This is a genomic window from Leptolyngbya sp. FACHB-8 (assembly GCF_014695575.1).
Lineage (GTDB): Bacteria > Cyanobacteriota > Cyanobacteriia > Elainellales > Elainellaceae > Vacuolonema.
In genome coordinates this window covers 1-57671 of record NZ_JACJOO010000056.1, presented here as the reverse complement: position 1 = coordinate 57671, position 57671 = coordinate 1, and the positions used below count along the sequence as shown (strand labels likewise).

Genomic DNA, 57671 nt, shown 5'->3' with positions numbered 1-57671 from the left:
ATTCATACCAATTTGAAAACCAAACATCTGCACTGGGTTCTGTTCTAATTGGTATCACGCAGGATGGCTAGGAGTATAGAAACAGATGGAGGTGACCAAAAGCCACCTCCATCTCCATCAACTCCGTTAGCCCGTTTCTCGACAGGGTTTATTCAAGCTGTTATGGCTATGGAATACCGGCAGAATAGCTGCATTCCATCCCATAACAACCTGCGCCATAACCATCACTCTAACCGCGCTTTGCTTGGATTTTTTTGCGCTTAATCCCATAGCCCATACCAGCAGCCATGACTGTGCCCAAAACCGTCAAAGGTTCGGGAACAGGCTGACCACCGCCACCGCCACTGGTTTGGCTAGGCTTGAAGACAAACAGCGACGCATGAGACAATCCTCGACCCGCACGGCCCGAACCATCTAATGCTACGCCGATGGTGTTGAACGAACCGGTGGTGAAGTTGCTCACATTGTTAAACAGGTAGAGGCTGTAGGAAGTCCCTGCTTTCAGGCTGAGGGCGAAACTGCCACTGAAAGGAGAGCTGAATCCCCAGGAACCCTGAGAGTTGTTGTTGTTCGCAAAGAAGCCATAAGTATTGGAGCCACCATCGGACTTGCCACCCAGGCTCCAATCCCCACTACCAACAAGGGATTGGAACAGGCCGGCATCCAACGACCCTTCAGCCGTACCTTGGGCTCCAGTATCATTGCCGCTGATAGGCCCCTGGCAAGCACTGGCAAAAACAGTACCGGCTGCGGTGCTTCCCGAGACGTTGGTTACACTGCAAGCAGTTTGAGTTAATGACGTAGATGTTTGAGTTTGGCTCTGTTGCTTCTGAGCAGCAAATGCTTCGCTAGGAGCCAACATTAATCCCGCCAGGACGATGGCGGAGCCAGAGAGTGCGGAGACAAGGGATTTGAAGTGGGCCATCGTGACGGTTCTCCTTGAGTGGGAAGAATTCAGGGCGGTGAATTCCGGTTGGTATCTGCATCTTAGGCGGGCCACCCATGGAATGTAATCCTGGAACACACAGATTTCGCGATCGCTTTGTATAGGAGAACACTATTTAAAGGCACTATAAATCTCCTCAATGAAAATCATCAGATTTTTTAATAGAAAATCCAAAACCATTGCCCGGAGCCAGTTCGAGCGTTTAGGAATAAACGAGGTTTGCTCCGAAAGGGCTTTGCGTAATGGTACAGAGATGCCAAAACAGTTTTTTCCTCAAATTTAAAGCGATTGCCGGTGGTTAAGTGCCGTGTGTGAAATACACAACACTCAACCACCGGCAACAGTCCTGTTGTTAGATGCCAGCAACCTGGCCATAAACCAGAGCCCTAGGCTCTTTCGTTGGCTATGATGTCACGCTATTTCGCTGGAACAGCCCACCAGGCGATCGCGTAGTTCTGTACTGGATCGTTAGCCTGATCCCGGTACACCACGCGAATCTTATAGCGGCCCGTCTGCGGAATCTGGTGGAAGATGTGCTCAACGCTATCTTCTGGACTGTTAGACGCCCAGAGCCGGCTTTCAATGCCATCATCTTCAGCCCGCAGCAGATAAATGTCGAGATTGTTCAGCCCCTGGTTGTCGAAGGTTTCACCAGGGTCATAAAGGCCATTATTATTGGCATCTTGCAGGTTGACTTGGCGATCCCAAGCGAGGGTAGCCGAGATAAAACTGCCCGCCTGCAAAGGCTCGTCAATGACGTAATCCCGATAGGCAGGAGCACTGTCATCCAGCCCCACAGTGCGATAGTCCCAACCAATAGCCGACACGGGTGCATCGGCGCTCTGTTGACCTGCCGAGAATTGCTGGTAGGCCCGGTAAGCATTTAAGTGCCCAGTTCCCATGTTGGCATCCAGAGGAACGTCTTCCCGTTGGTAGGCATCAGACTCGAGCCAGTTGGCATTGCGCTGGTTAGCTGCGGTTCGAGTCATACCCAGTAACAAGCCATCTCCGGCATCTTGCAGTTTGTCAGCCGAGTTCATCATGACTGCCCGCATGACCTCATGACGACGAGCATCCAGACTCCAACCATCGGCTTGCTCCCGGAGTTGGCGATCGCCATACTCCTGCAACAGGGCCACCGTCGCCGTTACATGGGGAGCTGCAAAGCTAGTGCCGCTGATGGGAGGGGATGGATTGCCATCCGGTTGAATGGTTTGGACAGCACTGCCAGGAGCCACAATGGAAATCGAACGGCGGGAACCCTCGTTACTTTCGGGAGGACGGCCCTGGAAGGAGGGGGGTTCACTTCCCAAATCAGAAAAGCTGACCTTGCGGTAAACCCCGTCTATGGCAATGGAATTAGCCACGGTCATGCCGTTATAGAGGTCAGTGGGGATGGGAATGCCGCCAAAGCCCTGATTCCCCGCAATCACATAGAGGACGTTGTGGGTCTGGGCTGACCAATCCACGCAAAGGGTTAACAAGGCGTTGCCGTCGAGGGTTGCGTCAGGCCGCGAATCTTGAGATAGCGGTTCGCCAAAGCTGAAATTGATGGCCCGCACATCATCATTGTTTTGAAGAGCTACGGTTTGGGAGGCAAGGCATTCTTGCTGCTGCCCGCCCCCCCGATCGAACCCGGCTGCGGCAGAATACAACCGAGCATTAGGTGCCACCCCAGGTAGCCGCTTATCCTGGCTGATCATGACGCTGGCTACACTGGCCGCATGGTCATCTACAAACTGATTGGCTATAGCGCTCCGATTTTGAATGAAGAGTTGAGTGGGACGTACTGTAAAGTTTTCAGCAGCGGGCTTATCCAAACCAAAACGGGCCGGACGCCCGACTTCAACTTGACCGATGCTGATTTTACGTCCTGTCAGGTTGTAGGGCTCGTCATGAAGTCGTAGAGCCTCAATACCGCCCTCTCCCGTAGAGCTTTGTAGAGCGATCGCCGGCACCCCAATCAGTGCTAGAGCTACGCCCCAGGCTGATCTCCTTAGAAAAATCAGCTTTTTCCGCTGAACCATACATGACATCCCTTAATCTCTGCTTAAAGTTTGAGTAAATACTGACAATTTCCTTAAGATCAATGAGCCGAGAAGACTTCACATTTTGTTAAACTGAATACCAAGATATAGAGCCAGGAGAACCCACCCGCCATGGTCCACACCCCATCGAGTAAGTCAACAGTAATTTCACCCTCCATCCTATCAGCTGACTTTAGTCGTCTGGGGGAAGAGATTCAGGCGGTGGATCAGGCTGGTGCTGATTGGATTCACGTTGATGTGATGGACGGTCGCTTCGTCCCTAACATTACCATCGGTCCCCTGATTGTAAGCGCGATTCGCCCTTACACTCAGAAGCCTCTTGACGTGCATCTGATGATTGTCGAGCCCGAAAAATATGTTGAAGATTTCGCTAAAGCGGGTGCCGATATTATTTCGGTTCACGCTGAGCACAACGCATCCCCTCACTTGCACCGGACTCTGGGCCAAATTAGAGAGCTTGGTAAGCAGGCTGGGGTTGTACTCAATCCGTCCACTCCGCTGGAACTGATTGAGTATGTGCTGGAACTCTGTGATCTCGTGCTGATCATGAGTGTGAACCCCGGCTTTGGTGGTCAGAGCTTTATTCCTGAGGTTGTGCCCAAGATCCGGAAGCTGCGCCAAATGTGCGATGAGCGTGGATTGGACCCCTGGATCGAGGTGGATGGAGGCCTTAAGGCCAACAATACCTGGCAAGTGCTGGAAGCTGGTGCGAATGCGATCGTGGCAGGTTCTGCCGTGTTCGGTGCGAAAGACTATGCTGAAGCGATCTCAGGCATCCGCAATAGCAAGCGGCCTGAGCTTGTGACCGCTTAATTCAATTCATTGATTAGCTGATTGACGTGGGGGCGAATGGTTATTCGTCCCCACGTCTTTTAGATAGGCGAGCGCCCACCCATTGCTCAATTTCCCCCAGCTGGCCGTACACGCAATCAAACAAACACGTAGAAACAGGCCCAATCGGGTCAATGCCTAAAGAAGTGCCGTAGCGCCAAGATTTCACCGGACCATACACGGTTTGAAAGAGTGTATCCGGTGTTTCAGGAGCGGCGGCAGAATTTACCATAGCCCATTTACAAGCTCTCTTGGCACTGTAGCGTTCTGTCCATACTTTTTACCCGCGCCTTTACTTAACGCACGCGGTAACAGGTTGCACAGAAGGGAAGTGGCGATCGATGTAATGCTGCGATCGCACGCAAGTGTACTTAATCGCTGGGTTCGCTCAAGGTTCTGTTGCCTGGGCCAATGCTGCTAGAAAAATTGATTGCCCGCCCCCAGAGACCCAGCGAGTGATTTACCACACGCTGCCGCCAAGGAGTTTGTCATGCTGATTACCCAACAACCTGTATTTCGCCGCTTCTGGTACCCCGTTATACCCATAAACCAGTTAGCGGAGGGCCCCAAATCCTTTACCCTGTTACAGCAAAAGATTGTAGTTTGGCTAGATGCTGAGGGCAAACCTGCTGCTGCGGAGGATCGGTGTTGCCATCGCACGGCTCAGTTGTCTTTAGGAAAAGTAGTGGATGGCTATATTGCCTGCCCATACCACGGTTGGCAGTTTGACGGTTGCGGCACCTGCGTTCACGTCCCCCAGTTAACTGAAAACGAGCCAATTCCTCAAACCTATCAAGTCAAAGCCTTCCACTGTGCTGAGCGGTATGGGTATGCCTGGGTATGCCTGGACGAGCCACTGATTCCGATTCCCGAAATCCCCGAAGCGAGCGAAGCAGACTTCCGGCAGGTGCATGAGTTTTACGAACCCTGGAAAGTTGCGGGCTTACGGGTTATGGAAAACGAACTGGATTTAGCCCATCCCACCTTTGTCCATACCACGACCTTTGGTAGCGCCGATCATCCCATACCCGATGACCTGAAATTAACCGAAACAGAATGGGGATTGCACGTCTTTGGCGTGCTAGGGGTGGTTAACCCAGAACTCCAACAGCAAAACCTCAAAATGGAAAATCGTGATACCGTCCGGACCCTGGACATGGACTGGTATATGCCTTTCACCATTCGCTTGCGAATCAATTATCCCAATGGCCTTTCTCACATCGTTGTCAACACCATGACCCCCATCGACGATGGCACCTCACAAATGGTGCAGTTCGCTTTGCGCAACGACACGGAGGCTGACACCCCAGCAGCCGATGTGATCGCCTTCGATCGCGCCGTTACCTTGGAAGACAAGACTATTCTCGAATCTACTGATCCCGATGTGCCCCTGCGAGCAGCCCTTGAGCAGCATATGATGACGGACAAACCTGGTTTGGTGATGCGCAAGAAAATTGCTGCGCTGCTCAAAGCCCATGGCGAAGTTGAGCAAACACGTCATATCCATCGTATGGGTGATTTAGAGGCCGAAAGGCTATCGCTAGAAGCAACGGTTTCTGCAGGAAGAGGATAGAAGGCTATGAGAAGGTGTTAAAGGCTCTTATGGCAACAGGAAAGGGCAAGGACAGGATGTAAGTCCGCAACCGGTAAGACCCAACAAGACCCTTCTCTGGATACTGCCCCTCAGCTTTCAGGTCTTCACTTCCCTGCTTCTCTACTGCCTTACCTGCCCTACGACTCTTTATCTCCTGCCTTCTGGCTTCTTTTCAAAACCCGTTATATGCGGTATCTGTGAAGCGGTAATGGTATTAACCATCCACATATTTATCCTTATCACGGGTAAGGAGCATGAAACTCGAAGATGATGTTATTCAGCCCGGGCCAGGTGCACCGCAGACTGGCTTTTGGGGGGCGATCGCTCGTTATTTCAACTTTAACCAGTATCAAACCAACTTTCGCACCGAAACGTTGGCAGGTCTGACAACGTTCATGACCATGGCTTATATCCTGGTGGTGAACCCGCTGATTCTGTCGGATGCCATTTTTCTCAATCAACCGGGCGATTTATTTGCCCAAATAGTCTTTGCCACAGCGGTTGCTACGGCTATCGGGACAGCGTTAATGGGGCTGATTGCTAAGTATCCCTTTGCCATGGCCCCTGGGATGGGCATGAACGCCTACTTTGCCTACTCGGTTGTTTTGGGTCTGGGTATTGACTGGCGCATGGCCCTGGCAGCAGTGCTTGTGGAAGGGCTGATCTTTATCGTGTTGAGCGTAACCGGGGTGCGTCGGCAGATCATCACGGCCGTGCCTGATGCGATCAAGATGGCAACCACCGTGGGCATTGGCTTATTTCTGGCCTACATTGGCCTGGGCAGTCTTCCCGATGTCGGGGGGGCTGGAATTATTGTCGCAAATGAGGCTACGAAGACCGCCTTTGGCAGCCTGCGTCAACCTCAAACCTTGCTAGCCGTATTGGGAATTTTATTTACCGTGTTCCTGATGGTACGCCGGGTACGAGGAGCATTGCTGTGGGGCATTTTAGGAATTGCGATTTTAGGTTGGGTATTGGGAGTGGCAGCCCCTCCTACGGCGATCGCGGCTCTTCCAGTATTTCCAACGGACCTCTTTGGGCAAGCCTTTGTGGGGCTGGGGGGAATCAACGCTGGCAACTTCTGGGATTTTGTGGTGGTAACCCTGGTGTTTCTATTTGTGGATATTTTTGACACGGTGGGCACCTTGACAGGAGTTGGCACCCAGGCCGGATATATTACACCTTCTGGAGAATTACCCCGCGCAAATCAAGCCCTGTTATCAGATGCGATCGGTACGGTTGCTGGATCAGTGCTCGGTACCTCTACCGTGACCACCTATATTGAGTCGGGTGCAGGGGTTGCCGAAGGTGGACGCACAGGCTTTACGTCTATCGTGGTGTCACTCCTATTTCTGGCCGCTCTCCTGTTTTCTCCGATCTTTCAGGCAATCCCGGCGTTTGCTACAGCACCTGCACTCCTTTTAGTAGGTGTTCTGATGATGAGTTGTGTCACTCGCATTCGTTGGGACGACTTGGGGGAAGCCGTTCCATCGTTCCTGACGATCTTCTTGATCCCGTTCAGTTTTTCTATTGCTGAAGGGCTATCCGCTGGGTTCATTACCTATCCGCTGATTAAAGTTTTTCAGGGCAGAGGGAGAGAGGTTCCAGTTGCGACATGGGTACTGGCGGTCATCTTTTTCATTCGGTTCGTCTTCAAGACTTTTGAGCTTGGGTAGGAAGTGATGCTGCATTTTCACAGCTCAAAAGAGAGCCCGATTGAAGTAGCCTGATCTATGCTTCAGAAGCCGGAGTTCTTTGAGGACGTCGGCTTCTAGCCTCCTAAAAACCGGGGATCTGAGGTACTCAAATTTCGCTGATGTCAGTGCTAACGTTTTCAATATTTCTATTCAGGCCAGCGTACCCGATAGCAATTCACTTGGATGTATTTTCCCAGCAATTCTCATTTTGAAATCAGGCCCGAAAACCGCGCGCCTTTGGCGCGCGGTTTTCGGGCATCAAAGCCAAGAGTTCACACCCTACGGGCGTGAACTCTTGGCTTTGATGCCCATACTGAGAATTGCTGGTATTTTCCTGACAGAATGGACAATTCTTGTTTGATACTGTAGACCCATGGCATGACCCGGATGCATCATCCATTCATCCGGGTCATGCCAACATTGGGTATTAAGCTTTAGAAATTTGGATTCACGTTTCAGGTTTTCAAAAAGTATTTCTTATCCTTCCTCATATTTTTACTAATACTTCAAGGTTAATTTTCATCAGTTACTTCAGCTTCTTCCACACCTTCAGCTTGATCACTCATTAGTTGTTTCATCCTATGACTTCCTCCAGTTCTCCTTCACCTTTCGCCATTCGTGGTGCATTTCTAGATCTGATCCAAGATCCTTTCCTGGTGGATGAAACTGAGTGTATTCGTTATATCCCGGATGGTTTATTGGTTCTAGAGAATGGCCGTATTCAAGCACTGGGAGCCTATGAAAGTTTGTGCCAGGACTACAGGCGTTTGCCTGTCGTGGATTATGGAGATCGCCTCATCATTCCTGGCTTGATCGATAGCCACGTCCACTACTCCCAAACAGAAATCATTGCTTCCTACGGTGCCCAACTGTTGGATTGGCTGAATACCTACACGTTTCCCGCTGAGAGAAAATTTCAGGAAGCCGCCTATGCCGAAAAGATTGCCAACTTTTTCCTCGATGAATTGCTACGTTATGGCACCACCTCTGCACTGGTATTGACGACAATTTTTCCGAAATCAGTCACCGCCTTTTTTGAAGCGGCCCACCAGCGTAATATGCGCATGATTACCGGGCAAGTGCTGATGAGCCGAAACGCCCCTCAGTACCTGCTAAACGATGCAAAAGTTGCTCAGGCCCAAACACGGGAACAGATTCAAACCTGGCATGGGAAAGGGCGGCAGCTCTATGCCATTACCCCCCGCTTTGCCATTACCTCTACTCCAGAAGAGTTGGAATTAGCTGGGGAACTGAAAGCCGAATTTTCAGATGTGTACGTTCACACTCACCTGTCGGAAAATCACGCCGAGATCGCCTTTACGGCTGAGCTATTTCCCGAAACGAAGGATTATCTAGAGGTGTACGAAAAATTTGGGTTGGTCAGCGATCGCTCCATTTTTGCCCACTGTCTGCACCTGAGCGAGTCAGAATTTGAGCGTATGGCAGAGGCAGGAGGGGCGATCGCCTTCTGCCCCACCTCTAATCTCTTCTTGGGCAGTGGTCTGTTCAAGCTGGATCATGCTCGCGCGAGTGGCATCCGGGTTGGTTTAGCAACGGATGTGGGGGGCGGGAGCAGTTTCTCCATGTTTGCCACCATGGCAGAAGCTTATAAAGTGATGCAGCTTCAAGGCTACAGCCTATCGCCCTTCAAGTCCCTCTACCTGGCAACTTTAGGAGCCGCCCACAGCCTTTCTCTAGAGGACAAAATCGGCAACTTTGAGGTGGGCAAAGAAGCAGATTTTGTCGTGCTTGATCGGCAGGCAACGCCGCTGCTGGCGCTTCGCAATGCAGGCCCCCTCCCGCAAACCGTGGAGGCTCTGGCCAAGCAACTCTTTGCCTTAATCGTGTTAGGAGACGATCGACTGGTTGAGGCGACCTATGTAGCCGGTGAAAAAGCATGGGCGAGGGCAGAAGCCTAGAGCCGGCAGTCATTTCCTTTAACGCGGCTAAACCTGCTCACGACACTGTTCATACTCAACCCTTCCATTTTGGAGCCATGTTTTAAGGGTGTTCTGGGGGTTGTGGTGTAAGGGGCACTTCGTGCCCCTTACACCACAACCCCCAGAACACTAACCATTTGGAGTGCCGCGCGTTACATAGCACTCCAAAACGTTTTGGATGAAGTGCCTGGGAATAAGCTCTAGGCTCTTCATTCAAAGCAGCCAAACCGAACAGAGCTATCGCTATATTGATGGATATGAATTTGAATTACGTCGTACCTAACCCTCTTTCAGATTGGCTTCCTGCGGCGATCGCCGTCCTTCCGGTTGCAGAATCGGGGAGCAAAGAATCTCTGGCACAAGTTGCCACAACCCTGACCATTCTGCTGCTTGTAGCGACCGGAGTAGCTCTGCTATCACGCCGGTTTCGAGTCCCTTATGTAACGGGGCTTGTGCTGGCGGGATTAGGGGTAACCCAACTGCTCCCTAACCCTTTACATCTAGATTCCGCGCTGATTCTAAACTTGCTGCTTCCCATTCTGCTATTCCAGGCCGCGATCAATACCGACGTCAGCCGATTGCGGAGCACCATTAAGCCTATTAGCCTGCTGGCTGGCCCCGGCGTAGCACTCGCGGCAGGCATTACCGCAACGGTGCTCAAATTTGCTCTCAATCTGGAGTGGATTCCAGCATTGCTGCTGGGAACGATCTTGGCCATCACAGACACGGTTTCTGTCATTGCCGTGTTTAAGGAAGTATCCGTTCCCAGCCGCCTGACGACCATTGTGGAAGGGGAAAGCCTCTTTAATGACGGAGTCGCCCTCGTTCTCTTTAGTTTGATTCTGGAGGTTTATACCCGAGGCTCGGTTACGGTGCTCGCCGGGCTTCAGCAGCTTGTGGTCGTGATTGTGGGGGGAGCACTCGTAGGACTGGCGATCGGCTCTTTATGTGCTGTCCTATTTGTGTCCCTCTCTGACGACCCTCTAAGTGGAATTTTATTGACAGTAGCGGTGGCGTTTGGGACGTTTCAGGCAGGCCATGGGCTTCAGGTATCAGGGGTGGTCGCGGTAGTTGTAGCGGGGCTGACGGTAGGCAATCGAGGCTTAAACCAATCGGTATCGGCTTCCAGCAAAATTACCCTGCTAAATTTCTGGGAATATGCCGACTTCTGCGTTAACACCTTCATTTTTTTGCTGATTGGCCTGGAGGTCGAGCCCCGTCTATTGTGGAATATTATTCCGTCCATTCTGCTGACAATTCTGGCCTATCAGGTCGGGCGGGTTCTCTCGGTATACCCACTCCTTGCAATTTCAAACCGCTTTGATTTGCCTATTCCCCTGCGATGGCAGCATGTGTTGTTTTTGGGGAACATCAAGGGGTCACTCTCAATGGTTCTCGCCCTGAGCCTACCGGCCTCGCTGCCCGGACGCAGTGATCTGATTGCTCTGGTATATGGGGCTGTTTTTGTCTCCCTGATTGGTCAGGCACTCAGCCTTCCCTGGTTGGTCAAACGGCTAAATATCGCAGCTGTGTCAGAATTCCGTCAACAAATTGAGGCCTTGCAATCGCAGTTGATTGCAGCTAAAGCAGCGCAGAACGAGTTGGCCGTGCTCCACGACACAGGGGTACTTCCGAAGTCTGTCTATGAGGAAATGCGTTCTAGCTACCAGGTTCAGGTGGCAGAAGCTGAGAAACAGCTGCGAGACCTTCATAACCGTCGAACCGATCCCCTCATTAGTAGCCAGGGTGGTGCCTCCAAGCTTAATGCGGTGCGACGGCGACTTTTGATGGTTGAGCGCGGCGCACTCAACGACGCTATACGGAAACGAATTATTTCTGAAGAAGTGGTTACACAGCGCTTGCGGTCGATTGATGATCAGTTGTTTAGACTGGAGGACGAATAAAATCTAGGCGCTGTTCTAGACGTGTGGTTAGTTGTTGTGAGAGAGGGTTTCTAGCAATTCAATCAAAAGATGCGACTCATGTTCCACGTACTGGGTAAGCGGGACGTAGAACATGAGTCGCATCTTTTTTGAGTGCGTTGTGGTGTGCTTTGCACACCACAAGAACGCGCAAGTCCTAAAGATATCGAATCCGGTTAAATAATCACCAAGGTGGTTATCCAACCGAAGGTTCTATAGCTATCTGGCGATCGCCTCAATTCAAAATGCGGGTTGCCGGAAGACATTCTTGCAGAAAATCAATCACGGGGTGCAAAGATTCAGGTTTAGTAGCCACCAGAACAGTAGACTCGGGCTCTAGAATGGTTGCGCCGTTAGGCACCATCAAGTTTAGGTGGGGATGGGGTTGATAGCCAATAATCAGTGAGTTGGAAGGGAAGCGGCTGTCCTGGGCAATTTCAGCAATGCTGCGCCCGATGACATGACACGCTGAGGGGATAGCCAGTTTCAGCACTTCGATTTGCCCCTGTTCAAAATGCATCATAGATTCTACCTGGGGGTATTCCACCGCATTCACCATAGTGGATACAGCCAGATCTACCGTGCTGATAATGCGGTGAGCTCCCGCATGGCGTAAGGGTTGTTCAAAATCCCGGTGGCGCATCCGAGAAATGATGTGGGGTACATCGTAATGCCGCGCCAGGGACACGATCGCCAAATTCAACGCATCATGGCGCAGCGCGGCACAGACCACATCCGCTTTTTGAATGCCTGCTTCATTCAGAGCTTCAGTGCTGACGGCACTCCCTTCAAATGCCATGACTCCCAGTTGGTCGCGAGCGCGGCGACAAGCTGCTGGGTCAATGTCAATCATGGCAACGGTATGGCCTAATTTGACCAGATTTTGTGCCAAAGTCAGGCCAATTAGCCCGGCCCCTCCAATCAAAACGTACATAGCTCTCCCCAGTTGTTTTCTTTACTGTATGCGGTTGCCACAGGATTTAGGGCAATCGAAGATACTGGAAAGGCCAATGGGTGCCCCTTCCAGTATGCGTGAGGACAGACCTCAGACTTTGTGTAATAACCCTTTCACTTCCTGCACGACCCGCTGCTTACTGGCGGTTAGATGACTACGGATAGCCATCGTCGCTGTTTCAGCGTTACGTTGGGCGATCGCTTCATAAATCCTTCGATGCTCCTCGCGGATATCCAGCACATAAGGGTTGTGCTGAGTTGTTTGTACCCGCAACAGCGTCATCTTATCGAACACCTGATCCAGTAAATGGGTCAGCCAGCGATTCCCTGATGCCTCGGCAATATGGCGATGGAACTGGCAATCCAAATCTAACTGTTGCAACGAAGACAGTTCTTTACCGGGTTCCTGTTGCTCCGCCTCCAGAACCAGGGCATAAATGTCTTTTAACTGGATCTCCGTAGCATATTGACAGGCTCCCATGACCGAGAGGGCTTCCAGAGCAATGCGGCAGTCATAGAGTTGCTCCGCATCTTCCACCGAGATAGTGACAACCCGTAACCCACCTCCCTGGTCATCCGTGACCAGCCCCTCCTGCTGGATCTGGCGGATCGCCTCTCGCAGGGGAGTGCGGCTGACCTTCAGCCGCTCGGCCAATTGAGTCTCTACCAACCGTTCCCCCGGCATTAACTCTCCCGATAGGATGCTGGCTCGCAAGGCTTCATAGGTTTGGCTGTGAAGCGATTTACCGCGCCGGACAGATTGCAGGCCCAACAGAATAACTCCTTGCGTGCAGGGGACTAAGGGATATCAAAAGTTTAGCTTCCCCGATAGGTGCTGTAACTCCAGGGAGACACAAGCAGGGGAACGTGATAATGGGCTGTGGCATCGGCAATGCCAAACTGAATCGGGATTCGATCTAAAAAAGCAGGGTTCATCAACTCAGTTAGGCTAGCAAAGTAGTCTCCCACAGCAAAAACCAACTCATAGCGGCCGACTCGAAAGGCGTCATCGCTGAGAAGAGGAGCATCGGTACGCCCATCAGCATTGGTGACCACAGTCGTGAGCTGGGTACGAGAACCGGCTTCATCAATCTCCCATAGCTCGACAACAATTCCCGCCGCGGGACAGCCCCGAGCCGTATCGAGAACGTGAGTCGTTAATTTTCCAACCATGGTTCAGGGGAAAGGGGCGGAATCGGCTTGAGTAGCGGTAATTTGGAGCAACACGTTACTTCAATCACCGTTACTCAAGATTGAATACTAAAGTGTATCCCTTGAACGGCTAGCCTGAAAGAGTGCGGGTTTATCTTCGGGTTTAATTTCACAACGGCGACGCCTGACCTCTTGCACCAATTCTGCCGAGGGCTGACGCAATTCTTCCGGGGAGCCGGGATGCAACCGTCCCAAAAACAGGTAGCTGGCTAAACCAAAATATTCGCGCAGGGTCAGGATAGAACGACGGGCACTGCTGATCTTTCGCGACAGGTCAATCGGATGCGGAATAACGGTGAAGCCTCGCCCCCGAAAGGTTAGATAGGCCCGTAGCATGTGAGGGCGATCGCTCACCAAAATAATCTTTTGAATACCGTGAGGCCCTAGAAGGACGGAGGTCGCGTAGGCTTCATCCTTGGTGGTGCGCCCGCAATAGGTACCATTTACCTGAGCCAGGGAAACGCCATAATCATCCAAAGCATCCGCAACATATTGGAAGTTACCACGCCCGGTGATAAACAGGTTAGGGGCACGTTTGTCTTGCAGCAATTGCAAGGCAACAGGGTAGCGATCGCCCCGCTCATACGCTCCCCGTCCGAGCACCACAATGGCGTCAGCGCTCTCCCCCGTATCGGGTGGCACCAGGGCCATCAGGAGCCCCTCGGTGAGGGCAACGACGGGTGGAGAAATCACCATCCAGTAAACCGCCAGGGTGATAATTAACCCCCGCAAAATTTGCCTCCGGAGAGCTGGATAGCTCCCTAGCACCAGCAAGGCCATAGCAAACAGCAGAGCCAGGCTGACAAACCGTGGACTAATGAGCAGGTCGTAAATCCCCCAATTCAGGCTAGACCAGTTTCCACCAATAGACCGTCGCAGGGTTTCCATCATTCAAGCGGTTGTCACATGATACCAGCACGTCGCCTTCAATCTAACCTGGCTCTTTTCCTGAGCGAATGCCCATCACTTACCAGTTATGAACTTTTGATAGGGCCTCCCATATTGTAAAGATTAGATAAGGATAGAGGCCGACCTGGCACTAGTAGGCCACGGCCTAAGTTTGCAACCTATGTTTTTGTGTGGGGTGCTTCGCACTCCACACAAAAACATAGGTGATGGATTTCCGCCTCAGCGTACTAGTAGGCCACGGCCTAAGTTCGTCACCTATTTTGGTGTGGGGTGCGAAGCACCCCACACCAAAATAGGTGATACATTGACGCCTCAGCGTACTAGCCATAAAGGAATAAGCAAGACACCCGGTGTTTTTAGAAACACCGGGTGTCTGAGATGGTTGAGCGATAATTCGCTGATAAACCAGCTATTTCTGAAGGGAAAGGAAAGAGGCCATGGCAGGGAAAAGGCCGGAGGGGCGATCGCCCGAAAGCCCTGTCAAGGCTCCCAAAGCAGCACTCACCAGACGTGAGGGTTGTAGGTCATCCTTCACCAATTCCCACAGCCGCTGCACTTCATCAGTGTGCAGGCGATCGTCCTCAATCAACGCTAGCAACAACTGACGACGCAGATACAAACCCTCCTCAGAAAGCAAGTATTGCAGCCCCAGCTGAGCCGTAGGAATGAGATCAAAGCTGGAGTCCGTACGAGCAATGGAAATTAAGTTTTCCAGGCGATGCCATTGGAACTTGCCATCTTTGAACAACAGTTCAAACAGACGACGGCGTAGCTCAGGCGTTTCCCCAGTCAGCAGACGGCGAGCCACGTAGGGATAAGCCACCTCCAAAATCTTGAAGGACGGATTGAGGGAAAGTGCTAACCCTTCCTGCGTGACAAGGGAGCGGATAATTAAGGCAAATTTGGCGGGCACTCGGAAGGGATAATCATACATCAACTCCGAGAACTGATCCGTGATCGTCTTGAAGTTGAAGGCACCTACATTCCTGCCGATCGCATCTCCCAATACTCGCTCCAGGGCAGGAATGATAGGAGTAATGTCAATGTCGGGGGTCAAAAAGCCCAACTTGACAAAATCAGCAGCAAGGTCAGAGTAGTCCTTGTTAATGAGATGGACAACAGCATCCACCAAGGTTTCCTTAGAATCCTGGCCCAATTGGTCCATCATCCCGAAGTCAATATAAGCCATGCGGCCATCCGGCATGGCGAACAGGTTGCCGGGGTGAGGGTCAGCGTGAAAGAAGCCAAACTCTAGCAATTGCCGCAAACCAGATGTAACGCCAATTTCGATCAACCGATCGGGGTCGAGGCCAGCAGCCCGAATTTTCTCAAAATCATTGAGCTTGAAGCCATCAATCCACTCCAGGGTCAGCACATGGGTAGCGCTGTAGTCCCAGTAAATACAGGGGACTTTAACCTGGGGGTCGTTAGCAAAGTTGCGAGCGAATAGTTCGGCGTTGCGACCTTCGTTGCCGTAGTCAATCTCCTCGAAGAGCTTGATACCAAATTCATCCACAATCAGGGTCAGGTCATGGCCCAGATTGAGGGGCAGCCAGGGCGACAGCCAACTGGCCATCCAGCGGATGAGGAACAGGTCTAGCGTCAACGTTGGTAACAGATTGGGACGTTGCACTTTGACAGCAACCTCTTCCCCAGAAAACAGCTTGGCCCGGTATACCTGGCCTAAACTGGCGGCCGCTACTGGATGCGGTGAGATTTCGCTGTAAATTTCAGCGATGGGCCGCTCCAGCTCTGTTTCGATGATGTTGAAGGCGATCGCATTGGGAAAGGGCGGCAACTGGTCTTGCAACTTGACCAGTTCCTCCAGATAGTCTTTGCGAATCAGGTCAGGGCGGGTGGAAAGTGCCTGCCCAACCTTAATGAAGGTGGGGCCTAACCGGGTGATCGACTGGCGCAATTGCGCAGTGCGGCGAGGTCGATTTGCTTCAGTTTGACCGAACCAGTCATCCAACTTGAGGGAAACGACAAAGCCCCCCAAATACCAAAGGATCAGGAACATACGCCACAGGCTGAGCCAAGGGCGGCGGCTGTAATAGCGGGCGATCGCTTCGGAATCGTAGCGCTTGAGCCGACTTAGAGGGAAAAGACTCACGCTGGAAATATCCTCTCAAACCATGAACCTGAACTGTGTTCACAGACGTCAAACCTGCTGTTACCTGCCGGACGAAGAGAGCGAGTTATCGCAGTCTCTTAATACGATCGCAACCAGAGCAGGCTTGAGCGGGCTTGAGATACAGCTGACTTACTCAGGCAGCTGATGGCATCTATTAACCATCGTATAAGAAACTACACTTAACTAAACCAAAGCTTTCGCAAAAGTTAACTATTGTAACCATAGAAATACGGATTAGCTCGGCCCCAAAATTTATCCTTTTTGGGGGTTGAGCCAGCTGAAGCTTAAGAACTCTAATCCTTACGATCACGTCTCCCTGGCCTCGCAAACTTGCGCTTATACTCGCGTGTGGAGTTCCGCGTTAGGCTCTCGAACATGTACCTCAACCAGACATGTTCCTACCATAGATTTACCTCATCACCTTTAGATTCCTCCATTTGGGCAGTTCTTAAGATATTGGCCTTTAGCTATCTCTATTTAAGAGACCACTTAACGGCTATTGCTAGCGTCTTCAAGGGAAACCCTGCCTACTTGGCAGGCACGTCTTTATTCACCCACGAAGCTACCTTCAGTAAGGTGCCCTAAATTACCTATCTTTTCGCACAGACTGGGTTGACTTAGCGAAAGCTTTCGGGCGGTTGCCATGAAAGAGGTGCTGCACAGATCGTTGCATGACGAAGCCGCTCAAGGGTGCATCCCAACTTTTGCGGGTGAGGCAGGCTTCGCCTCACCCGCAAAAGTGGGATGCACCCGCCGCTTAACAATTCGCGCAGGACGTCTAGAGAATTGGGCCAGAGAGGCGAACTTTTGCAAAACCTTAAACACCCCATTACTTGCCATTAATGCAGCAGCGACCGTCCCTTAACCCTACATCTGTAGAGTCTGGATCTGGGTGGGTATGCCTGCTCGTTCTGGTGGCCCTCAGAAGATGAACTCGATAAGGCTTGCGGCTTGAACAGCAGAATACCCCCGCGTGACAGGTAAGGGGCCTTTTCAGGGTTTCCCTGAAATGATGGTTTGTTACACCAAAGCCCCGACTAATAGCTGCATTCATTGAGTTGAGAACACATCCAGATTTTATGACCCTCAAACGTAGACATTTCCTGGCGTTCCTGGGTGCCAGTGCCGGTTCCGTTGCACTACAACCCCTGGTTCAAAATGGGGCTTTTTTGCGAGGTGCTCCTGCTGCAGCTGAGTCAATCTCTGCGGAGCTTCCGTTTACCCCGATCAAAGGGGCAATGCCTGTAGCAACCGATGGGGTTGCACCGTTCCGACAAGCCGTGGAATATAGCAAGTTTGCAGTACAGGATGATGTCGTACTGCCGGACGGCTTTACCTATGACATTGTTGCAGCCTGGGGTGACCCCGTTGGAGATTCACGGTTTGGCTACAACAGCGATTACATCTCTTTTCTGGAGACGGCTCCCGGTGAAGGGTACCTGATCAACAACCACGAGTACATCAGCGCTACCCCCTGGAACGAGACCTACGAAGAGGTCGTTGGCAAATCCATCCCTATTGCTGATATGGTTGCGGTCTCAGAGGCAGCGGGGGAGGATGGCATCAACGCCTTTGGTTTGGCTGACAGCGATCCCTTGAAGGGGAAAATTGCCGAGTATTGCAAAGAGGCGTTGATTGATATTGGGCTCTCGGTCATCTCTGTGCAGCGGAATGCAGAGGGTCGTTGGGTGCGCACAAATTCCAATGCCGATCGCCGGATAACCGGTATGTCTGGGCTGGAAGATAGTCGTTATTTGAAAGCGACCGGGCCAGCAGCAGCGGTATTTCGGAAGACCAGCGGTATCGGTTATATCGATAGCCTGGGCGATCGGATTGTGGGCACACTCAACAACTGCTCTGGTGGTACGACACCCTGGGGAACGGTGCTGAGCGCAGAAGAGAACTTCCAGGACTTTGTACCGGAACAAATCCATGCTGATGGGACCTCCTTCGATCCCGCCAAGAAGGCCTTTTTGGTTGGCAAAGAAGGTATTGACGGCCTGGGTAATGTCTTTGGCCTGGCAGGGAACAAATATGGCTGGGCTGTGGAGATTGACCCGGCAAACCCTCGTGACTTTGGCACCAAGCACTCCTGGTTGGGGCGCTATCGCCATGAAGGGTTTGGCATTCGGGCAGAAGCGGGTAAGCAACTGGCGGTGTATGGGGGGTGCGATCGCCGTGGTGGCCATGTCTACAAGTTCGTTAGCACAGGCACCGTCAGCGACCCCACCAGCAAGGCCAACTCGCGTCTGATGGAAAGTGGCATGCTTTACGCTGCCAAATTTAACCCAGATGGCACAGGCAGCTGGATTCCCTTAAAGGCAGATACTCCTGTTAACCCCGAACTGCCCAGCATCCATGTCGGTGGCATGATCACCCTGCCTAATCGTCCCGATGGCGGCACGATGAAGGTCGAGGATGATGGAGCGATCGCCACCTACAAATCCCAATTTCCTACGCTAGGTGCTCTCTACACAGGTGCCCCTGAAGAGGTGCAGGGTGCCATCCTGATTGACGCACACTTCGCCGCCAATGCCGCCGGGGCTACCTGCACAGCCCGGCCCGAAGACACCGAACTGGCTCCTGATGGCACTCTATATATTGCTTTCACCTCGGGTGCTCCCAGCGGCAGCGACGGCAGCCCCAACAAACTGGTATTCCAGGCGCCCAATGGCGAATCTGAATGGGAGTATGGCTGGATTGTCAAGCTGGTAGAAGCTGACCCCGCCTCCATGACGTTTCGGTGGGAAAGTATGGCCCTGGGGGGCGAACCCGCCGAGGGAGGCGCAGGTTTTGCCAACCCCGACAACCTGGAGTTCGACAGCAAAGGTAACCTGTGGATGGTAACGGATATGTCGAGCGATCGCCACAACAAGGAGATCACCAGCCGTGTGGATGCTGAAGGCAAGGCCATCAGTCAATCCAATCTGCGTGGCCTTTATGGCAACAACTCAGTGTGGTACATTCCCACATCTGGCCCCAACGCTGGCGAGGCCTACCTGTTCGGCTTTGGCCCTATGGATTGCGAAATGACGGGGCCGTTCTTTAGCCGCGATCAGCGCACTCTGTTCATCTCGGTGCAACACCCGGGAGAAATTAATGGTCGACGTCAGGATATGGCGACCGCAACTCGTAAATTTGCCATGAAGACCACTGCAGGCGAAGAGTTTGCGCAGGAGCGGGAGGTGCCTGTCGGGTCGAATTGGCCCGGAAAAGGCCCCAATAATCCACCTAAACCTGCCCTAATTGCAATCAGGCGTACAAATGGGCAAGCCCTGGTCTGATAATCTAGAGTTCGATCATTGACAAATTCAAGCTGGGGGGTCGTCCCTGGCTTCTCTAAGCTTCTCAAAACTCAAAAAGAGACTCTCTGCGTGAATTGCTGTGTGGCTTTGCTACACAACAATTCATGTCTTTGTCAGTGAGGCGCATCCTCATATTGGATTTGTGTCTCTGCTCTACGTGAAAATCCCTTAACTCGCACTCAAGTTACTGAATACTCAGATGTTCATCCTGGTGAATATTAGCGATCGCCCGTTGCAAATCCGAATTATGTAACCAGCCTACAAACCCAGCGTATCGGCATGTCCCTTCGGCATCGGCAACAAAGACGTGAGCCACCCCAAATACGTTTGTCCAGGTGCGCAACGTCCCCCCATTCTTCAGATGGAAGAGAACCTTGCTTTTCGCAAAATCCCGCATATGGCCATCGGTCATGCCGGGGACCGCATGTAACCGATGAATCACGTCATCTAACACGACCGCCTCTCCCACCTGGAGCCCGACCCAGAACTCGCGGATAGTCGCAGCCACACTGGAGTGGCTGCGGAGAGCGGGATGGGAAATCCCTGGGAGCCGCACAAACTGGGCATGTGGAAAGCGGGTACATTCCACAGGAACGACTCCATCGCTACCTCCGTCCAGGTCGCCAGCAATAATCAGGGTGGGCACTATGGCAGCAATGTGGGCAGCAAGCGCCTTCCGGTTCTTGCCCAAATCGCCTGCAATACCAACCCCGACTTGTAATGGATCGAGGATACGGCCTAAATCAGCACCACCCACCGGCGACCCCACCAGCACGAGAGAATGCACATTGGCGCGCCAGGAGGGATTGCGGTTCAAAACTTCCAGCCATATCAGCCCGCCCATGGAGTGCCCCACAATCCGCAAAGGAATACCAGGATGACGGGCCATGGTGGTTTGGGCGATCGCTTCCACTTCCTGAATGAGCGGGTCAATCCGCAACCAGGTTTGTACGTAGTTGAGGCTGGACGCCACCACTTCTGTACCGGGGATAGCGAGTTGTTCTCCTAATTTCAGCATGGCCCGGTTGTCATCGGCCCAACCATGCTGCAAAAACAAAATTACGTTTGGCTCCCTAAAAGGCATGAATTATGGGTGTCATGAATCAACAGGTCGTGCGAACCTTGGCAAGCTTATACAGCATCTCTAATCAATTTGGTGAGGTACGAGAGATAGATATGGGATGGCATCTCACATCTATCTCTCGTACCTCACCGGATCAGAAAGGGTTATATGACGCAAGTATAGCGATGCCCCCCAGGGGTTAGGATCTGTTTGAAAGGATATTTTTTCGTATGCGAAATGCATAGAAAAATTAACCTTATGGGAGGTTCTACAACACACCTCTGTAACGCAGCAGAGCCTTACAAAATACTGCCAGCAGAGGCTAATTAACTCAATTCAACTCAACTTCATAATGCTGTGCGAAGCTTCGCACAGCATTATGAAGTTGAGTTGAATGATGTTTACCGATTGATTGCCAGTGCCGTGTTAGTTGAGAAATCAGGAGCGCGTGGAACACTGCTCTTGATTTCCTAACTAACACGACAGGGCTACGTCAACGAGGAAAACAACGATAAGGCATGCTAAAACCCACCCCTGATGCCATCCATGCATCCGTTTCCTAGAGTGTATTGCTCTCTTTGTGATCTCATGAGGCCAGTGGGCATATTAAACATAAGTGGCTAACTCATCCCTGATTCCTGGTTGGCTAACCTTCTCCTCCCGCAATCATGTCCAACGTACGCCCTTGTTACAGTTTTCAGGGTAGTGTCAATGCTTTTCAGGCTTTGCCAGCGACCCCGTTTACAATTCTTGTGGTGGATGATTCTGCGGTCGCCCGTGCGACATACATCCAGTATCTAAAAGCTGCCAGTGACGTTCCCTACCACTTTCTGCAAGCAGGCACCCTGGCTGTAGGGCTTGATCTATGGCGATCGCACCATCCCGACATAGTGTTACTGGATGTGCGGTTGCCTGATGGGGATGGATTACAGTTTCTCGAGATGGTTGGGGCGGAGCCATCAGAGCGGCGATCGCCCGTTATTGTCTTAACGGGGCATGGCGACGAGCGGACGGCAGTCAGAGCGATGAAGCTGGGAGCCGCTGATTATTTGGTAAAAGGGGATATTACATCCGTTTCCCTCTACACCTGCATCAATCAGGTACGCGAGCATACAACTTTGATGCGGCAACTGCTGCGCTCGCAACGGCAGGAGGCATTGCTGGCTGATATCGCCTCCCGCACTCGGCAACATCACGACATCACCGAGATTTTGAGCGCGATCGCCCACGACACCCGCGAGTTTTTGAAAAGCGATCGCATCCTCATTTACGAGCTCAGCCCAGATGGCAAGGGGGAGATTGTTGCAGAAGCGATTGCCACTCCCTGGGCCTCATGCCTGGATACGCCCCGCATTGATTTATCCTTTCCCGATGACCTGAGTGCAGCCTGTCAGGAGGGCAGTCTCTTCGCAGTTGCAGATATTGATCTGACCCACCTATCGGGAGAGCATGTTCAACGGCTGCAAGAGGCGCAAGTGCGGGCTGCTGTGGTGATGCCAATCCTGCGACCACCCAAAGTTAATCAACCCTTATGGGGGTTGCTAATCGTTCATCAGTGCACATCTCCACGATGCTGGGACGAAAGTGATGTCAGCTTTCTACAACAACTATCTGTGCAGTTGGCGATCGCCCTCCACCAAACAGAACTGGATCGCTCCCTGCAAACCTTGAACGCATCTCTGGAACAAAAAGTAGAGGAGCGCACCCAAGAATTACACGCTGCTTACCAGCGGGTCAACCAGGAACTGGAGGAGCGGCGGCGGGCAGAAGCAGCCCTAGAGCAGCTTGCCCTGGAGAGACAAAAGACCCTCCTTTCCCTGCAAGAAAGCGAACAGCGCTATGCGACCCTGGCTGCCAGCGTTCCGGTGGGTATTTTTCGTACCGATGCGGAAGGGAATTGCATCTATGTCAACCAACGCTGCTGCGAGATTACGGGCCTCCTTCCCGGCTGTTCCCTCGATTTCTCCTGGCATCGAGGAATTCATCCAGACGATCGCGAGAAGGTAGTCACCGAAGCGGCTCGCGCCTTTCAGGAAAGCCGCTCATTCTTGATGGAGTATCGCTTTCTGCACCCTGATGGAACCGTGCGTTGGGTACTGGTGCAGATGGAAGCCGAACAGGATACCTCAGGGCATATCACCGGGTACGTGGGCAGCCTGACGGATATTAGCGATCGCAAACAAAATGAAGAGACAGCGCGCTTGCTAGCAGCCGTGGTGGAATCTTCTGATGATGCCATTATCACCAAGACGTTAGATGGCATAATTACCAGCTGGAACGCTGGAGCTGAACGTCTGTTTGGGTATACCAGAGCGGAAGCCGTGGGACAACCCATTTCTATGCTGTTTCCGCTGAAGCCTCAAGACGAGGAGCCATCCATCAGCGAACGACTCCAACGGGGCGAGCGAATTGAGCATTTTGAAACGGTTCGTATTCACAAAGATGGGAACCCGGTGGAAGTTTCCATTACCGTTTCACCATTAAAAAATGAAGCAGGTCGAATTACAGGAATTTCAAAAATTATTCGCGATATCACCGAACGCAAGCGTTGGGAAAAGGCTCTACAGGAGAGTGAGGCCCATCACCGAGCGTTGATCGACGCATTGCCTGATTTGATTATGCGGATCAATGGGGCGGGAGTTTACCTGGAGTTTGTAGCCACCCCTAACTTCGATATTGTGGGTAATCTACCCAAGATGGTCGGCACCCATGTCTTTGAAACCTTGCCACCTGAAGCAGCCCAGAAACGGATGGAGGCTGTTCAGCGGGGCTTAAAAACCAAGACGGTTCAGATATATGAACAGGACCTTTCCATTGACGGGAGAACCCAGGTTGAAGAAGTCCGTATTGTTCCTTACAACGACAACGAAGTATTGGCGTTGGTTAGAGATATTAGCGATCGCAAACAAGCCGAGCTGGCCTTGAAGCAAAGCGAAGCCCAGAGCAGCGCCATTTTAAAGGCAATTCCTGACTTGATGATGCGGTTGGGGATAGATGGCGTCTATCGAGCATACATGACCCAATACCAACAATTGGATGTTATTCAGAAGGGGGTCAACCCTATTGGCCAATCGATGCTGAATTTGTTGCCTCCGGAGATGGCCGAACGCCAGTGGCACTATTTGAATCAGGCTGTACAAACCGGTGAGTTGCAAATTTATGAGCAGCAAATTCAACTGGGCGATTACCTCCAGCACGAGGAGGTGCGGGTCATTAAAAGCGGCGACGATGAAGCTCTATTTATGATTCGGGATATTACCGAACGCAAACGCACAGAAGCCGCCCTTCAGCAGAGTGAACAAACCAATCGCACTATTGTTGAGAGCATCCCTGATCTCCTCATTCAGATGGACTGCGAGGGGCGTTACAGCCGCATGCTAGGAGGCAGCGGGGTGCGGGTTAGACAGCCGGACTGGTCAGCGACAGAACCTGAAATTTTCAACGTATTGTCCCAGGAGCTAGCAGAGCAGCGGCTTTACTACGCTAACCGTGCTATTGAAACCGGGTCTTTACAGGTTTACGAGCAGATATTCAACACGGGTAGTGAATCCATTCACGAGGAAGTTCGAGTTGCCCCGCTCAATGAGCGGGAAGTGCTGATTATTATTCGCGATATAACCGATCGCAAACGCGCAGAAGCAGAGCGATTGCAAGCCGAAAAGGCACGCGTAGAGCTCCATTTGCTTGAACAAATTCTTGATGTGGTCCTAGCAGGCTATTGGGATTCTGATCTGGTGAACCAGCAAGAATACCTCAGCCCCGGGTTCAAGCGAATGTTTGGCTATACCGATGAGGAACTACCCAACCTACCTGGGATATGGGAGACCCTAATTTTTCCCGAGGATTTGCCAGGAACCCGGGAGTGTTTTAAGCACCATGTTCAAAGCCGAGGCGTTATTCCCTATTACAACGAGGTGCGTTACCGCCATAAGGATGGCTCAACCGTATGGGTAATTTGTTCGGGCCAAGTCATTGAATGGGATGCTGAGGGTAACCCACTCCGGATGATTGGTTGCCACATTAACATTAGCGATCGCAAACAAGCCGAAGTGGAACGGCAGCGGTTGATTCAGGAGTTATCTGATTTCAAATTGGCCCTGGATGAAGCGGCGATCGTTGCCATCACAGATGCCCAGGGAGTGATTACCTATGTCAACGATCGCTTCTCTGCCATCTCCGGCTACTCCGAGGAGGAATTGATTGGCCAGACCCACAGTCTGGTCAACTCGGGCTACCATCCTCCAGAATTTTTCCGAGATCTATGGAGTACGATTGCCCAGGGCGAGATTTGGAAGGGCGAGATTTGCAATCGTGCCAAGGATGGCAGCCTGTACTGGGTGGAAAGTACTCTGGTTCCATTTTTAGATGCCCAAGGTCAGCCGTTTCAATACCTCGCCGTTCGCTTCGACATTACCGATCGCAAACTGGCCGAAGTCACCATTCAACAGGAAAACGCCTTCCGCCAGCAAATTGTTGAAAACATGGCAGAAGGGCTGTGCGTTTGCCACGCTCTTGAGGAGTTGCCCTATCTTCGTTTTACCGTCTGGAACCAGCAAATGTTCCAGATCACAGGCTACACCCAGGAGGAAATCAATACCCTGGGATGGCACATCCTGTTCCCCGATATGGAAACCCAAGAGCAGGCGAGGACTCGCATGACCCGCATGCACGAAAACGACTTCCTGATCGCGGAGGAATGGGACATTCAGCGGCAAGACGGGCAGCGACGCACCATTGCCATTTCAACCTCACTCCTCTCCAGCAGCGAGGGACAGCTCTACGTGCTGGCGTTGATTCAAGACATCACCGCGCGCAAACAAGCGGAGAAGGCATTGCAAGAGTCTCAACAGTTCATTCAGACAGTCGTCAATACTGTTCCGCTCCCCCTGCTTTGGAAGAATCAGCAGTCTGTCTTTTTAGGCTGTAATCAACAGCTCGCTAAAACATTGGGCTTGCAGTCTCCAGACGAAATTATTGGCAAAACAGATTTTGATTTTTCACCAACCCCGCTCGAAGCAGAAGCCTACCAGGCAGCTGATCGTTGGGTCATGGAGGAGGAAGAGCCCAAACTGGGTATTGAAGAAACCTTGACCCTTCCCAATGGGGAACAGCGGTGGCTTGAAACTCATAAAGCCCCACTGCGAAACTGGGCCGGCGAGGTGGTCGGCATTGTGGGCATGTTTCAAGACATCACGGCTCGCAAACAAGCAGAGGCAGAACTGCAACGGACTAACGAGGAACTGGCCCAAGCGACGCGCTTAAAAGATGAATTTCTCGCCACCATGAGCCATGAGTTACGCACCCCACTCAACGCCATCTTAGGGATGACCGAGGGATTGGTTGAAGCCGTTTTCGGTGAAATCAATTCCCAACAGCTCAGGGCAATTCAAACCATCGAACGCAGTGGTCACCATCTGCTGGAGCTGATCAACGACATTTTAGATATTGCCAAAATTGAATCCGGGCAAATGGAGCTGGACTGCATTCCAACAGCCGTCACACCTTTGTGCAATGCCAGCATGGCATTCTTCAAGCAACAGGCAGAAAAGAAGAAGATTGATTTGCTTCTCAATCTGCCCTCCGACCTCCCTTACCTATGGGTTGATGAGCGCCGCATTCGGCAGGTTTTGATCAACTTGCTCAACAATGCCGTTAAATTTACCCCTGAGGGAGGGCAGATTACGTTGGAGGTGAGCCTGCAAGAGGGGAAAACCTTGGGCGATCAATCTCAGAGATTTTTGCGGTTAGCTGTCACTGACACCGGAATTGGAATTTCTCCAGAAAATATCGGTAAGCTCTTTAGACCGTTCATACAAATTGATAGTGCACTCAACCGCAAGTACGAGGGAACTGGGCTGGGGTTGGCGCTGGTCAAGCGGATTGTTGAACTCCATGGCGGGCAGGTACGCCTGACCAGCGAGGTCGGAGCGGGCAGTTGTTTCACGATTGATCTGCCTTGTGTACCATCGGCAGCTTCTGGGTCCGAAAGCGCAACAAGCCGGAAATCCATGGCAGCCACCTTTGTCCCAGACGCAGGCCCACTCATTCTATTAGCAGAAGATAATGAGGCCAATATTGGTACCATCTCAAGTTATCTACAAGCGAAGGGCTATCGGATTCTGCTGGCTAAACGTGGTCAGGAGGCGATCGCCCTCGCTCAGGCCCAGTCTCCCGATTTGATTCTGATGGACATTCAAATGGCAGGGCTAGACGGACTGGAAGCCATAGCGGCAATTCGCCAGACCCCTCGTTTGAGCAGTGTGCCGATCATTACAATGACGGCTTTCGCAATGGAGGGCGATCGCGATCGCTATCTCGCGGCCGGGGCCAATGACTACATCACCAAGCCCATCAAGCTAAAGCAACTGGTAGAGGCGATCGCTGACCTTTTAGTGCCTCATGGAGATGACCTATGAAGCAGCCTTATATTTTAGTGGTCGATGACGAAGCAGATAACTTTATGGTCATCGAGGCCCTCCTGAGCAAGCAGGATTACGAATTACACTATGCAGCCGGTGGAGAGGAGGCGATCGCCGCTCTCCATGCCTGTCTCCCGGACTTGATCTTGCTGGATGTCATGATGCCTAGAATCAATGGCATTGAGCTGTGCCAGCACATTAAGTCGAAACCCAAATGGCAGGCCATCCCCATCATTATGGTTACGGCGTTGAACTCGAAGGCAGACCTGGCGCGGTGTTTGGCGGCCGGTGCAGACGATTTTATCAGCAAGCCCGTAAACTCGATTGAACTACGGGCTCGGGTTCAATCGATGCTACGCATTAAACACCAGTATGACGACCTGCAAACCCTCTTGAAGTTGCGGGAAGACATGGTCAACATGGTGGTTCACGACTTGCGAAATCCGCTCAGCAGTATTCTTTTTGGGCTGGATGTTCTCAGAACTGCCGGGTATCCCCCCGAAAAGCAGCAAGCGAAGCTCTCACAGATTCATGGTTCAGCTCAAGCATTACAGGGGTTGATTGATGACCTGCTCAAGATTGCGCTGCTGGAGTCGGGAAAAATTTGCCTGAACTGCACAGAGGTGGATATGGTGGCGCTGGTGCAGTCAGCGGTCTCAAATTTTGAGGCGATCGCAGCCCAGAAAAAACAATCTCTTGTCAGCCATCTGCCGAACGTGCCGCAACAAACGGTGTATGCGGATCCGGCCATTATGCACCGGGCCTTGGATAATCTCATCTCCAACGCCATCAAGTTCTCTCCCCGCCAGGGCGAAATTATGGTGAAGGTAGACTATCCATCTTCAGGGCATTGTCAAATTCAAGTCATCGACGCTGGCCCGGGGGTACCTGAGGGCTTGCAGCAAAAGATTTTCGAGAAGTATGAAGTAGGCACACTGATGCCAGATGTATCGCAAATTGGCTTGGGCCTGGCCTTCTGCAAAATGGTAGTAGAAGCCCACGGAGGCAAAATTAGCGTCCGCAATAATGAGCCTAAAGGTGCCATTTTTGAAATTACCCTGGCAGCATTAGCAGCATGATGCAGGGGTGGTATGGCGCGTGAAACGCGCCATACCACCCCTGCATCACTTACAGCGCTTTGCGCTTGAATCAGCCACGGTTGTTTTTGTGAGAGCCGAACTCAGAGCGGCTCTCACAAAAACAACCGGATTTTAAGCGATTGAAAAGCGCTGTATGAAAAGCATTCAGATGTGTGAGCCCTGGAGCGATGCAAGTTAATTCGGGCGTCGCATGGAGAAGGGACGCGGAGGGGTTGGCGAACCTGACAGATTCATCTGGAGGAAGCGCTCTAGCCAGCAGTTGCGCCAGGCCATGCGAACAAGCAATGCCCAGACGAAAGCCAGCAGCGATAACGTCAAATAGTTGATAGGCTGTAGCACGGTCAAATCAAAGGCAGATCGCAAACCGGGTACCACCAGTAACACCCCAAACATGATCAACATCGCCAGCGCCATAAAGGGGTAGCGCAAATCACCACTGAGTGGTGCACCACCCACCCAAAAGCGCGTAGGGGGCTTCAACAGCAGAATCAGCAGCAGCCCGCAAAACACCAGAAAGGCGACCAGAGCACTGCGGGCCGCAAACAGCGCTTCAATCACGCGTTCCTGGGTAATGACCTGGCCCAAGTTGCGCAGAGGGGTGTTGCCATCGAGCAATCGCAGCAGTGGCGTAATTTGATTGACCGTGTAGCCGATATACACCAGAAGACTAAACAGGGACAGAAATGCCATAGCAGGCAGCACAAAGGTGGCGAGCGATCGCACCAACCCTCGATGCGACTCTTTACCGGGTTTTGCCCACAGCGTTACCCCCAGGGTAGGAATACCTTCCGTTAGCAGGGTCAGAACGGCATTGTGCTTGATGGTCAGGGGAAAAATCAGCCCCGGCATAACCAGGGTCAGCATCAAAATGACAAACGCAGATACTCGCACAAGAGAGATTTTGGTCACGTCCTGAATGCTATTGCGAATGCGTTGTCCTTCGAGAAAGGCATCGGGAAGGGCTTCAAAAGAATCGTTCAGGAGCACCATATCCGCGACTCCCCGCGTAATCTGGCTACCGCTTTCCATAGCGATTCCCAGATTAGCCTGCTTCAGGGAGGGCACATCGTTGACCCCATCCCCCATCATGGCAACATACTGCCCCTCACCCTGAAATGCCTTCACAAGCTGGGCTTTTTGGTCGGGAGTAATGCGGCCAAAAATGGTGGACTCCATCGCCGCCTGGGTGAATTGGGCCTCGTCCATCTCTGCTAATTCAGGTCCAGAGATGGATGGGAGATCTGTGCCAAGCCCGGCCTGCGTCGCCAAGGCAGCGACCGTGGCGGGGTTGTCTCCTGAAATGACTTTCACCTGAATGCCTCCCTCACGGAAGCGGCTTAAAGTTTCATGGACGCGGGGCCGCAACTCATCCCCAAAAAACAAGAGTCCTAGGGGCCGTAAATCGGATGGTAGCGCCGGCAGGCCGACCTGGGCGGTTTGCAGAGAGATGAGAGTGTGGGTTTTAGCAAACAGCAGGACCCGTAGCCCCTGGGCAGCACCATCCTGAATCGCTTGCTCTATTGTTGCATCCAGGGGCACGACCGTCTTGAGGATATCAGGGGCACCCAGGACACAAACACCTGAATCTGAGAAGCTTTTGAAAGTTTGGGCGCTCCATTTGTAGGCGGAGGCAAACGGAATCTCTTGATCCACAGGGCGTTTTTCGCCTGGGCAGGCACGGGCGATCGCCTCATTCGTCGCGTTGCTAAAGGAGGCGCTGGCAGCGTACTGACCCAGTTGCGATCGCAACTCAGCCTCAGAAATCCCAATAGGCAACACCGAGAGTAACTGAATCCGATTTGCCGTCAAGGTTCCGGTTTTATCTAAACAGATCATATTGATATGGCTGAGGGATTCTACCGCATTGGCCTGCTGCACTAAGGCATTACGATCAGCCATGCGCAGGGATCCCATAGCATAGGCCAGGGTAATCATCAAAAACAGGCCACTGGGCACCAGGCCTGCAATAACGGCAGCATTCTCCACGCTCTGGGCGAAGGGCGTCAAACCCATCATCATCGAGATCCCAGCCAATAGCCAGAGAAAGATGGCGGTGATCAGCAGCACCCGTACAATCAGGTTAATTTCCTGCTGTAAAGGGGTAAGGACGCGGCGAAAACTTTTGGCTCCAGCGGTGAGCTGGTTGGCATAGCTATCAAGGCCTACCTTGTCAGCCTGGTAGTGAGCGGAGCCACTCACGCAGAAGCTTCCTGAGTAAAGCTCGTCTCCCAGGTGCTTGGCGATCAGATCGGATTCTCCAGTCAACAGAGACTCATCCATATTGATTTCACCGCCACCGATAACGGTGCCATCCACCACGATCTGAGTACCAGGTGTGACGACCAGCACATCTCCCAGTACCAGGTCGTTGGGATCCACCGTTTGCTCCGTCCCATCCCGCACCACCGTTACTTTAGGGCGGTTCACCAGCGCGAGGGCATCCAGCTTGCGCTTAGCGCGGATTTCTTGAACAATATTGGCGATCGCATTGGCCGAAATTACAAAAGCAATCACGCCGACATCGTCAGCTCGCCCCAATAAAATGAGGATCACGCTAATTCCAAACAACACCATGTTGATGAAGGTCAACAGGTTGTCCTTCAAGATGTTGGAATAGGTGCGGCTCGTTTGCAGGGGTAGTTCATTCCCCTGCCCGGCAGCGCGGCGTGTGGCTACCTCCTGCTCAGAAAGGCCTCGAAGATCGGTGGATGCAGTGAATGCAGATGAGGTCATTACAGTACGGTATAGTCGGCCAAAGCGTTTCCAGCATTCTATAGCGATCGCCCACCCTTTACAGCGTTGCCCATTTTCGTTGGGTCTGAGAAAGCCTGTAGAAGCACAAACTTCTTGAAACCCCAAATTTTGTTTAACAATACTCTGGGCAGTTTTTCTGAAACCCTTGATTTCGCGTGCGCTTCGCGCACGCGAAATCAAGGGTTTCAGAAAAACTGTCCGAACTAATGGTTTAAGAAGTACAGCAGAGCCAGGCTTTTGAACAGAATTTCGGGTTTTAATTTGTATGTGTTTCTTAACGGGAATAGGTGGAACGATAACAATGACTGAAGCGAGTGCAGAAACCCTACAAATTGCACAGGATGCCTTTCAAGATTTTTGTCAGGGGTTAGCCCAAGGGGAATGGTCAGCCTTTTTAAACCGCCTGAGTGAAGATTTTACATTTTGGTTTCCCGCTGGCCCATTTCAGGGGCTGAATGTGGGTGCGGATAAAGCCAAAGCTTTTTTCGAAATGGTTTCTCAAGTTTTCCCAGAAGGCTTGACCTTGACGGTACAACAAATTACCAGCAATGCCACTACTGTTGTATTTGAGGTGCGTTCCCAGGGCTTAATGTTAGGCAAGCCTTACGAGAACCAGGCGGCGATCGCTTTCGACATTAAGAACGGCCAAGTATGCTCTTACCGTGAATACTTAAACGTCGTGTTCCAGCGATAATGGTAGCAGCCATGATGTCAAAATCCCTAGGATCTGTTTTCAGGGATGGTTTTTCGTGTGCAGAACGCACGAAAAAATATCAATTCATAAAAGGTGCTCCACTGTATTCGTCCAACAGTTTCTTCTGAAACCTTCGGCTTTGAAGACACGAAGCACCATCAAAACTCAAGATTTCAGAAGAAGTATCCACCCTAAAATTGAAACGTTAGGAATATGTATGAATTGCAATTAATTCCAAGAGAATAACTTCCAGATCTAGATGATTCTAAATTTAATAGGAACACAAGAATGCATATTTCAATGACATTTAATAACAATAAGGTTAAATGCCGATGATAAAAGGTGGTGCGGCGCATTGCGCCGCACCACCTTTTATCATCGGCATTTAACCCGGCATGGTATAAAACCTATTCCTTTTCATTCAAAGAGAACAAAGAAGATCTAAAAGACAACCTCATGGATGAATAAACAGACATCATTAAACATAAATCCTGAGATAATGTGCCGCTCGCTTACGGGCCAGTCGGTCTGGGTTGGTGAAGGACGCGATGACCTGATGGGCCTTATGGTACACCCAACGGAGGGCGATCGCTTCTACTCCAGCGGGCACCCCCGACAGGCAGAAACCTGGGCTTCCGGATCAGCGAAGATAAAGGGCAAACCTGGAAATTAGTATCGATGGAGGGCACGGATTTTCATAGCCTGGCGATCGCCCCCAGTAATCCTCAGGTGAGCCACTTCTTATCATAGGCATTTAACTCGACATAATATAAGCCAATAGGTACTGCTATAGTCATGCCAGATGGGTTCAGATCTTTTTTATAAAATGCCCACTATGGAGGCATCTCACCCGCAAATACTGTCTCCACAAGAAGTAGTCATGGTATCAGATAGGACAGTATATTGAGGAGTAACGTTGATGGTCATGCACCTAGAACAGGTTGTTCCCTTTGGAAGATCGATGGATGAGTACATTAAAATGTTTAATCTCACTCCGATCGATCTACAAAAAACAATTCTCAGTGTTGCGGATGGACCAGCAAGTTTCAATGCGGAAGGTACTTCATTAGGATGCAAAATTCAATCTATTGATCCGCTCTATATCTTTACGGCAGAACAAATCAGGAAACGGTTTTACGAAGTTGTCGATCATATTATTGGACAAGTTGAGCAAACCCCAGAAGATTGGGTCTGGTCTTACCATGCTTCTCCCGATGCATTAAGACAACGCCGAGAATCCACTACAGAGCTGTTTTGCAAGGACTACGAACAGGGGAAGCAGCAAGGCCGCTACGCGGTCGGCGAACTGCCCCAGTTAAATTATCAAGATAGCCAGTTTGAACTGGGCTTGTGTTCCCACTTTCTGTTTTTGTACTCCGATCATTTCGATGAAACGTTCCATCGAGATGCTGTTTGCGAAATGCTAAGAGTCTGCCAGGACGTGAGGATTTTTCCGCTCCTCACGTTAATGGGAGAACCATCGCCCTATCTTAAGCTCGTAATAGAGCAGCTAGAAACACAAGGCTACTCCTGTGAAGTTCAAAAGGTAGCCTATGAATTACAACGAGGTGGCAACGAAATGCTGAAAATTACCAAGCATCCCGGGTAGTGTTCATTGGACCTCCTGCATGAATCGGGTTTTGAGGGCATGAATCGTTGCGCTGCTTCGGTGCGCCATGATTCATGCAGGACAACCTATTCTAGTTACGCCTATGCCTCGGATGCGCTCGGAGATTCGTGAAGGTTCTTGCTCGAGTTGCCCAGCCTGATGGTTTCACAAGCGTTTCTGCTCCTTCAAATTAGGAGCCAAAGATTCTGCTCCACAGGTTGGTGAGCGTTTCCCAAATTTCACCAGGGCTGACACCAAAGACCCGGAGAAGGATGATTAAGAGGGCGATCGCAACCACCAGGGAAAGTGTCGCCTTGACAACTCTCACCAACCAGGTAAACACCAGGAAAGCAATCACCAGGGCCGCGAGAAGGAGAAGGAGTTCCATAGAAAAAGCAGACAGAGGGCAAACGTAAGGGCAGCTTAAGACAAAGGATCAGGGGTTACCTATTCAGACCCTACACAAGTCTGGTCTTGCTGGTACATCTTTGTTGGGTATGCTGTGAAACACATCATTCAACAAAGATGCACCAGCAATAGCACCTAGCACGACACGATATTACTTCGCTCTTGGGTGAAACTCCACCACATTCTGCCGAATAGTTACATCGAAGTATTGAAAGAAATCATGACCCAGTAGCCCAATCTCTAGATCTGACATGCCAACGGCAACAGGGACATTGTAGACAGTAGCCCCATCAACTTCGATAGAACGCACATAGCCTACATCGAAAACAGCCGTACCATTGGCAGTGGAAGACTCTACCTGGCCCACAGGACGGATTCGGAGGGCAGCCGCCATGGGTTGAGTCACAAGAGTACCGCTGGCTCCGGTATCAACCATCATGGGGAAAGTCTGACCATTGAAGTTGACATTAATTACAGGAATACCGTAGAGACTATCGACAATGGGCGCTTCATAACGACCATCCGACCCGGTGGAAGAGGCGACAAAATTCGGGGTACCCGTAACCAGGCTGACCATAGAGCGGATATTTGCTCCCATCAAAATGAGGATAACGGCCACGATCGCCCCTAACAAAAACTGGGGAATTTGACCTGATGGCTGAGACCTCGCTGCGACCGTGCGCATCGGTACCGTATGGGAAGCGGTTGCCCTTGACATTACCCCAGCCGAACTGACACCCGGTGTTGCGGTGGGTGTTGGAGACGGAGCAGCCCCCTCCAGCTCAAAGCTACGATTCCAGGCCATTTTAGCGGACTCTCGCTGGCGACCCATCACCTGAACAGAGCGGATACCTACCGCTCTCAATTTAGTAAGGCTGGTTTGCAAATACTGGGTTAGGGCCTCAGCTTCCGGGACCTGCTCACTTTCAAGCAGGATCTTAAGGCGATCGCCCATCCGCGTAACCTTCGCCGTCACCTCTCGTTTTTGGAGGGACTGGTTCATCAGGCTGGCGATCGCCTGAGCATCACCCTGTTGAGCTCGCTGCAAAAGTGCCTTACGCAAATCCTCATTGCTATCCATGAAAACGCTGGGGAATAAAGGGAATGAAAGCGAAACAGCAAACAGGGAATTGCACCATTCTCTCTATCGTAATAAATAGAGGCGTTGAACACGAGCGGGAACATGAGCAGAAGGGCACAGGATAGAGGAGCAGCGCGCAGAGACCTGAGTACAGTTTTCCCTTTTTTGGCGCTTCTTTTGCCTGCCGCCGCCTATCTTTTGCCATTCCCTCTACCTTCCGCCCCCTGCCCCTCCTATTCGCTTGCCCCGGACTGAACCTGCCAAACCCCTCGCTCTATGCCTACACTGAATGGAGACAAGTTCCCAAGATTGCGATCGCGCAATCCTAAACGGAAATCATTGTTTACAGAACAGTCGGTTCGGCTGAACCCCTTGTATGCTGTCAGTGCTCATCTGTCTCTAGCTGTGTTTCTCCCCAAATCACAATGAGAATCCTGGTCGTAGAAGACGACACCCCAACCGCCCAAGCCATTGCAGCCTTACTGACGGGTCAAAATTACGCCGTAGAGATTGCGCCCGATCGGGTGAGTGCATTAGAGCTGCTCGATGCCTTCCCGTTTGACCTGATATTGCTGGATGTGGTGATGCCTGACGGAAATGGCATTGAGCTGTGTCGAAAAGTCCGGGCCGATGGGCACCAAATGCCGATCCTCATGCTAACGGGACGGGATACGGGCCACGATAAAGCTCAGGGGTTGGATGCAGGGGCTGACGACTATGTGGTCAAACCCTTTGACCCAGAAGAATTATCGGCTCGAATTCGGGCACTTCTGCGGCGGGGAAGTGTAGCGGGCCAACCCGTGCTGGAATGGGGCCCCCTACGGCTCGACCCCAGCAGTTGTGAGGTGAGCTTTGGTTCGCAGATGCTGACCCTCACCCCTAAAGAATATGCCCTATTAGAATTATTCCTGCGCAACAGCCGTCGGGTCTTTAGTTGTGGAGTCATTCTGGAGCAAATTTGGTCCTTTGAGGAGATGCCAGGGGAGGAGGCCGTTCGAACCCATATTAAGGGTCTGCGGCAAAAGCTTAAGGCAAAGGGAGCCCCAGCAGACTTTGTCGAGACCGTCTATGGCATTGGTTATCGCTTAAAACCGTTGGAAACAGCGGAAACCTCCACAGAGGTGGACAAGCCCTCAGAAGCGGTGCAGCAGAAGACCTTAAATGCGATCGCCCAACTTTGGGAGAAGTTCAAAGGTCAGGTACAGGGCCAAGTCCACGTCGTCGAACAGGCCGTAACTGCGCTCCTCAATGGCACTCTGGAGGAGGCCCTCAGGCAACAGGCCATTCAAGATGCCCATACCCTCGCAGGCTCTCTTGGCACCTTTGGCTTCCCGGAAGCATCCAAACACGCTCGTACCCTGGAGCATTGGCTACAAGACAAAACCGCCGGATCCACCAGAAAAGCCGTACAGATGGCAGAACTGGTGCGCTCGATTCAAAACGACATCGACGCTCCTCAAGCCTCAGCCACTCCAGTATCCCAGCCCGCTCCTACACCCGACCCGGCCCCTTCTACCCCACCCCAAGAACGGTTGATGGTGGTTGATGATGACCCCGCTATGCTGGCGACGGTCAAAACCCTCCTGGAACCCTGGGGACTCCATGTCACAACCCTGCCAGATCCCCGCCAGTTTTGGAACACGCTGGAAGCGGCTACTCCCAGCCTCCTGATTTTGGATATTCAGATGCCCTACCGCAACGGCATTGAGCTTTGCCAGGAGGTGCGCGAACACGATCGCTGGGGCGGACTCCCCATTATGATTCTGACGGCACACCAGGATGCCGAAACCGTGAATCAGGTGTTTGCAGCAGGAGCCGATGATTTTGTCAGCAAGCCCATCGTTGGCCCAGAACTGGTCAGTCGCATCTTGCATCGCCTCGAACGAGTGCGGCTGTTGCGGCGATTTAGCGAAGCTCCTGTGGCGGAGCCCAAAACTCAGGGACGGCACTCAGAGGAAGAGTTTCATCAGCTGGTAGACGGGATCAAAGACTATGGGATTTATATGCTCGACGCGACCGGGCATATCATTAGCTGGAATAGCGGAGCTGAACGGATTAAAGGATATTCGCCAGCCGTGATTCTGGGGCAATTTTTGGGGCGGCTGTATTTGCCGGAAGAGGTGGCCACTGGGAAGCCGGAGCAGGATTTGGCGATCGCCCGTACCGAAGGGCGATGCGAATTCCTGGGATGGCGGCAACGGCAGGATGGCACCTGTTTCTGGGGAGATGTCGTCATTACATCCGTGTGGAACCCTGACCAAACACTCCGAGGGTATGCCGTGGTCACGCGGGATGTGACCGACCGCAAGCAGATGGATGAGGCCTTACAACGCTCCCGTGACAAGCTGGAGGTGCGGGTGGCTGAGCGTACTGCCGAGTTGGTGGGGGTCAACGAGCGACTGCGGCGGGAGCTGGAGGAACGCAAGCGCGCACAGGAAGCGCTGCGAGTATCCCAGGCCCGGTTTGCGGGGATTCTTGACATCGCCGATGATGCCATTATTTCTGTCGATGCGTGCCAGCGGATTACCCTGTTTAACCAGGGGGCCGAGAAGATCTTTGGCTACACAGCCCAGGAAGTTCGCGATCAATCCCTATCTGTGTTGTTGCCCCAGCGCTATGCCGCCGTCCATCAGGGCCATGTAAAGGATTTTGGCCAAGCCCATAACAATGCGCGACGCATGGGTGAGCGGAGGGAAATTTATGGCCGTCGCAAGGATGGTACAGAATTTCCGGCTGAGGCGTCGATTTCCAAATTTGAGGTGGGCGGGGAAGTCGTCTATACAGTCATCCTGCGGGACATTACCTTGCGTAAACAAGCGGAGGAAGCCCTCGCTAACCTGAGCCATGAGAATGAGCTGATCCTCAATTCTGTAGGAGAAGGAATTTGTGGGTTAGACCTGGAAGGCCGCATCACGTTCATTAATCCAGCCGCGACAAATCTGTTGGGCTACACCCGCGATGAACTGATTGGACAATCCATCCAGGTAATTCTGGAGAATGCCAAGGAATCCGCAAATAGAGACTCGGATGGCCCCTCTACCATTGATGTCTTCTTGTACAACGGAGCGGCACAAGCCAAGCGTGATACTTTCTGGTGTAAAGATGGCACGGCGGTTCCAGTGGAATACGTCAGCACCCCCATCCAGGAGCAAGAAATTGTGGGTAGTGTCATCACGTTTAAGGACATCACCGAACGCCAGGTGGTGGAACGGATGAAGGATGAATTTATTTCAGTGGTGAGCCATGAACTACGCACTCCGCTCACCTCCATCCACGGTTCGTTAGGAATGTTGGCTAGCGGTTTACTGGCGACCGATCCAAGCACCAGCAAGCGCCTATTAGATATTGCGGTTGCCAGCACAGAGCGATTGGTGCGGTTAATTAACGATATTTTGGATGTGGAACGCATCGAATCTGGCAAGGTGACGATGCAACTGCAAGCCTGTGATGCCAAGGAATTGGTGCAACGGGCAGCTGATGCACTACAGCCGATGGCAGAGAAGTCGGAAATTACTCTACAAGTACAGGCTGAACCCATCACGTTCCAGGCAGACCCTGATCGCATTCTCCAAACCCTGACGAATTTACTCAGCAACGCCATCAAATTTTCGCCAGCCCATAGCCATGTATGGATTACGGCGACTCTGGATCAGGGGTCTGAGTTACAACCGGATGCTTCCAATATCCAGGCAGAAGGACCTTTTGCGACGATCCTCCGCAAAAGCGCCAATCTGCTCAATCCTCCCCACGTCCTGTTTTCGGTAGCCGATCAGGGGCGGGGCGTCCCCTTAGATAAGCAGGAAACTATTTTTGAGCGGTTTCAGCAGGTGGATGCATCAGATTCGCGCAATCAGGATGGCACAGGACTAGGGCTGGCGATCTGTCGTAACATTGTGCAGCAGCACGGGGGCCATATTTTTGTCGACAGTATTCTGGGGAAGGGAAGTACTTTCTATTTCACCATCCCGCTGCGATCGCCCAATCAAGAGGCTCCCACTGATTAACCCTGATGATTTGGGTCAACGTAGGAGTTAGTTCTATTGCAGCACGGACCTAAAGCATCTCTGGCTCACTTGATTCATGATTTGCATAGATATGACCAAAAAAGTACTCATTATTGACAATGAAGTCTCGATTCAAGAAGTGACGCAAATTTGTCTCCAAACCGTAGCCGGATGGCAGGTCATTGCCGCCAGTTCTGGGATGGAGGGCATCGAAAAAGCAGCTCAGGAGAAGCCCGACGCAATTCTGCTGGATGTGATGATGCCTGATATGGATGGGCTAACCACCTTCCAAAAATTGCAGGAAAACGATCAAACTCGCACCATTCCGGTCTTATTATTGACAGCCAAAGTGCAGGCATCCGATCGCAAGCGTTATACCGATTTAGGAATTCAGGAGGCGATCGCCAAACCCTTCAATCCCCTGGATCTCGCCAATCAGATCGCTCACGCCTTGGGCTGGGCTGTCTAAGACATACAACTTAACATAACTTCTTCACAAGTTTCTCACATTTATGCCGTAGCTTGAAAACTAGGAGCCATCTACCTCTCAGCTATGCACCGTTGTTAGGGCGATGTCTCCTCAGCTCGATTCACAGAATCGGTAGGGCATTAACCAGTCATGGTTGTTCCCCACAATCGGGGAGGTCGGCATGGAAACGATTCGTAAAATTAATGATGAGTTGGCGATCGCCGGACAGATCTCCTCTGAGCAGTTGCCACAGCTCGTTGGCGATGGATTTCGCTCTATTTTGAATTTGCGATCGCCGGGGGAATACGAGTTTGAGCCCTCTGAGGAGGTCAAAGCGGGATTGTTTGGGTTGAATTACCTGAACTTTCCCCTGAGTTTCGACAACTTGCACGAGGAAACCATCTTACAAACATTCAAGTTGATTAATGAACTGGGTAAACCATTGCTGGTGCATTGTGACACAGGCATTCGAGCAGCGCTGCTTGTGCTGATCTACATCACGATGCAGCAGGGGGCGACGCCTAAGCAGGCGTTTCGACAGGCCGAGAGACTGGGGCTGCTGACACCCGTCTGCCAGGAATAATGTTTACGTTTGAAAAGTCTCGCAGAGCGAGGCTTTTCAAACGTAAACTGGCCTAACACGAACGTACTGAATTAACGTACACACCGCTATATAGGAAAGCCTGATTTTCAGACAGGGGCGCTGAAAATCAGGCGATCGCACTAACGTTGTCTTTCTTCAGGGGATGCAACGCCCTGCGCTGGAAAAGCGGGTTAGGCAGCAGCAGCTTCGCAGGTCTGCTCCATCTCAACCTGACTAGCGGCGACGAAGTTGCTGAGGTTATTCAGCATGTAGCTACTCTCTACCATGGAGCGCTTCGCTCCGGGCTTAAAGGCTGCTCCGGTTTTCTCGAACTCGGCAATGAGACCGGCGCGATCGCCCTTCTTCAACAAATCTGCCAGGTGGCTGTAGGTGGCGACCATTCGTTCGATAGCATCGAGACGTTCCTGGGAAGCCATCAAAATGTCTACATAGAGGGCAGCATCTTGAGTCACCAGACGACTGATGATGTTGATTTCGGAGCGATAGAGAGGGCTAGCAAACTCGAAGCTGCGATCGATGTCCACCCCTTCTCGGGCATAAAAAGTTCCCAGGCTGAAGTCAGAGAAGAATCGAATGACCTGAACCGCCACCATCATCGTGTCATGCTCTTCAGGAGTGCAGGTGATCAGGGTACCGCCATCGGCCTCAATCAGATCCAACAACCACTGGGATGCTTCAGCGTTACGTCCGGGGCACACCACCACCTTCTTACCGAGGAAGGTACCGCTGCCAACCCCAAACATTGGGTGTAAACCAACAACTGGCCCGTTGTGATGCTCCATCATGGCTTGCACCACTTCGGTTTTGGTACTGGCCACATCTGCCAGAATCGTGTTGGGGGAAAGATAGCTCGCTACCTTACGAACCATCGCCACAGTGCTCTTGAGGGGTACTGCAATCAGCACCAAATCCGCATCGCCTAGCAGCGTATCGGCCCGATCCCAATCGTCATACTCCAGGATGCTCACCTGGTGGCCTGCAGCAGCCATCCGCTCAGTGAAGAAGCTTCCCATGATCCCACGGCCCCCAATTACCGTGATACGGCGGCTTTGGGCATGCTTTTGTTGGGGGGTAGGTGTCTCCGTTGCCAGAGCTGCCATGCAGTTTACAATTAAAGAATTCCAGGTGAACTCCGTAACATTCGTATTCATTAAGCATGACCGAGCATTACTCAGCTGCTCTTCTATGGAGGGGGCACCCGAGGTCTCTAGTAGGGAAATGCGCTCACTGAGCAGCGCAATCAAAGCTTGGTCGATTTGCTGTAGCGTCTTAGTTCCGGCCATAGTCAGCTTTACCTCGTGACGATAGGGGGTTTCGTTGGCGTACAAAAAAGGTCGAAACAGGGAAACGGAAAAACTTAAAGGTTGCCGCGTAGGGCTTGCTCACGCTCTAGAGCCACAAACAGGGATTTAAAGTTACCGGCACCAAAGCCACGGCATCCATGACGTTCAATGACTTCGAAGAAGAGGGTGGGGCGATCGCCCAGCGGCTTGGTGAACAGTTGCAGCAGATATCCATCCTCATCGCGGTCTACCAGAATGCCCAGTTCTGCCAGCTTCTCGACTGGGACATCAATTTCGCGAACCCAGTCTTCCAGATTTTCGTAATAGGTTTTGGGGATAGGCAGAAACTCAACCCCGGCCTGCCGCAATTGCACTACCGCCTGCACAATGTCGGTCGTTTCCAATGCAATATGCTGAATCCCAGGGCCGTAGTGGAAATCCAGGAATTCTTCAATTTGGGACTTCCGCAAACCATCTGCAGGCTCGTTGATGTTCACGATAGTTTTGCTACCGTTTTGCAACACCTTCGACATCAGAGCAGAATACTCAGTGGAAATGGTTTGCTCATCGAAATGCATCCGCAGTTCAAAGCCCATCGCCTTCTGGAAAAACTCCACCCAGCGATCCATCATGCCCCGCTCAACGTTACCAACGATGTGGTCGATCCGCTTTAGACCAGCATTAGGGCCAGGAACAGAGGCGCGGGCTACGAATCCAGGAGCAAACGGGCCGCTATAAGCTTGTCGCTCAACAAACTTAACTAACACATCCCCAAAAGAGCGGACGGCAGCATAACGCAGCGTTCCATGCTCATCATCCTGCTCAGTGGGAGGAATGGCACCGACTGCCCCCTGAGAAATAGCATACCGGTAGGCAGCGGTAACGTCGGGCACTTGAAATGCCATAACGCCGATGGTATCGCCATGCTTCATCACACTCTTATTAATGGGGTGGTCACCCACCATAGCAGAGGTTAGAACGAAGCGAATTTCTCCCTGCTCCATAACATAGGATGAAGTCTTGCGTTCTCCCGTTTCTAGACCACGATAGGCAGTATTTTGAAAGCCGAAACATCTGGAATAAAACTGCGCCGATTGCTTCGCATTACCGACGAAGAACTCCAAATGATCAACTCCGATAATGGGGCAGACATCACTCATCATAGCCTCTCCGCTTAGAGCTAAATGAACGTAAAACGCTAAGGAGAAATCACCGCAGCTCTGAGATATTTCAGGGGGTTATTGGGTGAACTTGAGACTCACTCTAGCTCAGGGCTAAGTAAGTCCACTAGAGGGTACATCTACTCTTCATACGGAGAGAAGCTTGCTTAAAGATTTGCCAAAAGCTCCGTAATCGTTTCAGAAATAACAAGAATCAGAACGGTTTAATTGCAAACATCAAGCACAAACTCGATTCCAGAAAATGGAATATAAAAAACTCCATTCACTTCATGACATCTTCTTAAAGGCACTATGAAGACTTACGTATTTTCACTATGGGATCAAATTACAGCTAAACCAATACCAAGCTGCACGAAATGAGAGGTGCGGTACATAGGCGTATCAAACCTCTCATTCCGTACAGCTTCATATAAAAATGACAAAAATACAAATAGATAGGGAAAGTAGGAAATTTTTAGAATCCCTATTCTCATGCCTCTATCCCTAAAACAAAATCTATGTTCTCAGGGAAACTACCAAATGTGTTGAAAAAAAGGATGAAAAAAAAGCTAAAGGATAAATGGTCAGTTTTTGCAATCCCTAAATATCGAAGGATTTCTATGTAGTTCTAGTGAACTTGGCCTTAGATTTTTTGGTCGATCTCCAAATTTGTGATAGCCTCCAAATTAAGAATTACAGATTCCTAATCTTTGTTTCTGACTATTGTTGGGTTTCCCGATTTGTAGCCCCGTCTCATTTTCACCGTGAAAATACGGATGGGACTACCAGAGACAGAATGATTGGATTAGAGTGGGTACACCGCTACATCCGTTTATCTCATCAGTTTATCGATGGCAAATGGCTACTCCCTAAGGTGTTCTACCTGAAGGGTTGTATTGTGTAAGCGATGGTTTTCCCTGTTCGTTGAGTTGAGACGTTCAGTGCACATAAATAGATATTTTCGGTTCATCGTTTTGGACGAAAGTCATCTCCTTAATGTGCCCTGTACGGGGGCGCAAATTATAGATAGCCCTGTCGCTGCGCGTTACTGAAGAACTACCTCTTGAGCTGCGGATTATGAGCTTTAAATCGGTTCTGGATGCTTTAGACTCATCGGTACAGCAGGTGGAGAGCAGCCCCTCTCCCCGCACCGAATCTCAACCAACGTCGCTTCAAGAGCGGCCTGGGCTTCAGTTGCCCTACGACTACCTCAAAACAGCGGCAACATCCTACAATCCAGAGCAGGTTCAGTTTACCCTTCCATCAACTCTGCCCAAGTTTTTATCTGAGCAACTCATTCAAGGCATTCATCCCGATAGCATCGTGCTGGCTGCCTTGAGCGCCCTCCTATACCGTTACACCCGACAAACCCTCATTAATCTAGATGTCCTGGCACTGAGTTATCACAAGACCACGCTGCCACCCCTGGGTCTGACGACATCGGTATCTAGCCTCGCTTCCCTTCGCTCCCTGGTGCAAAACCTTTCCGTTGCCCTTTCAGATCCAGAGAGCGGGCTGGAATCACTGGAGAACCAGTCACGCTCTAATATAGTCGTTTCCTTTGACACAGCTGATTTCACCGGGAAATTGACAACCGAGGCACCTGATCTACATTTACATGTGCAGAGCGCCCCAGAACGCATTCAGGGCACCCTGCGCTACAACGCCAATTTATTCGAGCGCTCCACTATTGAGCGGTGTGCCGGGCATCTCAACCAGCTCATCGAAGGTCTCATAGGTGACCCGGATCAAACTGTTGCTGACCTGGCTCTTCTAACAGCCGACGAAACTCATCAACTACTTGTAGATTGGGCCAGTCCTGCTGTTGAGTATCCCCAAAAGCCCATCTTCACGGTCATTGAAGCACACGCTGCACAGCGTCCTGAGGCGATCGCCCTCACATTTACCAACCAACACCTGACTTACGCGGAGTTGAACCAGCGGGCCAACCAATTGGCTCACCACCTGCGGACCCTCGGCGTCGGCCCCGAAGTACGCGTTGCGACCTGTCTGGAACCCGGCCTGGAGGTACTGGTAGGTGTACTGGCTATTCATAAAGCTGGCGGTGTGTATGTCCCCCTTGACCCCAGCCACCCCTTGGAGCGGCGCACCGCTATCCTCGAAGACACGGAACCCCTCATGCTATTGACCCAGGAGCGGTTACTGGGGAACGTACCGGCGATCGCCCAGCATACCTTCTGCCTCGATCGTGATTGGGAAACGGTAGCCTCGCAGCCCACTCACAATCCCAACTACCCCATCGACTTGGATCAGACCGCCTACATCATCTACACCTCGGGGACCACAGGCAAGCCCAAAGGGGTTATGGCCAGCCACCAAAATCTGATCAATTACATTTGGGTAGCCCAGGAAAAGTATGGGTTTAATGACCAGGATGTGATGCCATCCATTGCCCGCTATACCTTCAGCATCACGATGTTTGAGCTGTGGTCACCCCTAGTAGCAGGCGGACGTTTGCTACTGCTGGAACGCGATCATATTCTGGATTTCAAGCGGATGATTCAGACCCTGGAAGAGGTCACCATCATCCACACATCTCCCAGTCTGCTGCGTAAATTGGTCAATTATATCCACGACAACCAGCTAGACCTGAACCGATTCCAGCAGCTTCGCCATGTCTCCTCAGGTGGTGATATGGTAGCCGCTGACCTGTTGGAAATGATGAAGCAAACCTTTACCAACGCGGAAGTGTTTGTCATTTACGGGTGCAGCGAAATTAGTTGCATGGGCTGCACCTATTTCACTCCCCGAGATGGTAGCCCAACCAAAACCCGTGTTGGTAAACCCTTCCCCAATGTATCGGTAAGGCTATTCGATCCGGATTACAATTTGGTTCCCGTTGGTATCCCTGGTGAAATCTTTTTTGGTGGTGCTGGGATTAACAAAGGTTATCTGAACCGTGATGAATTAACGGCTGAACGGTTTGTCATGATTGGCGGCCAGAGGTACTACCGCACCGGCGACTTAGGTCGCTTTGATACCGATGGCAATCTTGAAATTCTGGGCCGTGCGGATTTTCAAATCAAGTTACGGGGCATCCGCATGGAGCCCGCCGAGATTGAGGCAACCCTGCGCCAGGTAGCCGGAGTGCGCGAGGCCGTAGTTGCCGCCCAAACTCTTCCGGGCAATGAGGAGAAAAGCTTAATTGCCTACCTAGTGTTGGAGGCAGACAACAAGCCCACGACCCAGCAAATTCGCCGGTTTCTGGAGGCGAAACTACCCGACTACATGGTACCCACCATTTACAAAGAACTGGATGCCATGCCGTTGAACGTTAACGGCAAAGTAGATCGGCTGAATTTACCGGTTCCCACCCTGGCAGATCTGGTAGATGCAAGCGCGTATGTCGCTCCTCGCGACGAGCTTGAGTCTCAACTCGCAGAAATTTGGGAAACAGTCCTAGGCATTTCCCCTATCGGCATCCGCAACAATTTCTTTGAAATGGGCGGTGATTCGCTGATGGCGGTGCAAATTCTCATGCAAATTGAGACCGTTTTCAACAAAACTCTTTCGATCACGGCTCCCTTGCAGGCACCGACCATCGAGGAGATGGCGGAGCTCATCCGCAACTTCAAGGGAAGCATTGCAAATACCGGGTTGGTGCCCCTTCGTAAAGAGGGGAGCAAACCACCACTATTCTGCTTGTATGGAGTTTTACTCTACCGTGACTTGGTGGAACACCTCGATCCCGATCAGCCCGTGTACGGGGTTTATCTGGAGGAGGAGGTGGAGATTCTCAAGGCTGGGCCAGGCTGGCAGGATGATCCGAAGTTTGCCCATTTCTCTACGGTTCCGGCGATCGCCCAGCAATACCTAAAGGCCGTACGCTCATTGCAACCCCATGGCCCTTACTACTTCGCGGGTGAGTCTTTTGGTGGCGTCATTGCCTACGAAATGGCACAGCAACTCGAAGCCGAAGGGGAAGAAGTTGCCCTGATCGCTCTGCTCGATTCAAAAGCACCCAATAGCTATGCCCAGGCATCTCTGAAGCATCGTCTGAAAAAGCATTTGGAAATGGCAACCCAGCAAGGCCCGTCCTATCTCGCAGACAAAATTCAGGGCACGCTCAACAAATTTAAAGGCAAGGTCAAGCTTCCCGCTCATAGCAAAACAAATGAAGGAGTACAGCCAGCAAGCCCGCCGTCAACTGATGTACCTTCTGACGTACGAGAAGCGTTTCGGGCACAGGTAAGCCGCTATTATTTCCTCACCCCCTACAAAGGCAACGTCATCCTATTCCGGGCGATGGATCGCGACCCATTTGAGGTCGACCCCAATCAAGATATGGGCTGGGGTTCCTATGTTGATCGGCTTGAGGTTGTGCACATTCCCGGTAATCACCTGGGCATCCTGAGAACTCCCAATGTCAGAATGATGGCAGAGCACTTAACCCCCTATCTCCCTCAATAAAACGGGCTAGAGCCTATACAGCCAGCAGACGAACGTCACACCTATTGGGTGCAAGATGTGCCCAAGGGCGCATCCAAATTCATAGCTGGGTTCAGGGGGATTTTGGTGTACGCTCTGCGTACACCAAAATGGGCACTTTAGCTTATCCTGAACTGAGGATAAGTAGGTGATTGCAATTAAAAAGACCCAAAGGGCTGTGCCATCCACAAAGCGGGCGACACAACCCTTTGGGTCTTTTTAATTAGGCTGAGCTACTAATGGTTAGTTCCGATATAACAACTCATTTATTTTTCATCGTAAAGTGATGGCAAAAATAAATGAGTTGTTATCGGAAAGTAGCACTCTTTCCTATGCCTTATCCATAAAAATTAACTTCTTTTTTCCCAGCTAGCTGCGGGGCTAGAAGCCCAAAGCCTATGTGTTAGGGGATAGTATCCTTATGCAAACTGCGCACATAAAGCATCTCCGTAGTACGGAGAGGTCAATATGTATTTCTGATGAATTTCTATAAGAAAATATTGGTTTGCTGAAATTCTCTATGTTATGTTCGCCATGACATGGGTAATACACTGAAAGACCTCTAGGTTAGTTGTTCATTTATCCGTCATCCTACGGACAATTTTCACTAACAGCTATTCATCGTTTGAAGCGTAAGTTAACCCTATCAGGAGGATATTCGTCAGTCAGTTATATAGTGGCTCTAGACTTAGGAGGGTGCTCTACCAAATTTACGCGAGCCTATCTACGGGTTGCCCCTCTCTAACGTTGAAGATCCGACCGACCGGTATTGGCAATTCACTGGTTTTAGAAAATTTTGGCTTAACAGCGGACTGCTGCAGAACTAGATTGTAGTACCCCACTAGTGCTGTTCTTCTAACACATCCAGCCATCCGGTGGTCTTGCTGTAGAGGACTCAAACGTCGGCCACGACCCAATCGTTTCAAGTCATTCCCTTTCATCTGTAAAGAGTCACTATGAGTTTTGAGCAAGTGTTGGTGCCAGTTGAAGCATCGGTTTGTGAAGGTGATGACAATTCCCAAGGACGGAACGGCAGAGCCGAACGATCCTTTGAGCCTTCATCTCTTACCTCCAAATCTCAGCCGGTTAAGAAAATGCGCTCAGATATGCAGCTGCCTTGGGATTTCCTAAAAAACCCAACAACCCCACATCAATTCGGATTTATCAGTTTCTGCCACGCAGACTCCCTGCCAGAAATTCCTCACCAACCCTTCTCCCCTCTCCTCAAACATCCCAGTTCCTTCTGGTTGACAGTGTTCTATGGGCTGCTGTTCCGCTACACCCAGCAGACTACCCTTGATTTGGACGTGACCCTGGTCAATTCCAATAACACTCCCCAAAAACCACGGGGTATTGCCTTAACGCTGGATGAAACAGAGTCGATGCAAACTCTGGCACATCAGCTCTCCTCCGCCATGGAAGCAGGGTTGCCCCTTCCCACTCCGGCTACTGTCGCCTTTACCTTTGTAACGGAGGCCGCAGCTACCTCTTCCGAAGCTGAAGCCCATATTCTCGATCAAGGTACACCCGACCTTCATCTAGTGCTGGTCCAAACCAAAACAGGCCTGCAGGGCACGCTGGCATACAATACTCACCTGTTCCGGCCGGAAACCATTGAGCGTTTGGCTGGACATTTGGGCCAATTAGCGGAGGGGGCGATCGCCACTCCCAATGCCCCCATTGCCAGTCTGCCCCTGCTCACCCCCAGCGAAAAGCTGCAGATGTTCGTGGAGTGGGGTAGCCCTACCGTTGAGTATCCCCGGCTCCCAGTCTTTACAGCTATCGAGGCCCATGCCGCAGAGCGGCCCGAGGCGATCGCCGTTCGTTTTCTGGAGCAAGCCCTTAGCTACAACGAACTGAACCAGCGGGCCAACCAACTGGCTCACTATCTTGTGGCTCAGGGTGTTACTCCCGGCTCACGGGTAGCGGCCTGCTTTGAACCTTCCTTAGATGTATCAGTAGCCCTCCTCGCCATCTTTAAAGCTGGAGGTACCTACGTCCCACTGGATCCAAGCTACCCAGCCGAACGGTTGGGCATTATTCTCGAAGACACACAACCCCAGGTGCTGCTGACGCAAACCCACCTACAATCGGTGGTTCCTGCGCTGGTTCCTGCCACCTTCTGCCTGGATCGCGATTGGGCTCATGTGGCCGCGCTACCCACCCATAATCTAAATCTCTCGCTAGATCTGAACCAGACCGCTTATATCGTCTACACGTCCGGCACCACGGGCAAACCCAAAGGGGTGATGGCCAGCCATGGCAACCTGGTGAACTACATTCGCGTTGCTGTCGATACTTATCGGTTTGGCCCGGATATCATCCTGCCGTCCATGGCCCGGTATACCTTCAGCATTACCTTTTTCGAATTGCTGTTGCCGTTGGTGGCTGGTGGTCAACTGGTCATTCTGGAGCGCGATCGCGTCCTTGACTTTAAGCGGATGATTCAGCTTCTGGAAGAAATTAATACGATCCATGCATCTCCCAGCCTGCTCCGCAAACTAATCGCTTACATCCATGACAACGGTTTGAATGTATCTCGCTTCGATAACCTGAAGCATGTATCTTCGGGTGGAGATCTGGTATCAGCGGATTTACAAGAAGCGATGAAGCGGGCGTTCCGTAACGCTGAAATTTTTGTGATTTATGGTTGTAGCGAAGTGAGTTGCATGGGTTGCACTTTCTTTGCAGGCGATCGCACCGTCACAAAAACCTGGGTGGGTAAACCCTTTCCCAACGTAATGGTTCGGTTGTATGACGGCTATCTCAATCCCGTTCCGGTTGGCATGGTCGGTGAGATTTGCTTCAGTGGTGATGGCATTACTCAGGGCTATCTCAATCGTGATGAATTAACTCAGGAGAAATTCATCTACATTGATGGTCAGCGTTTTTATCGCACTGGAGATTTAGGCCGTTTTGATGCCGATGGCAATGTGCAGATTTTGGGGCGATCGGATTTTCAGATTCAGCTTCGGGGGATGCGGGTGGAACCGGGTGAAATCGAAATTACCCTGCGGCAGTGCCCCGGTGTTCGCGATAGTGTTGTGGCATTGAAACCCCTGTGGCGAGATGAAGAAGGTCTGGTGGCCTACGTGGTGCTAGACCCCGCCCAACCCGCGACCACTGACACCATGCGCCGTTTCTTGCAGGCCAAGTTGCCTGACTACATGGTGCCCTCGGCATTCCAGGTGTTAGAAGCGCTGCCCCTCAATATGAATGGCAAGGTCGATCGCAAGGCGTTACCCGATCCAGACCTGAGCCAGGGTAATTCTGACACACCCTATGTAGCTCCCAGAACCGAACTAGAGAAATCCCTGGCGGATGTTTGGGCGGCAATCCTTGGCGTTGAGCGAGTCGGTATCGAAAACGATTTCTTTACCCTGGGCGGCCACTCGCTGATGGCAGCACAGGTAATCGCCCGCATTCAGGAAAATCTGGAAATTGACTTACCCCTACGACGGTTGTTTGAATTTCCCACGATTGCAGGATTAGCCGAGTTTATCGAAAACGACTCAACGGAACGACAGATTATTCCTCAACGTTCCAACGAGCAGTCAGCCCCTCTCTCCTTTGCTCAACAGCGTCTCTGGTACCTGGATCAATTGGAGCCTGACAGCTATGCCTACCACATCTGTAAGGCCATCCGACTCCAGGGTTCTTTAGATGTAGCCGCTTTGCAACAGGCGCTCGATGCCATCATGGAGCGACATGAGCCGCTGCGTACCTGCTTTGTCGCCACCAACGGTATCCCCAGTCAGGTCATTCTGCCCCACCAGCCTTTTGAGCTACCCCTGATTGACCTGAGCCAAAGGGCAGCGGGCGATCGCGATGCCGAATTACAGAAAATTTTGACCCGCGAGGAGCAACGCCCCTTCACCCTCTCCATGGATCTGATGCTGCGGGCAACCCTGGTGCGGTTGCAGCCCGAAGAGCATGTGCTGCAAGTGGTTGTTCACCACATCTGCTCCGATGGTCTGTCCATGGAAATTCTGTTCCGGGAGCTGCGCGATCTCTATCAAGCCTTCCGTTCCGGACAACCCAATCCCCTGGTGGCCCTACCCGTACAGTACGCTGATTTCGCGGAATGGCAGCGCCAGTGGTTCGCCGGAGAGGTGCTGGAGCAATACCTCGGTTACTGGAAGGAAACTCTTCAGGGCATTACTCCCCTGGAGCTGCCCACAGATTATCCTCGTCCTGCTACCCAGAGCTACAGCGGGCAAAGTCATACGCGGGTGATCTCCGGTGACCTGGCTCAATCTCTCAAGAAGGTGAGCCAGCAGGAAGGGGCCACCCTGTTCATGACCCTGTTAGCCGCTTTCAAGGTGTTGCTGGGCCGGATGGCAGGACAAGAGGATGTGGTGGTGGGAACGCCTATTGCAGAGCGCGATCGCCCCGAATTAGAACCCCTCATTGGTTTCTTCATCAACACCGTCGTCCTGCGCACTGACTTGAGCCACAACCCCAGCTTCCGAGAATTGCTGGGCCGCGTGCGTCAAACTGCTCTGGGAGCCTACGCTCACCAGGCCATGCCCTTCGAAAAGCTGGTGGAAGAACTGCATCCCGAGCGGGATCTGAGCCGCACCCCTATCTTCCAGGTGTGGTTTAACATGTTCAATTTTGAGGGCATCCCTGTTGAGCTGGCGGATCTGGACGTCCAATCCCTCTCGGTTGCAGAACCGGCTTCTAAGTTCGACATCACCTTGTACGTGGGCGAGAAGGACGGGGAACTGTGGGTCAACCTGGTTTCCAACGCTGACCTGTTCAGTGCGGCCCGAATGGAAGAAATGCTGGTGCAGTATGAATATCTGCTTCAGCAAATTGCAGCGGCCCCCGAAACACCCATCCCCCAACTCTCTCTGGTAACACCGGGTAAAGCGGCTCTGTTGCCTGATCCTCAATTACCGCTGACCTACGATGCAGGCGAGGTAATTTATCACGAGTTTGTGCAGTGGAGCGATCGCACTCCCCAACAACCCGCCGTCATTGATAGCCACGGCACCTGGACTTATGCCACCCTCAACGAGCGCAGCAATCAACTTGCGAACTACTTGGTGAGCCAGGGCATTCAACCTCAGGACGGTGTCGCGATCTATGCCTCTCGTAGCGCTTCCCTGGTGTGGGCAATGCTGGGCATCCTCAAAGCAGGTGCGGCCGTTACAGTACTGGATTCGGCTTATCCTGCGGCACGTTTGGCGGATTACCTGGACATCGCTCAACCGAAAGGTTTGGTGGTGCTGGAAGCAGCTGGAGAGTTTCCTGAGGAATTGCAGGGGGCGATCGCCAACCATCCCTGGACTTGCCAGATCACCCTTCCCGCCAATGGGCAAACCCTACCGGACGCCCTAGCCCAATGCTCCACGGATGAGCCACCTGTGCCCAATCCCGAGCATCGAGCCTATGTGTCCTTCACATCCGGTTCAACGGGTAAACCCAAAGCCATTGTGGGCACCCACAGCCCCGTTTCCCACTTCCTCAGGTGGTATCGTCACACCTTCCCCTTCACCACTACAGATCACTTCAGCCAGTTGTCGGGCCTGGCTCACGATCCCCTATGGCGTGACATCTTCACCCCGTTGAGCGTTGGGGCCACCCTCTACGTTCCCTCCCCGGCGCAGATGGAAACGCCCAGCGAGCTGGCTACCTGGTTACACCAGTCGGAAATCAGCGTAATGCACCTGACCCCAGCCATGGGGCAGTTGATCCGGGAAGGCGCAGCGGCGATCGCGAATTTCCAACTCTCCAGCCTGCGCTATGCCTGCTTTGGTGGGGACATTCTCACCCGCCAAAGTCTGGATGAGTTCCGCAAGCTGGCTCCCCATGTAACGGCAATCAACGGCTACGGTGCAACGGAAACACCGCAGCTGGCCAGCTACTTCGTAGTTCCTCCCAGTGGGGAAACGACTGCACCGCACCATGGAGCATCTCGCCTACCGGTGGGCCAGGGTATCGAAGATACTCAGCTCATGATTGTGAATTCCGGTCAGGCTTTGGCGGGGGTTGGCGAATTGGGTGAAATTTACGTGCGCACACCCTACCGCTCCAACGGTTACCTGGAGGGTTCCCTGAGTCAGGAGAAGTTTGTTGCCAATCCACTGACGGGTGATCAGCAGGATATCTGCTACAAGACAGGAGATTATGGCCGCTATCTGCCCGACGGCAATGTGGAATTTTTGGGCCGGATGGATCACCAGGTGAAGATCCGGGGCTTCCGGATTGAACTGGGTGAAATTGAGTCAGCCCTGAAGCAGCATTCAGCGGTGCAGCAGTGTGTGGTAGCGGCGCGGGAAGATGAACCTGGCCGTAAGGCACTGGTGGCCTATGTGGTGACAACTGGTGAGGAAATTGGAGCTAGCGAATGGCGGCAGTTTTTGAAGCGATCGCTCCCCGACTACATGGTGCCCTCGGTCTTCGTCCCCCTGGAAGCACTGCCCCTCACCCCCAACGGCAAAATCGATCGCCGCGCTCTACCCAAGCCGGATTTGTCGGATCGCATGGCAACAGCCGTTCATGTGGCCCCTCGCACCCAAACAGAAGAACAGTTGGCGCAGATTTGGGCCGAAGTCTTGAATTTGCCGGCTATTAGCGTCACCGACAATTTCTTCGACCTGGGTGGTCACTCACTGCTCACAGTACGTCTCACCTCCCAAATTGAACAGCAGTTTGGGACAAAGCTGCCTTTGAGCGCCGTTCTAACGGCTCCCACAGTTGAACAGCTAGCTGCCGTTCTGGATAAGGAAAACGTGAGCAATCATGCAGAGCCGATTCACTACGAATCAGTGGTACTACTGCGACCCGGCACTGGCCAGTTACCGCTGTTCTTGATTCACGATGCCGACGGAGAAACCCTGGTCTACCGGAGTCTGGCGCAGCAACTCGATCCGACCATTCCGGTGTATGCATTACGCCCTTACAGTGCGGCAGGTTTTCCCCTCTTGCATACGCGCATCGGAGACATGGTCAACTTCTACATCGAGCAAATTCGCCAGATTCAACCCGAAGGGCCGTACTTCATTGGTGGGCTGTGTGCAGGCGGGCGTTTGGCTTTTGAAGTAGCCCTGCAACTGCAAAAACAGGGGCAGAAAACTGCTTTACTGGCGATTTTTGATGCTGCCGATGTGGGAACTCCCGAACGGGGTGGCAACTATGCCAACAGCCAGCGCCTCAACCGCTTTGCTCAAGTTATGAAAACAGGGACACAATCTAATCCTCTGGTTAGAGTCCTGTCCATCGCAAATAAAATCCGGAAGAAAGCCACCAACCTCCTGGTTTACGAAACTCAGCAGCGGTATTTGGCAGCGCTCAAGCATACCAAACTGTCCTTGTTCCGCTACTGCCTCGATCGCAATATCTCCGTACCCCCATTCCTACGCAATATCCCAGTGCGTACCGTGATTATGTGGGCAGGGCCTCAGCATCGCTTTGATGGCCAACTCGAGGGTGAAGTGCTGCTCTATCGGGCGACCCAGAAGAGCAATATTTTTGACGGCACCCCTATCGACGATACTCCCGCCATTGAGAAGTACGCGGAGCCTTTGCTGGGATGGGATAAGCGTGCGGCCCAAGTCCGCAGTTATGATGTTCCTGGTGGGCACGCCAGTATGCTACAAGACCCCAATGTGAAGGTGTTAGCCGAGCATCTACAAGCGGCTATCAACGAGGTGGCAACGCTGGCTCAAGATGCTAACCAGTCCAAATCCAATGCAGATGCACAACAGGCAGCCTGAATCTAACCCTGGCCCTCTTCGGGGGGCCAAGTTAGAGCCGTTAGCTTACGTTTGACATGTAGCCCCTGCATGTGGATGACCCATCCGACACTCAATGGATCACCTTTTCATGACTACCCAATCCCAGCGTGCAGACCTGTGTGCGGAACAGGACATAACCGAAACTCCATCGTCTTCGAAGTGCTCAGTGCCTTTGCTGGTTGCGATCGTCAACTACCGCACCGCCGACCTGACCATTAGCGCATTGCGATCGCTCGTTCCTGAGCTTCCCACCCTTCCCGGTATGCAAGCCGTAGTAGTGGACAACGATTCAGGGGATGGCTCCGCTGAAAAAATTGCCCAGACGATTGAAGCAGAAGGCTGGAGTAGTTGGGCATCCGTGGTTCCGGCAGAAAGGAATGGGGGCTTTGCCTATGGCAACAATGAAGCGATTCGCCCGGCTTTCCAATCGGACGATCCGCCTCCCTATTACATGCTGCTGAACTCTGATGCAGAGGCACGACCTGGTTCCATGAAAGCCCTGGTAGATTTTATGGATGCCAATCCGAAGGCAGGAATTGCCGGAAGTTGCATCGAGAAATTTGATGGGGAATTGTGGCCGATCGCCTTTCGCTTCCCCTCCATCCTCAGTGAGTTGGATTCGGGGCTGCGTTTGGGATTTGTCTCAAAGCTGCTGTCCCGCTGGGTGGTGGCACAAACGATGGCGACCGATCGCCCCCAGGAGATTGATTGGATGCCCGGCGCTTGTATGATCATTCGTCGCGAAGTATTTGAGTCCGTTGGCTTAATGGATGACAACTACTTCCTGTACTACGAAGAAACAGACTTCTGCCTACAGGCAAAACGCGCCGGATGGGAATGCTGGTACGTTCCTGAGAGTAAGGTGATGCACCTGGCAGGACAGAGTACCGGAGTGACGGGGCGCGATCGCGCTAAAAAACGCATCCCTCAATACGTATGGGATTCTCGCCGCCGTTATTTCGTAAAAAATCACGGCGTCCTCTATGCAGCCCTGGCGGATCTGGCCTGGTCAACAGGCTTCTCTCTATGGAGCCTGCGTCAGATGATACAACGCAAACCTGATGCCGATCCCCCTCACCTGTTTGAGGATTTTCTCAGCAATACGGTATTCGCCAAAGGATTCCGCGATATTCAAAAGGCGCAACAGGTTTAATTGTTAAGCACGCCCTAGAAACCCGGTGTTTTCAGAAACACCGGGTTTCTTAATTCAAATCATTAAGCTACAAATTCACTTACAGCGCTTTTCAAGCGCTTAAAATCTGGTTGTTTTTGTGAGAACCGCGCTCCGCGCGGCTCTCACAAAAACAACCGTGGCTAATTCAAGCAAAAAGCGCTGCAAATAGGACTTATACGGTGTTGTGATGAGCTTATGCTGATTGTTATTTCATGGCCTGTTTTAAAGGTTGTTTTTTTTGATCGTGAGGCGCATAAAAAACAACTTTCACAGACCCTAGTAGGCTGCGGCCTAAGTTCGCAACCTATGTTTTGTGTGGGGTGCTTCGCACCCCACACAAAACATAGGTGATGGATTTCCGCCTCAGCGTACTAGTGAAGTAATAGATGCCGTTCAGAACCCTGGGTATTCGTTGGAGAAAACTGCTCTGGTATTATTTCTTCTAACTGCGGTTCAAGCCGCTGTAATTCCTCAGGCTGTTCCCGAACAGCAGGCTGAACGTTAAGGACAGGGGTATTGGTTTCGAGCCTTCCTTGCAACTGCTGGATTTCGCGTTCCATCTGAGCATATCCTTCCTCAAAGAATCGTTGAGAACTGGTGGGATAAGCCAGGCTATTAATAATAGAGCGCGGTAAAGTTTCAGCTCCTACTTGGGCGGGCGTCAACCCTATGGAAGCAGCGATCGCAAACAGTAAAGCTGTAATAATTTTTAGTGGTTGGATAGGAGATTTCATACATGCGTTCCAACCGAGGAGAGCTATAGGGAAGCTGTCAACTTTATTGTAATAACTAGTGGTCTGTCAATTTTTAAGTGTGGGTTACTCCACACTTAAAAATTAAATTTAAGGAATTTTTGAGGGGTCTACGACCCCTCAAAAATTCTTGGGTAGAGTACTAGGCTATGGAATCGTATTAATCACCACTATCTATTAGAGCCCCCATTGCTGCCACTAGAAGTTCCCCCGCCGGTACTTCCGCCAGAAGTATTACCATCGGCCTCTCCTCCACTGGAATTACCACTACCATCATTGCCACCGTCATCGCCACCATCATTGCCACCGTCATTGCCACCGTCATTGCCATCATTACCGGCCCCATCATTCGAATCGCTTGCTCTGTCTTGCAAAGCGTAAAGTTGTCGACGAAGTGCAGTTCTGTAGCTTGACTCCTCTCCTGTACTAGGAGCTGTTCTTCCGGCATCAATAGCAGCCTGAATAATGTCATTAGCTGTGATGCTTCCGGTTCTGAGCCCAACCATCAGGTTTCCATAACCGGGAATTCCTTGGTCTGAGAGATAGCCTCGATTCGCTAAAGTTGCTAGCTGAATTGGAGTTAATACACGAGTTGTTTGCCTATCCTGAATCTGAAGAGTTTCGTTATTAAACTGTGGAGATTGATTGTTATTTGGGCGTGTTTCCTGACCTTGTGCAACCGGAGCAAAAACAACGGCAGAGACAACGAGAGAAAAGAAGGCCAGAGCAAAGCGTTTCATCACCGATTTCCTGAAAGGACTAAAAAAGTTATTGACTAAAAACAGGGGAGCACTTCATAAAAATAAGCCACGATTGAAGAGTAAAGAATTGGTATCATGTGGCTCATTTTTTTTGATTTCAGCATTACCTTAAGCTAAGGTACTCTTCTTAATTAATCCTTCTGTCATAAGTGAGAACAGAGCTCTAAAAAAACCATTTCTTTTAGATACGTGCTCAGACTTCTGGCCAAAGATAGCCCCTTGCAAACGAAGATTATGCCTAGCAATAAACCTAAGTTTTAACCTCTGAATCCTTTTGAGACAACGCTCACAAGTTTCTCAAAATCTTTTGGCATAACAAGGATGAGAAGAGTTTAGCTTCCGTTTCAAATTACGATTTTATTTGGCCATTCTTTTAGAGAGCTTATCATTGGAGAGCTGATTTTCAGGAAAATTCTAATTACAATTAGTAGCGCAACGGGCGATCGCAAAGCGTTCGAAGAAAAGCTAGGGATATGCGCCCTGTTCAGTGCTAGCCGTGCAGAACCTAAATATCCTTCAAGATGGTCATCAAACCATATCAACAGAAACAACAGGTAGACGACCATAATTCATATAACATTAGTTCGGACAGTTTTTCTGAAACCGTTGATTTTGCGTGCGCGAAGCGCACGCAAAATCAACGGTTTCAG

Annotated in this window: 32 protein-coding genes; 16 read left to right on the top strand and 16 right to left on the bottom strand. The window is 51.6% G+C overall.

What is annotated here, in order from left to right; translation table 11 throughout:
• Positions 1 to 229: 229 nt before the first annotated feature.
• Together H6F91_RS13825 and H6F91_RS13820 are read right to left on the bottom strand one after the other, a co-directional pair.
• Entirely contained in the window at positions 230 to 925 is a 696-nt protein-coding gene (locus H6F91_RS13825) for a PEP-CTERM sorting domain-containing protein (protein WP_199307821.1), read from the bottom strand.
• A 437-nt stretch (positions 926 to 1362) separates the two neighbouring features.
• Complete coding sequence (locus H6F91_RS13820; RefSeq protein WP_190770080.1) at positions 1363 to 2973, bottom strand: S8 family serine peptidase; 1611 nt, start codon at positions 2971 to 2973, stop codon at positions 1363 to 1365.
• A gap of 132 nt (positions 2974 to 3105) precedes the next feature.
• Between H6F91_RS13820 and rpe the strand changes: the two genes are divergently transcribed.
• The 5 genes from rpe (at position 3106) to H6F91_RS13795 (ending at position 10960) form a co-directional block, all read left to right on the top strand.
• The gene (rpe, locus tag H6F91_RS13815; RefSeq protein WP_190770079.1) at positions 3106 to 3807 is read left to right on the top strand and encodes a ribulose-phosphate 3-epimerase; all 702 of its coding nucleotides are present in this window, start codon (positions 3106 to 3108) and stop codon (positions 3805 to 3807) included.
• Between the two features lie 508 nt (positions 3808 to 4315).
• The gene (locus H6F91_RS13810) at positions 4316 to 5398 is read left to right on the top strand and encodes an aromatic ring-hydroxylating dioxygenase subunit alpha (protein ID WP_190770078.1); all 1083 of its coding nucleotides are present in this window, start codon (positions 4316 to 4318) and stop codon (positions 5396 to 5398) included.
• Between the two features lie 275 nt (positions 5399 to 5673).
• Positions 5674 to 7095 carry an NCS2 family permease gene (locus tag H6F91_RS13805; RefSeq protein ID WP_190770077.1) on the top strand — a complete coding sequence of 474 codons (1422 nt, stop codon included), beginning with the start codon at positions 5674 to 5676 and terminating at the stop codon, positions 7093 to 7095.
• Positions 7096 to 7697: 602 nt separating this feature from the next.
• Positions 7698 to 9035, top strand: coding sequence for a guanine deaminase (guaD, locus tag H6F91_RS13800; protein ID WP_190770076.1), 1338 nt, complete (start codon positions 7698 to 7700; stop codon positions 9033 to 9035).
• 374 nt (positions 9036 to 9409) lie between these two features.
• Positions 9410 to 10960: a sodium:proton antiporter gene (locus H6F91_RS13795; RefSeq protein WP_347280036.1), complete on the top strand. Its 1551-nt coding sequence runs from the start codon at positions 9410 to 9412 to the stop codon at positions 10958 to 10960.
• A 253-nt stretch (positions 10961 to 11213) separates the two neighbouring features.
• Here the strand turns inward: H6F91_RS13795 and H6F91_RS13790 are convergent, their stop codons facing one another.
• From H6F91_RS13790 to H6F91_RS13770, 5 genes are all read right to left on the bottom strand, one after another.
• Positions 11214 to 11912 (bottom strand): TrkA family potassium uptake protein, encoded by a 699-nt coding sequence (locus tag H6F91_RS13790; RefSeq protein WP_190770074.1) that lies wholly within the window; start codon positions 11910 to 11912, stop codon positions 11214 to 11216.
• A gap of 111 nt (positions 11913 to 12023) precedes the next feature.
• A complete protein-coding gene (locus H6F91_RS13785; RefSeq protein WP_190770073.1) occupies positions 12024 to 12704 on the bottom strand; it encodes a GntR family transcriptional regulator in 681 nt (226 codons plus the stop codon).
• A gap of 44 nt (positions 12705 to 12748) precedes the next feature.
• A complete protein-coding gene (uraH, locus tag H6F91_RS13780) occupies positions 12749 to 13105 on the bottom strand; it encodes a hydroxyisourate hydrolase (protein WP_190770072.1) in 357 nt (118 codons plus the stop codon).
• 87 nt (positions 13106 to 13192) lie between these two features.
• A complete protein-coding gene (locus tag H6F91_RS13775; protein WP_190770071.1) occupies positions 13193 to 14035 on the bottom strand; it encodes a YdcF family protein in 843 nt (280 codons plus the stop codon).
• Positions 14036 to 14462: 427 nt separating this feature from the next.
• Positions 14463 to 16166, bottom strand: a complete 1704-nt coding sequence (locus tag H6F91_RS13770) for an AarF/ABC1/UbiB kinase family protein (RefSeq protein ID WP_347280035.1) — start codon at positions 16164 to 16166, stop codon at positions 14463 to 14465.
• A gap of 1100 nt (positions 16167 to 17266) precedes the next feature.
• Here H6F91_RS13770 and H6F91_RS13765 point away from each other — a divergent pair.
• Positions 17267 to 19471, top strand: a complete 2205-nt coding sequence (locus tag H6F91_RS13765; RefSeq protein WP_190770070.1) for an alkaline phosphatase PhoX — start codon at positions 17267 to 17269, stop codon at positions 19469 to 19471.
• Positions 19472 to 19676: 205 nt separating this feature from the next.
• On the opposite strand, the gene H6F91_RS13760 is transcribed toward H6F91_RS13765, so the two are convergent.
• Complete coding sequence (locus H6F91_RS13760) at positions 19677 to 20576, bottom strand: alpha/beta hydrolase (protein ID WP_190770069.1); 900 nt, start codon at positions 20574 to 20576, stop codon at positions 19677 to 19679.
• A gap of 647 nt (positions 20577 to 21223) precedes the next feature.
• Here H6F91_RS13760 and H6F91_RS13755 point away from each other — a divergent pair.
• Positions 21224 to 26971 (top strand): PAS domain S-box protein, encoded by a 5748-nt coding sequence (locus H6F91_RS13755; RefSeq protein ID WP_190770068.1) that lies wholly within the window; start codon positions 21224 to 21226, stop codon positions 26969 to 26971.
• Complete coding sequence (locus tag H6F91_RS13750) at positions 26968 to 28053, top strand: hybrid sensor histidine kinase/response regulator (RefSeq protein ID WP_190770067.1); 1086 nt, start codon at positions 26968 to 26970, stop codon at positions 28051 to 28053. The genes H6F91_RS13755 and H6F91_RS13750 overlap by 4 nt, the downstream gene beginning before the upstream one ends.
• A gap of 195 nt (positions 28054 to 28248) precedes the next feature.
• Here H6F91_RS13750 and H6F91_RS13745 read toward each other — a convergent pair whose 3' ends face one another.
• Entirely contained in the window at positions 28249 to 30807 is a 2559-nt protein-coding gene (locus H6F91_RS13745) for an HAD-IC family P-type ATPase (protein WP_190770066.1), read from the bottom strand.
• Positions 30808 to 31129: 322 nt separating this feature from the next.
• Here H6F91_RS13745 and H6F91_RS13740 point away from each other — a divergent pair, with 322 nt between their 5' ends.
• A complete protein-coding gene (locus H6F91_RS13740; RefSeq protein ID WP_190770065.1) occupies positions 31130 to 31522 on the top strand; it encodes a nuclear transport factor 2 family protein in 393 nt (130 codons plus the stop codon).
• Positions 31523 to 32000: 478 nt separating this feature from the next.
• Here the strand turns inward: H6F91_RS13740 and H6F91_RS28300 are convergent, their stop codons facing one another.
• On the bottom strand, positions 32001 to 32132 hold the full coding sequence (locus H6F91_RS28300) for a hypothetical protein (protein ID WP_277874390.1): 132 nt from the start codon (positions 32130 to 32132) through the stop codon (positions 32001 to 32003).
• A 309-nt stretch (positions 32133 to 32441) separates the two neighbouring features.
• Here H6F91_RS28300 and H6F91_RS13735 point away from each other — a divergent pair, with 309 nt between their 5' ends.
• Entirely contained in the window at positions 32442 to 33131 is a 690-nt protein-coding gene (locus H6F91_RS13735; RefSeq protein ID WP_190789386.1) for an SAM-dependent methyltransferase, read from the top strand.
• Between the two features lie 190 nt (positions 33132 to 33321).
• Here H6F91_RS13735 and H6F91_RS13730 read toward each other — a convergent pair whose 3' ends face one another.
• Positions 33322 to 33519: a hypothetical protein gene (locus H6F91_RS13730; RefSeq protein WP_190772074.1), complete on the bottom strand. Its 198-nt coding sequence runs from the start codon at positions 33517 to 33519 to the stop codon at positions 33322 to 33324.
• Positions 33520 to 33690: 171 nt separating this feature from the next.
• Complete coding sequence (locus tag H6F91_RS13725) at positions 33691 to 34620, bottom strand: retropepsin-like aspartic protease (RefSeq protein WP_190772075.1); 930 nt, start codon at positions 34618 to 34620, stop codon at positions 33691 to 33693.
• 425 nt (positions 34621 to 35045) lie between these two features.
• On the opposite strand from H6F91_RS13725, the gene H6F91_RS13720 reads away from it, so the two are divergent.
• The 3 genes from H6F91_RS13720 (at position 35046) to H6F91_RS13710 (ending at position 39676) form a co-directional block, all read left to right on the top strand.
• The gene (locus H6F91_RS13720; RefSeq protein WP_190789385.1) at positions 35046 to 38624 is read left to right on the top strand and encodes a PAS domain S-box protein; all 3579 of its coding nucleotides are present in this window, start codon (positions 35046 to 35048) and stop codon (positions 38622 to 38624) included.
• A gap of 91 nt (positions 38625 to 38715) precedes the next feature.
• Positions 38716 to 39093: a response regulator gene (locus H6F91_RS13715; protein ID WP_190772077.1), complete on the top strand. Its 378-nt coding sequence runs from the start codon at positions 38716 to 38718 to the stop codon at positions 39091 to 39093.
• A 181-nt stretch (positions 39094 to 39274) separates the two neighbouring features.
• The gene (locus tag H6F91_RS13710) at positions 39275 to 39676 is read left to right on the top strand and encodes a sulfur transferase domain-containing protein (RefSeq protein ID WP_190772078.1); all 402 of its coding nucleotides are present in this window, start codon (positions 39275 to 39277) and stop codon (positions 39674 to 39676) included.
• 191 nt (positions 39677 to 39867) lie between these two features.
• On the opposite strand, the gene tyrA is transcribed toward H6F91_RS13710, so the two are convergent.
• Positions 39868 to 40980, bottom strand: a complete 1113-nt coding sequence (gene tyrA / locus H6F91_RS13705; RefSeq protein ID WP_190772079.1) for a bifunctional chorismate mutase/prephenate dehydrogenase — start codon at positions 40978 to 40980, stop codon at positions 39868 to 39870.
• A 74-nt stretch (positions 40981 to 41054) separates the two neighbouring features.
• Entirely contained in the window at positions 41055 to 42140 is a 1086-nt protein-coding gene (hppD, locus tag H6F91_RS13700; RefSeq protein ID WP_190772085.1) for a 4-hydroxyphenylpyruvate dioxygenase, read from the bottom strand.
• A 1077-nt stretch (positions 42141 to 43217) separates the two neighbouring features.
• Here hppD and H6F91_RS13695 point away from each other — a divergent pair.
• The 3 genes from H6F91_RS13695 to H6F91_RS13685 all read left to right on the top strand — a co-directional run bounded on the left by H6F91_RS13695 (position 43218) and on the right by H6F91_RS13685 (position 55487).
• Positions 43218 to 46571, top strand: a complete 3354-nt coding sequence (locus H6F91_RS13695) for a non-ribosomal peptide synthetase (protein WP_190772080.1) — start codon at positions 43218 to 43220, stop codon at positions 46569 to 46571.
• A 974-nt stretch (positions 46572 to 47545) separates the two neighbouring features.
• A complete protein-coding gene (locus H6F91_RS13690; RefSeq protein ID WP_190772081.1) occupies positions 47546 to 54313 on the top strand; it encodes a non-ribosomal peptide synthetase in 6768 nt (2255 codons plus the stop codon).
• Positions 54314 to 54422: 109 nt separating this feature from the next.
• Complete coding sequence (locus tag H6F91_RS13685) at positions 54423 to 55487, top strand: glycosyltransferase family 2 protein (protein ID WP_190772082.1); 1065 nt, start codon at positions 54423 to 54425, stop codon at positions 55485 to 55487.
• A gap of 392 nt (positions 55488 to 55879) precedes the next feature.
• On the opposite strand, the gene H6F91_RS13680 is transcribed toward H6F91_RS13685, so the two are convergent.
• Entirely contained in the window at positions 55880 to 56242 is a 363-nt protein-coding gene (locus H6F91_RS13680; RefSeq protein WP_190772083.1) for a hypothetical protein, read from the bottom strand.
• Between the two features lie 188 nt (positions 56243 to 56430).
• The gene (locus tag H6F91_RS13675) at positions 56431 to 57000 is read right to left on the bottom strand and encodes a hypothetical protein (RefSeq protein ID WP_190772084.1); all 570 of its coding nucleotides are present in this window, start codon (positions 56998 to 57000) and stop codon (positions 56431 to 56433) included.
• Positions 57001 to 57671 lie beyond the last annotated feature (671 nt).

What these genes read in the sequence shown, in the direction of transcription:
- H6F91_RS13695 (WP_190772080.1), top strand. Translation starts at nt 43,218, where the DNA reads ATGAGCTTTAAATCGGTTCTGGATGCTTTAGACTCATCGGTACAGCAG.
- H6F91_RS13755 (WP_190770068.1), top strand. Translation starts at nt 21,224, where the DNA reads ATGTCCAACGTACGCCCTTGTTACAGTTTTCAGGGTAGTGTCAATGCT.
- H6F91_RS13775 (WP_190770071.1), bottom strand. Translation starts at nt 14,035, where the DNA reads ATGATGGAAACCCTGCGACGGTCTATTGGTGGAAACTGGTCTAGCCTG.
- H6F91_RS13760 (WP_190770069.1), bottom strand. Translation starts at nt 20,576, where the DNA reads ATGCCTTTTAGGGAGCCAAACGTAATTTTGTTTTTGCAGCATGGTTGG.
- H6F91_RS13820 (WP_190770080.1), bottom strand. Translation starts at nt 2,973, where the DNA reads ATGGTTCAGCGGAAAAAGCTGATTTTTCTAAGGAGATCAGCCTGGGGC.
- H6F91_RS13745 (WP_190770066.1), bottom strand. Translation starts at nt 30,807, where the DNA reads ATGACCTCATCTGCATTCACTGCATCCACCGATCTTCGAGGCCTTTCT.
- tyrA (WP_190772079.1), bottom strand. Translation starts at nt 40,980, where the DNA reads ATGGCCGGAACTAAGACGCTACAGCAAATCGACCAAGCTTTGATTGCG.
- hppD (WP_190772085.1), bottom strand. Translation starts at nt 42,140, where the DNA reads ATGAGTGATGTCTGCCCCATTATCGGAGTTGATCATTTGGAGTTCTTC.
- H6F91_RS13720 (WP_190789385.1), top strand. Translation starts at nt 35,046, where the DNA reads ATGAGAATCCTGGTCGTAGAAGACGACACCCCAACCGCCCAAGCCATT.
- H6F91_RS13750 (WP_190770067.1), top strand. Translation starts at nt 26,968, where the DNA reads ATGAAGCAGCCTTATATTTTAGTGGTCGATGACGAAGCAGATAACTTT.
- H6F91_RS13805 (WP_190770077.1), top strand. Translation starts at nt 5,674, where the DNA reads ATGAAACTCGAAGATGATGTTATTCAGCCCGGGCCAGGTGCACCGCAG.
- H6F91_RS13765 (WP_190770070.1), top strand. Translation starts at nt 17,267, where the DNA reads ATGACCCTCAAACGTAGACATTTCCTGGCGTTCCTGGGTGCCAGTGCC.
- H6F91_RS13715 (WP_190772077.1), top strand. Translation starts at nt 38,716, where the DNA reads ATGACCAAAAAAGTACTCATTATTGACAATGAAGTCTCGATTCAAGAA.
- H6F91_RS13740 (WP_190770065.1), top strand. Translation starts at nt 31,130, where the DNA reads ATGACTGAAGCGAGTGCAGAAACCCTACAAATTGCACAGGATGCCTTT.
- H6F91_RS13735 (WP_190789386.1), top strand. Translation starts at nt 32,442, where the DNA reads ATGGTCATGCACCTAGAACAGGTTGTTCCCTTTGGAAGATCGATGGAT.
- H6F91_RS13675 (WP_190772084.1), bottom strand. Translation starts at nt 57,000, where the DNA reads ATGAAACGCTTTGCTCTGGCCTTCTTTTCTCTCGTTGTCTCTGCCGTT.
- H6F91_RS13685 (WP_190772082.1), top strand. Translation starts at nt 54,423, where the DNA reads ATGACTACCCAATCCCAGCGTGCAGACCTGTGTGCGGAACAGGACATA.
- H6F91_RS13810 (WP_190770078.1), top strand. Translation starts at nt 4,316, where the DNA reads ATGCTGATTACCCAACAACCTGTATTTCGCCGCTTCTGGTACCCCGTT.
- H6F91_RS13710 (WP_190772078.1), top strand. Translation starts at nt 39,275, where the DNA reads ATGGAAACGATTCGTAAAATTAATGATGAGTTGGCGATCGCCGGACAG.
- H6F91_RS13825 (WP_199307821.1), bottom strand. Translation starts at nt 925, where the DNA reads ATGGCCCACTTCAAATCCCTTGTCTCCGCACTCTCTGGCTCCGCCATC.
- H6F91_RS13690 (WP_190772081.1), top strand. Translation starts at nt 47,546, where the DNA reads ATGAGTTTTGAGCAAGTGTTGGTGCCAGTTGAAGCATCGGTTTGTGAA.
- guaD (WP_190770076.1), top strand. Translation starts at nt 7,698, where the DNA reads ATGACTTCCTCCAGTTCTCCTTCACCTTTCGCCATTCGTGGTGCATTT.
- H6F91_RS13725 (WP_190772075.1), bottom strand. Translation starts at nt 34,620, where the DNA reads ATGGATAGCAATGAGGATTTGCGTAAGGCACTTTTGCAGCGAGCTCAA.
- H6F91_RS13790 (WP_190770074.1), bottom strand. Translation starts at nt 11,912, where the DNA reads ATGTACGTTTTGATTGGAGGGGCCGGGCTAATTGGCCTGACTTTGGCA.
- H6F91_RS13730 (WP_190772074.1), bottom strand. Translation starts at nt 33,519, where the DNA reads ATGGAACTCCTTCTCCTTCTCGCGGCCCTGGTGATTGCTTTCCTGGTG.
- uraH (WP_190770072.1), bottom strand. Translation starts at nt 13,105, where the DNA reads ATGGTTGGAAAATTAACGACTCACGTTCTCGATACGGCTCGGGGCTGT.
- rpe (WP_190770079.1), top strand. Translation starts at nt 3,106, where the DNA reads ATGGTCCACACCCCATCGAGTAAGTCAACAGTAATTTCACCCTCCATC.
- H6F91_RS13680 (WP_190772083.1), bottom strand. Translation starts at nt 56,242, where the DNA reads ATGAAATCTCCTATCCAACCACTAAAAATTATTACAGCTTTACTGTTT.